Annotated in this window: 54 protein-coding genes, 4 tRNA genes and 1 other RNA gene (1 of these 59 cut by a window edge); 20 read left to right on the top strand and 39 right to left on the bottom strand. The window is 59.4% G+C overall.

The window, feature by feature from the left end; all coding sequences use genetic code 11:
* Window positions 1-147: 147 nt before the first annotated feature.
* The 11 genes from MRS74_RS15260 to MRS74_RS15310 all read right to left on the bottom strand — a co-directional run bounded on the left by MRS74_RS15260 (window position 148) and on the right by MRS74_RS15310 (window position 6,055).
* Window positions 148-222 (bottom strand) — tRNA-Thr (locus tag MRS74_RS15260).
* A gap of 8 nt (window positions 223-230) precedes the next feature.
* A tRNA-Gly gene (locus MRS74_RS15265) sits at window positions 231-305 on the bottom strand.
* Between the two features lie 24 nt (window positions 306-329).
* Window positions 330-413 (bottom strand) — tRNA-Tyr (locus MRS74_RS15270).
* Between the two features lie 26 nt (window positions 414-439).
* Window positions 440-515: transfer RNA gene (locus MRS74_RS15275), tRNA-Thr, on the bottom strand.
* Between the two features lie 35 nt (window positions 516-550).
* Complete coding sequence (locus MRS74_RS15280) at window positions 551-1,222, bottom strand: hypothetical protein (RefSeq protein ID WP_254581142.1); 672 nt, start codon at window positions 1,220-1,222, stop codon at window positions 551-553.
* A gap of 1 nt (window position 1,223) precedes the next feature.
* A complete protein-coding gene (locus MRS74_RS15285) occupies window positions 1,224-1,961 on the bottom strand; it encodes a type III pantothenate kinase (RefSeq protein ID WP_254581143.1) in 738 nt (245 codons plus the stop codon).
* Window positions 1,958-2,932 (bottom strand): bifunctional biotin--[acetyl-CoA-carboxylase] ligase/biotin operon repressor BirA, encoded by a 975-nt coding sequence (gene birA, locus MRS74_RS15290; RefSeq protein ID WP_254581144.1) that lies wholly within the window; start codon window positions 2,930-2,932, stop codon window positions 1,958-1,960. Before birA ends, MRS74_RS15285 begins: the two co-directional genes overlap by 4 nt.
* A gap of 87 nt (window positions 2,933-3,019) precedes the next feature.
* Window positions 3,020-3,523: a dihydrofolate reductase gene (locus MRS74_RS15295; RefSeq protein WP_254581145.1), complete on the bottom strand. Its 504-nt coding sequence runs from the start codon at window positions 3,521-3,523 to the stop codon at window positions 3,020-3,022.
* Between the two features lie 9 nt (window positions 3,524-3,532).
* Window positions 3,533-4,375: a thymidylate synthase gene (locus MRS74_RS15300; protein ID WP_254581146.1), complete on the bottom strand. Its 843-nt coding sequence runs from the start codon at window positions 4,373-4,375 to the stop codon at window positions 3,533-3,535.
* Window positions 4,376-4,444: 69 nt separating this feature from the next.
* Window positions 4,445-5,233 carry a prolipoprotein diacylglyceryl transferase gene (lgt, locus tag MRS74_RS15305; protein WP_254581147.1) on the bottom strand — a complete coding sequence of 263 codons (789 nt, stop codon included), beginning with the start codon at window positions 5,231-5,233 and terminating at the stop codon, window positions 4,445-4,447.
* Between the two features lie 18 nt (window positions 5,234-5,251).
* A complete protein-coding gene (locus MRS74_RS15310; protein WP_254581148.1) occupies window positions 5,252-6,055 on the bottom strand; it encodes a sulfite exporter TauE/SafE family protein in 804 nt (267 codons plus the stop codon).
* 117 nt (window positions 6,056-6,172) lie between these two features.
* Here MRS74_RS15310 and MRS74_RS15315 point away from each other — a divergent pair, with 117 nt between their 5' ends.
* Complete coding sequence (locus tag MRS74_RS15315) at window positions 6,173-6,979, top strand: NRDE family protein (RefSeq protein WP_254581149.1); 807 nt, start codon at window positions 6,173-6,175, stop codon at window positions 6,977-6,979.
* Between the two features lie 10 nt (window positions 6,980-6,989).
* Here the strand turns inward: MRS74_RS15315 and ptsP are convergent, their stop codons facing one another.
* Together ptsP and MRS74_RS15325 are read right to left on the bottom strand one after the other, a co-directional pair.
* On the bottom strand, window positions 6,990-9,266 hold the full coding sequence (gene ptsP / locus MRS74_RS15320; protein ID WP_254581150.1) for a phosphoenolpyruvate--protein phosphotransferase: 2,277 nt from the start codon (window positions 9,264-9,266) through the stop codon (window positions 6,990-6,992).
* Window positions 9,267-9,284: 18 nt separating this feature from the next.
* Window positions 9,285-9,779: an RNA pyrophosphohydrolase gene (locus tag MRS74_RS15325; RefSeq protein ID WP_254581151.1), complete on the bottom strand. Its 495-nt coding sequence runs from the start codon at window positions 9,777-9,779 to the stop codon at window positions 9,285-9,287.
* A gap of 154 nt (window positions 9,780-9,933) precedes the next feature.
* On the opposite strand from MRS74_RS15325, the gene MRS74_RS15330 reads away from it, so the two are divergent.
* A complete protein-coding gene (locus MRS74_RS15330) occupies window positions 9,934-10,590 on the top strand; it encodes a histidinol-phosphatase (protein WP_254581152.1) in 657 nt (218 codons plus the stop codon).
* Window positions 10,591-10,703: 113 nt separating this feature from the next.
* Here the strand turns inward: MRS74_RS15330 and MRS74_RS15335 are convergent, their stop codons facing one another.
* From MRS74_RS15335 to MRS74_RS15365, 7 genes are all read right to left on the bottom strand, one after another.
* On the bottom strand, window positions 10,704-11,744 hold the full coding sequence (locus tag MRS74_RS15335) for an NADP(H)-dependent aldo-keto reductase (RefSeq protein WP_254581153.1): 1,041 nt from the start codon (window positions 11,742-11,744) through the stop codon (window positions 10,704-10,706).
* A 63-nt stretch (window positions 11,745-11,807) separates the two neighbouring features.
* Window positions 11,808-13,004, bottom strand: a complete 1,197-nt coding sequence (locus MRS74_RS15340) for a class I SAM-dependent rRNA methyltransferase (protein WP_254581154.1) — start codon at window positions 13,002-13,004, stop codon at window positions 11,808-11,810.
* Between the two features lie 142 nt (window positions 13,005-13,146).
* On the bottom strand, window positions 13,147-13,539 hold the full coding sequence (gcvH, locus tag MRS74_RS15345) for a glycine cleavage system protein GcvH (protein WP_254581155.1): 393 nt from the start codon (window positions 13,537-13,539) through the stop codon (window positions 13,147-13,149).
* A gap of 476 nt (window positions 13,540-14,015) precedes the next feature.
* Window positions 14,016-15,293, bottom strand: a complete 1,278-nt coding sequence (locus MRS74_RS15350; RefSeq protein ID WP_254581156.1) for an FAD-dependent monooxygenase — start codon at window positions 15,291-15,293, stop codon at window positions 14,016-14,018.
* Window positions 15,290-16,552, bottom strand: a complete 1,263-nt coding sequence (gene ubiH / locus MRS74_RS15355) for a 2-octaprenyl-6-methoxyphenyl hydroxylase (RefSeq protein ID WP_254581157.1) — start codon at window positions 16,550-16,552, stop codon at window positions 15,290-15,292. Before ubiH ends, MRS74_RS15350 begins: the two co-directional genes overlap by 4 nt.
* Window positions 16,552-17,886 (bottom strand): Xaa-Pro aminopeptidase, encoded by a 1,335-nt coding sequence (pepP, locus tag MRS74_RS15360; protein ID WP_254581158.1) that lies wholly within the window; start codon window positions 17,884-17,886, stop codon window positions 16,552-16,554. Before pepP ends, ubiH begins: the two co-directional genes overlap by 1 nt.
* Entirely contained in the window at window positions 17,886-18,488 is a 603-nt protein-coding gene (locus MRS74_RS15365) for a UPF0149 family protein (protein WP_254581159.1), read from the bottom strand. Before MRS74_RS15365 ends, pepP begins: the two co-directional genes overlap by 1 nt.
* A 357-nt stretch (window positions 18,489-18,845) precedes the next feature.
* On the opposite strand from MRS74_RS15365, the gene MRS74_RS15370 reads away from it, so the two are divergent.
* From MRS74_RS15370 to MRS74_RS15385, 4 genes are all read left to right on the top strand, one after another.
* Window positions 18,846-19,055 carry a TIGR02449 family protein gene (locus MRS74_RS15370; RefSeq protein WP_067290852.1) on the top strand — a complete coding sequence of 70 codons (210 nt, stop codon included), beginning with the start codon at window positions 18,846-18,848 and terminating at the stop codon, window positions 19,053-19,055.
* Entirely contained in the window at window positions 19,052-19,372 is a 321-nt protein-coding gene (locus MRS74_RS15375; protein ID WP_254581160.1) for a cell division protein ZapA, read from the top strand. The genes MRS74_RS15370 and MRS74_RS15375 overlap by 4 nt, the downstream gene beginning before the upstream one ends.
* A gap of 114 nt (window positions 19,373-19,486) precedes the next feature.
* Window positions 19,487-19,665, top strand: a non-coding RNA gene (gene ssrS / locus MRS74_RS15380) — 6S RNA.
* Window positions 19,666-19,681: 16 nt separating this feature from the next.
* The gene (locus MRS74_RS15385; protein ID WP_438362342.1) at window positions 19,682-20,281 is read left to right on the top strand and encodes a 5-formyltetrahydrofolate cyclo-ligase; all 600 of its coding nucleotides are present in this window, start codon (window positions 19,682-19,684) and stop codon (window positions 20,279-20,281) included.
* Between the two features lie 10 nt (window positions 20,282-20,291).
* Here MRS74_RS15385 and MRS74_RS15390 read toward each other — a convergent pair whose 3' ends face one another.
* Window positions 20,292-20,429: a hypothetical protein gene (locus MRS74_RS15390; protein ID WP_227819981.1), complete on the bottom strand. Its 138-nt coding sequence runs from the start codon at window positions 20,427-20,429 to the stop codon at window positions 20,292-20,294.
* Between the two features lie 305 nt (window positions 20,430-20,734).
* Window positions 20,735-21,646: an AEC family transporter gene (locus MRS74_RS15395; protein WP_254581162.1), complete on the bottom strand. Its 912-nt coding sequence runs from the start codon at window positions 21,644-21,646 to the stop codon at window positions 20,735-20,737.
* 229 nt (window positions 21,647-21,875) lie between these two features.
* On the opposite strand from MRS74_RS15395, the gene MRS74_RS15400 reads away from it, so the two are divergent.
* Window positions 21,876-22,391 carry a glycine cleavage system transcriptional repressor gene (locus MRS74_RS15400; RefSeq protein ID WP_254581163.1) on the top strand — a complete coding sequence of 172 codons (516 nt, stop codon included), beginning with the start codon at window positions 21,876-21,878 and terminating at the stop codon, window positions 22,389-22,391.
* A gap of 115 nt (window positions 22,392-22,506) precedes the next feature.
* On the opposite strand, the gene argH is transcribed toward MRS74_RS15400, so the two are convergent.
* Window positions 22,507-23,910 carry an argininosuccinate lyase gene (gene argH / locus MRS74_RS15405; RefSeq protein ID WP_254581164.1) on the bottom strand — a complete coding sequence of 468 codons (1,404 nt, stop codon included), beginning with the start codon at window positions 23,908-23,910 and terminating at the stop codon, window positions 22,507-22,509.
* Between the two features lie 205 nt (window positions 23,911-24,115).
* On the opposite strand from argH, the gene hemC reads away from it, so the two are divergent.
* Genes hemC through MRS74_RS15425 form a run of 4 tightly spaced genes read left to right on the top strand, consistent with a single transcriptional unit; the run spans window position 24,116 to window position 28,292 of the window.
* Window positions 24,116-25,060, top strand: coding sequence for a hydroxymethylbilane synthase (gene hemC, locus MRS74_RS15410; protein ID WP_254581165.1), 945 nt, complete (start codon window positions 24,116-24,118; stop codon window positions 25,058-25,060).
* Window positions 25,041-25,871 carry a uroporphyrinogen-III synthase gene (locus MRS74_RS15415; protein ID WP_254581166.1) on the top strand — a complete coding sequence of 277 codons (831 nt, stop codon included), beginning with the start codon at window positions 25,041-25,043 and terminating at the stop codon, window positions 25,869-25,871. Before hemC ends, MRS74_RS15415 begins: the two co-directional genes overlap by 20 nt.
* Window positions 25,871-27,034 (top strand): uroporphyrinogen-III C-methyltransferase, encoded by a 1,164-nt coding sequence (locus tag MRS74_RS15420; protein ID WP_254581167.1) that lies wholly within the window; start codon window positions 25,871-25,873, stop codon window positions 27,032-27,034. Before MRS74_RS15415 ends, MRS74_RS15420 begins: the two co-directional genes overlap by 1 nt.
* Before the next feature lies 1 nt (window position 27,035).
* A complete protein-coding gene (locus MRS74_RS15425) occupies window positions 27,036-28,292 on the top strand; it encodes a heme biosynthesis HemY N-terminal domain-containing protein (protein WP_254581168.1) in 1,257 nt (418 codons plus the stop codon).
* 54 nt (window positions 28,293-28,346) lie between these two features.
* Here the strand turns inward: MRS74_RS15425 and fusA are convergent, their stop codons facing one another.
* Entirely contained in the window at window positions 28,347-30,425 is a 2,079-nt protein-coding gene (gene fusA / locus MRS74_RS15430; protein WP_254581169.1) for an elongation factor G, read from the bottom strand.
* A gap of 389 nt (window positions 30,426-30,814) precedes the next feature.
* On the opposite strand from fusA, the gene MRS74_RS15435 reads away from it, so the two are divergent.
* Window positions 30,815-31,048: an HP1242/YdcH family protein gene (locus tag MRS74_RS15435; protein ID WP_254581170.1), complete on the top strand. Its 234-nt coding sequence runs from the start codon at window positions 30,815-30,817 to the stop codon at window positions 31,046-31,048.
* A 114-nt stretch (window positions 31,049-31,162) separates the two neighbouring features.
* Here MRS74_RS15435 and MRS74_RS15440 read toward each other — a convergent pair whose 3' ends face one another.
* The 4 genes from MRS74_RS15440 to trxA all read right to left on the bottom strand — a co-directional run bounded on the left by MRS74_RS15440 (window position 31,163) and on the right by trxA (window position 35,702).
* Window positions 31,163-32,236, bottom strand: a complete 1,074-nt coding sequence (locus MRS74_RS15440; protein WP_254581171.1) for a 2Fe-2S iron-sulfur cluster-binding protein — start codon at window positions 32,234-32,236, stop codon at window positions 31,163-31,165.
* Complete coding sequence (gene ubiD, locus MRS74_RS15445) at window positions 32,211-33,692, bottom strand: 4-hydroxy-3-polyprenylbenzoate decarboxylase (RefSeq protein ID WP_254581172.1); 1,482 nt, start codon at window positions 33,690-33,692, stop codon at window positions 32,211-32,213. Before ubiD ends, MRS74_RS15440 begins: the two co-directional genes overlap by 26 nt.
* Before the next feature lie 205 nt (window positions 33,693-33,897).
* Complete coding sequence (gene rho, locus MRS74_RS15450) at window positions 33,898-35,157, bottom strand: transcription termination factor Rho (RefSeq protein WP_254581173.1); 1,260 nt, start codon at window positions 35,155-35,157, stop codon at window positions 33,898-33,900.
* A gap of 218 nt (window positions 35,158-35,375) precedes the next feature.
* The gene (gene trxA / locus MRS74_RS15455) at window positions 35,376-35,702 is read right to left on the bottom strand and encodes a thioredoxin TrxA (RefSeq protein WP_020682427.1); all 327 of its coding nucleotides are present in this window, start codon (window positions 35,700-35,702) and stop codon (window positions 35,376-35,378) included.
* Window positions 35,703-35,979: 277 nt separating this feature from the next.
* On the opposite strand from trxA, the gene MRS74_RS15460 reads away from it, so the two are divergent.
* The gene (locus tag MRS74_RS15460; protein WP_254581174.1) at window positions 35,980-37,494 is read left to right on the top strand and encodes a Ppx/GppA phosphatase family protein; all 1,515 of its coding nucleotides are present in this window, start codon (window positions 35,980-35,982) and stop codon (window positions 37,492-37,494) included.
* Window positions 37,495-37,573: 79 nt separating this feature from the next.
* On the opposite strand, the gene MRS74_RS15465 is transcribed toward MRS74_RS15460, so the two are convergent.
* The 4 genes from MRS74_RS15465 to yrfG all read right to left on the bottom strand — a co-directional run bounded on the left by MRS74_RS15465 (window position 37,574) and on the right by yrfG (window position 41,547).
* On the bottom strand, window positions 37,574-39,121 hold the full coding sequence (locus MRS74_RS15465) for a phosphoenolpyruvate carboxykinase (protein WP_254581175.1): 1,548 nt from the start codon (window positions 39,119-39,121) through the stop codon (window positions 37,574-37,576).
* Between the two features lie 180 nt (window positions 39,122-39,301).
* Window positions 39,302-40,174, bottom strand: coding sequence for an Hsp33 family molecular chaperone HslO (gene hslO / locus MRS74_RS15470; protein ID WP_254581176.1), 873 nt, complete (start codon window positions 40,172-40,174; stop codon window positions 39,302-39,304).
* 307 nt (window positions 40,175-40,481) lie between these two features.
* Window positions 40,482-40,883 carry a ribosome-associated heat shock protein Hsp15 gene (gene hslR, locus MRS74_RS15475; protein ID WP_254581177.1) on the bottom strand — a complete coding sequence of 134 codons (402 nt, stop codon included), beginning with the start codon at window positions 40,881-40,883 and terminating at the stop codon, window positions 40,482-40,484.
* On the bottom strand, window positions 40,876-41,547 hold the full coding sequence (gene yrfG / locus MRS74_RS15480) for a GMP/IMP nucleotidase (protein WP_254581178.1): 672 nt from the start codon (window positions 41,545-41,547) through the stop codon (window positions 40,876-40,878). Before yrfG ends, hslR begins: the two co-directional genes overlap by 8 nt.
* A 50-nt stretch (window positions 41,548-41,597) precedes the next feature.
* On the opposite strand from yrfG, the gene nudE reads away from it, so the two are divergent.
* Together nudE and MRS74_RS15490 are read left to right on the top strand one after the other, a co-directional pair.
* Window positions 41,598-42,167, top strand: a complete 570-nt coding sequence (gene nudE, locus MRS74_RS15485; RefSeq protein ID WP_254581179.1) for an ADP compounds hydrolase NudE — start codon at window positions 41,598-41,600, stop codon at window positions 42,165-42,167.
* A gap of 215 nt (window positions 42,168-42,382) precedes the next feature.
* Complete coding sequence (locus MRS74_RS15490; RefSeq protein WP_254581180.1) at window positions 42,383-42,967, top strand: superoxide dismutase; 585 nt, start codon at window positions 42,383-42,385, stop codon at window positions 42,965-42,967.
* Between the two features lie 64 nt (window positions 42,968-43,031).
* Here the strand turns inward: MRS74_RS15490 and MRS74_RS15495 are convergent, their stop codons facing one another.
* Window positions 43,032-43,664, bottom strand: coding sequence for an arylesterase (locus MRS74_RS15495; protein WP_254581181.1), 633 nt, complete (start codon window positions 43,662-43,664; stop codon window positions 43,032-43,034).
* Here MRS74_RS15495 and MRS74_RS15500 point away from each other — a divergent pair.
* Together MRS74_RS15500 and MRS74_RS15505 are read left to right on the top strand one after the other, a co-directional pair.
* Window positions 43,663-44,358 carry an ABC transporter ATP-binding protein gene (locus MRS74_RS15500; protein ID WP_254581182.1) on the top strand — a complete coding sequence of 232 codons (696 nt, stop codon included), beginning with the start codon at window positions 43,663-43,665 and terminating at the stop codon, window positions 44,356-44,358. The genes MRS74_RS15495 and MRS74_RS15500 overlap by 2 nt on opposite strands.
* Window positions 44,355-46,814 (top strand): ABC transporter permease, encoded by a 2,460-nt coding sequence (locus tag MRS74_RS15505; protein ID WP_254581183.1) that lies wholly within the window; start codon window positions 44,355-44,357, stop codon window positions 46,812-46,814. The genes MRS74_RS15500 and MRS74_RS15505 overlap by 4 nt, the downstream gene beginning before the upstream one ends.
* A gap of 171 nt (window positions 46,815-46,985) precedes the next feature.
* On the opposite strand, the gene MRS74_RS15510 is transcribed toward MRS74_RS15505, so the two are convergent.
* A complete protein-coding gene (locus MRS74_RS15510; protein ID WP_254581184.1) occupies window positions 46,986-50,402 on the bottom strand; it encodes a DUF748 domain-containing protein in 3,417 nt (1,138 codons plus the stop codon).
* A gap of 156 nt (window positions 50,403-50,558) precedes the next feature.
* Here MRS74_RS15510 and MRS74_RS24045 point away from each other — a divergent pair, with 156 nt between their 5' ends.
* Both MRS74_RS24045 and MRS74_RS15515 read left to right on the top strand, forming a co-directional pair.
* Window positions 50,559-50,684 (top strand): hypothetical protein, encoded by a 126-nt coding sequence (locus tag MRS74_RS24045; protein WP_256557956.1) that lies wholly within the window; start codon window positions 50,559-50,561, stop codon window positions 50,682-50,684.
* Between the two features lie 27 nt (window positions 50,685-50,711).
* On the top strand, window positions 50,712-51,104 hold the full coding sequence (locus tag MRS74_RS15515; protein WP_254581185.1) for a heavy metal-responsive transcriptional regulator: 393 nt from the start codon (window positions 50,712-50,714) through the stop codon (window positions 51,102-51,104).
* A 97-nt stretch (window positions 51,105-51,201) separates the two neighbouring features.
* Here MRS74_RS15515 and rpiA read toward each other — a convergent pair whose 3' ends face one another.
* Window positions 51,202-51,876 (bottom strand): ribose-5-phosphate isomerase RpiA, encoded by a 675-nt coding sequence (gene rpiA, locus MRS74_RS15520; protein WP_254581186.1) that lies wholly within the window; start codon window positions 51,874-51,876, stop codon window positions 51,202-51,204.
* Between the two features lie 149 nt (window positions 51,877-52,025).
* Here rpiA and ilvA point away from each other — a divergent pair, with 149 nt between their 5' ends.
* Window positions 52,026-53,543, top strand: coding sequence for a threonine ammonia-lyase, biosynthetic (gene ilvA, locus MRS74_RS15525; protein ID WP_254581187.1), 1,518 nt, complete (start codon window positions 52,026-52,028; stop codon window positions 53,541-53,543).
* Window positions 53,544-53,642: 99 nt separating this feature from the next.
* On the opposite strand, the gene MRS74_RS15530 is transcribed toward ilvA, so the two are convergent.
* The 4 genes from MRS74_RS15530 to MRS74_RS15545 form a co-directional block, all read right to left on the bottom strand.
* On the bottom strand, window positions 53,643-53,939 hold the full coding sequence (locus MRS74_RS15530; protein ID WP_254581188.1) for a hypothetical protein: 297 nt from the start codon (window positions 53,937-53,939) through the stop codon (window positions 53,643-53,645).
* Window positions 53,940-54,224: 285 nt separating this feature from the next.
* Window positions 54,225-54,530 (bottom strand): hypothetical protein, encoded by a 306-nt coding sequence (locus tag MRS74_RS15535; protein ID WP_254581189.1) that lies wholly within the window; start codon window positions 54,528-54,530, stop codon window positions 54,225-54,227.
* A 183-nt stretch (window positions 54,531-54,713) separates the two neighbouring features.
* Window positions 54,714-55,214: a hypothetical protein gene (locus tag MRS74_RS15540; protein ID WP_254581190.1), complete on the bottom strand. Its 501-nt coding sequence runs from the start codon at window positions 55,212-55,214 to the stop codon at window positions 54,714-54,716.
* Window positions 55,215-55,377: 163 nt separating this feature from the next.
* On the bottom strand, window positions 55,378-56,149 hold the end of the coding sequence (locus tag MRS74_RS15545) for a TRAP transporter large permease (RefSeq protein ID WP_254581191.1). Its footprint extends 845 nt past the window's final position; the window shows 772 of its 1,617 coding nt (coding positions 846-1,617); its start codon lies beyond the right edge, outside the window; it ends in the stop codon at window positions 55,378-55,380.

Consider the following 56,149-nt stretch of genomic DNA (forward strand, 5'->3'; position numbering starts at 1 on the left):
CGATGGTGCCGACGTTTACGTGCGGCTTGTTACGTTCAAATGCTTTCTTACCCATCAGCCAGATTCCTGATAGCGTTGAATGAAATTCCGGAACGACAAATACAACAAAGGGCAGACATATTTCTATATCTACCCTTCATCAAATTATGGAGCTCATGGGCGGAATTGAACCGCCGACCTCACCCTTACCAAGGGTGTGCTCTACCCCTGAGCTACATGAGCACAACTGCTGGAGCGGGTAGCGGGAATCGAACCCGCCTCTTCAGCTTGGAAGGCTGAGGTAATAGCCACTATACCATACCCGCCTACCGGCAAAATCTGGTAGTAGATGGTGGTGAGGGGTGGATTCGAACCACCGAAGCTCGCGCGTCAGATTTACAGTCTGATCCCTTTGGCCACTCGGGAACCTCACCTTTACTACCCACTTCGCCGCTGAACATGGTGCCGGCACGAGGAGTCGAACCCCGGACCTACTGATTACAAGTCAGTTGCTCTACCAGCTGAGCTATACCGGCTCAGCGTCGAAGTGGGGCGTATAGTACTGATCGACTTATGGTGTTGCAACCCCTTTGCAAACTTTTTTCTCTATTTTTATGCCGGGATGTGATTTTTCGAGCACTTGATTGATTTTATTGAACAAATCTCGATCAGAATCGACCGGAAGCACCACCGCAAACAGCTCCTGAGTGCGATCAAGCACCTTCAGTTCGGGGGCAAGACCGGTATCCCGAAAGCGTACCGCGGCGGCCTCGGCCTCGGCCTCGGAATTATAACGCCCCAGCCGCAGCTGCGTGCCTTGCGGGCTGCTTTCAGGCACCACATCCACCGCCTGCAGGCGCTCGATCAATGCAATGCGCTCCTGCGGATCCTGCGGTACATTCAGCGCCAGCTCAAACCCGGCCGCCAGGCGTATATCCTCCTGCTCAATAACCGGCACCAGGCCGTAACGCTGCATCAGCTGCGCCACCTGCTCGGCATCGGCTCGCGCTGGCAAGCCGACATAGGACACACAGAGCGACTGCGCCGCCCCAGACCGTGCCTGCAACTGAGACTGACTCAGCTCCCGCAACTGGCCTGCATCCACCTCCGACAGCAAGCGCACCGAAGCACCCTGCTCCACTACCTGAGGCACCGCTTCGCGAGTGTCACGCTGCATCAGCGCCGCCCACAGCAGCACCACGGCATTCATCAGCAACAGCAGCAGAAACAGCCAGCGCAACATCTTACTTCAGCGCCCAGTGCAGACCGTCCAGCACCAGGTCAGGGCAGTACTCGCCCTTAGCCGCCAGACGTGCGAAGAGCTCACCATCACCACCGGTAATCAGCAGCGCAGCGCCCGGGTAATCCGACTCAAGCTGGACCAGCAAACGCTGAGCGATAGCATCGAATACAAAGTTGATACCATGAAATACCGCCGCCGACGTATGGGTGCCCGGCGTCAAATCGAACTCTTCCACCGCCTGATCGGCGATTACCCGGGCGGTATTGACCAGCAGACTCGAGACCATCAGACGTACGCCAGGCACAATGTAGCCGCCACGGTGAGCACCATCGGCGCCGACAAAGTCGATGGTGATGGCACTGCCGCAATCCACCACACAGACCTCGCCTCCCGCCTGGCGGTATCCCGCCAGCATAGCCACCCAGCGATCAACCCCCATGCGCGACGGGTCTGCATAACTGTTGCGCACACCCGCCTGCTGCTCCTGCACACGGGCAAATTCCGCGACCAGAGACCAGCGCTGACGACAATAATCCGCGATCAGCGCTTCGACCGGTGCGCCTGCGACACAGGCCACGCGCACCCGGGATATATCATCAGGCCAGCAGTCGAACTCTGCCGCCTGGAACTGGGCAGCCTCAAGCTGACGGCTAAGCAGACGCCCGCGCACCCAACCCCGCTGAGGACAGGCGTAGCGCCATTTAAGAAAGCTATTGCCTATATCGATATCGAGAATCATGACAGACGCCTGAGACTGACTTCTCCCCCATGGAAACTCTCGACGCCCGCGGCGGTTTCCAGCATCAGGGCACCGCTACCAGACACCCCGCGACAGATCCCTTCCACCGCATTGAGACCGAAGTTCAACGACACGCGCTGATCGCGACAGGCATCCAGCGCCTGCCACTCATCCACCAGGGGTTCAAAACCCGACTCGGCAAAAGCGGCCAGCACTGGCACCAGTTCGTTTACCAGCGCTGCAAGCACCTGGGTACGGGACGGGACAATGCCGCAGATCTGCTGCAGATCAACCCAGGGCTGATCTATGCCCGCCCCCTGCTCCTGGGGCATGGCAACATTCAACCCCACACCCGTCACCACCTGACAGTCGCCCGAGGCTTCGCCGCTGACTTCCAGCAACACACCCGCCAGCTTGCGACCTTGCCACAGCAGATCATTGGGCCATTTCAGTTCCACGCCCTCCAGCCCCAGACGCGCCAGGCCACGGGCCAGCCCGAGCCCCACCGCCAGACTCAGACCCTCAAGAGACGCAGCCCCTTGGGGAAAGCGCCAGACCAGCGAAAAGTAGAGATTGCGGGCAAAGGGGCTGACCCAGGCGCGCCCCCGTCTGCCACGGCCCGCGGTCTGCTGCTCTGCAACATACAGACGCCCGTGGCCGGGTTTTTGCTGCAGCTGCTGCATGGCCAGCAGATTGGTGGACGGAATCGACAGGTCAAACTGCATATCCCCCAGCTGTGCGGCCACATTCGCGTCCAGCGCCGCTGCAAAGGCGTCGACACTCAACAGATCCAGGCCGCCGGGAAGACGATAACCGCGCCCTTTCACACTGTAGATTTCGATGCCAAGCTCCTCGAGCTTGCGCATTTGTTTCCAGATCGCACTACGACTGACTGCCAGCTGCTCGCCCAGCTCCTGCCCGGAGTGGAAGAGGCCATCAGCCAGGATAGACAACAACGATCGGGTCGTCATAGGGTAAGTCCTTTATTACTGATTAGACCGGCAACGGCGATCGCTGCCAGACAGCCTCCGGCCTGATTACCGGCACCGCCATGCCGGCTATGCCCGCTCCAGCACACTGATGCTGTAGTCATAGGGGTTCGGTCCCTCCGCCTTGAACTCGGCCCGCTCAATTTGCGCCCAGTCCGCGGCTTCCAGCGCGGGGAAACGCGCATCCCCCTCGATGTCGGCCTGCACTTCGGTCAGATAGATGCGCTGCGTTCTGGGCAGCGCCTGGGCATAAATCTGGGCCCCCCCGATCACCATCGCCTCGTCGAGGCCGCCAATCTCGCAATGGGCCTGCGCCAGCTCAATAGCCTGTTCCAGCGACCTGGCCACCTGCACACCCGGATGACGCCATTCGCCATTGCGCGTCACCACTATATTGGCGCGCCCCGGTAGCGGTCGCCCGATAGACTCGAACGTCAACCGCCCCATGATGACCGGCTTGCCGAAGGTGACCTGCTTGAAATATTTCAGATCCGCCGGCAGATACCAAGGCAGTTTGTTCTCTACACCAATCACGCCATTGCGGGCCCGAGCTACAATAATTGCCAGTTTCATCTCAGGTCCTTAAACAGCAATCGGGGCTTTTATCCCCGGCAACGGATCATAGCCCAGGAACTCGAAGTCCTCGAACTCATATTCGAACAGGGAATCCGGCTTGCGCAGGATATTCAGCCGCGGCAGCACCCCGGGGGTACGGGAAAGCTGCTCATCGACGATGGCTGGATTGTTCAGGTGATTCTGATACAGGTGCACGTCGCCAAAGGTATGCACAAAGTCACCGACCTCCAGATCGCACTGCTGCGCCAGCATATGGGTCAGCAACGAATAGGAGGCAATATTGAAGGGCACACCCAGGAAGTAGTCGGCGCTGCGCTGATACAGCTGACAGCTGAGCCGCCCCTCGGCGACATAGAACTGAAACAGAGTATGACAGGGCGGCAACGCGGCCTTGCCGTTTTCAACGTTCTGCTGCGGGCTCAGACTTTCATCCGGCAGGTCCGCCGGGTTCCAGCCACTGACAATCAGACGGCGCGAATTGGGATTACGCTTGATCTGTGCCACCAGTTCCGCGAGCTGATCCACTGTGCGACCATCGGGGCAGGCCCAGGAACGCCACTGCTTGCCGTACACCGGGCCGAGGTCGCCATTTTCCAGCGCCCACTCATTCCAGATACTGACACCGCGCTCTTGCAGCCAGTTATTGTCGGTGCTGCCGTTGAGGAACCACAGCAATTCATACACCACCGACTTGATATGGACTTTCTTGGTGGTCAGCAACGGAAAGCCCGCCGCCAGGTCGAAGCGCAACTGACGGCCAAATAGCGACCTGGTACCGGTACCGGTGCGGTCGCCCTTGTCACAGCCGTTATCGACAATATCGCGCATCAGGTCCAGATACTGCTGCATCACTACTCCACATCAAAAACATAAGCATGCGAACCCGCCCGCACAACCCAGGGCCGTGCGGGCAGCCGCTCAGGCGCTAACTTTACGCCGGTAGGCCAGCAGCATCAACAAGGCCCCGGCCACTACCATGGGCACGGACAGCAGCTGCCCCATGGTCAGCCAGTCAAAGGCCAGGAAGCCCAGCTGTTCATCGGGCTGGCGTACCAACTCGATCAGCGAGCGGAAGCTGCCATATAAAAGGAGGAAGAGCCCCGAAACGGCCATGCGCGGTCGCGGCCTGGCCGAAAACCACCACAGCAGCGCGAACATCAGCACGCCTTCCAGGGCAAATTCATACAGCTGCGATGGATGCCGCGGCACGCCATCACCGGTACGCGGGAAAATGACACCCCAGGGCAGATCGGTCGTACGCCCCCAGAGTTCGCCGCCGATAAAGTTACCCACCCGACCGGCACCCAGACCAATGGGAATGAGCGGTGCCGTGAAGTCCCCCATTTCAAAGAAGGTCTTGCCCTGCCTGCGCCCGAACAGCCAGAGCGCCACCAGCACGCCGATCAGCCCGCCGTGAAAGGACATGCCGCCCTCCCATACATGGAACAGCCACAGCGGGTTGGCGAGGAAATAGTCGAACTGATAGAACAGCACGTAACCGGCACGACCACCGAGAACCACTCCCATGGCCCCCCAAAAAATCAGATCGGACACCTGCTGCTCGGTCCAGCCGGAACCTGCACGCCGGGCCCGTTGTACGCCGAGCCACCAGGCGGCGGCAAAGCCCACCAGATACATCAGGCCATACCAGTGTATCTGCAGAAAACCCAGATCCAGCGCGATCGGGTCTATGTCATGTACCCACATAAATAACTCAGTCCTTGTTCAGAGCAGATTGCCAAGCAGAAAACGCATGCCCACCAGGGCGAGAAAAACCGCAAAAATGCGCCGCAGCACCGGCGCCGGCAGACTGTGGGCCCAGTGTGCCCCCAGGCGCGCAAAGAACGGACTGGTCAGCACGATACCGGCAAAGGCCGGCAGGTAAACGTACCCCAGACTCCAGTCCACCAGCGCCTCATGCCCCCAGCCTTCCAGCACATTACTGCAAGCCCCCATCAGCGCGATGGGCAGACCGCAAGCAGCAGACGTTGCCACCGCCTGCTGCATGCGCACATGACGCCAGCTCAGATAGGGCACCGTCAGGGTACCTCCCCCTATTCCAAACAGGGCCGACGCCCAGCCAATCAGGCCACCGGCGGCGGCAAGCCCAGCCGGCTTTGGCGCCTCACCCGGGCTTTCCGAGGGCTTGGCGCCAAACGCCATGTGCAGGGATACCAGCAATGCAAAGCTGCCAATCAGCATCTGCAGTACTTCGCCCGGCAGCTGACCGGCGGTCTTGACCCCCAGAAAGGCACCCAGCAGTATCCCCAGCCCCAGCGGCCGGAACAGATCCCAGCGCACCGCACCACGCTTGTGATGAGCCCGTATGGAGCTAACTGAGGTGACCACAATGGTCGCCAGCGAGGTCGCCACGGCCATGTGAGTGAGAATCTCGGGGGAAATTCCCTGGGCGCCGAAGGAGAATACCAGCACCGGCACAATCAGCAATCCGCCGCCGATGCCAAAGAGCCCGGCCGTCACGCCCGCCGCAGCGCCCAGCACCAGATACATCAATAGGGTCAACAGCATGATGGAACATCCCTGCAGCAGTCATGATAAAGTCGCCTATAGTAGCCTATGGGGCCTTGCAGGCAACTGCCGCACACCATCGCCCCTGGGCAAGCAGCCGCGCCAGAGAGCCGATTCATGTGCCTGATGACCTTCGCCTACCAGACCCACCCCGACTACAACCTTATTCTGATCGCCAATCGCGATGAAGCCTACGGCCGCCCCACCCGAGGTGTCGCCCCCTGGGCACAGGACAGCGACCTGGTCGCCGGGCAGGACCTGGAACAGGGCGGCACCTGGCTCGGCATTCACCGCAGCGGCAGGCTCAGCGCCGTAACCAACTACCGTGACGGCCGCGCCAGGGCAAACCCGGCTCTGCGCTCGCGCGGACATCTGACGCGGGATTTCCTGCTCTCCAGGGAGTCGGCAAACACCGTCAGCCAGCACTACGCCGAGCAGGGGGCACACTACGGCGCTTTCAATCTTCTACTGGGGGACGTTGAAGGGCTGTACTACCTGTCAAACCGCGGACGGGCGCCCGAGCGCCTTGGCCCCGGCATCTATGGCCTGAGTAACGCACTGCTCAACAGCCCCTGGCCGAAGGTGCAGCAGGCGCGCGATGCACTCAGCGCCGCGCTGAGCACTATTTCCGCCCGCCAGGACAGGCTGCAACAGGCAGCGCAGCTGACTGAGGTTCTGGCCGCACGCAACCAGGCGCCGGATGCGCAGCTGCCCGATACCGGCATCAGCCTTGAGCTTGAGCGCCGCCTGTCGCCCTGCTTCATCAGGCTGGAGACATACGGCACAAGAGCCACCACGGTACTGCTGCAGGATTATCAGGGAAACAGCTGTGTTTACGAGCAGAGCTTCGATGCCCGCGGGCCCACCGAAACGCGACACTACGAGCTGCAGCTGCCGCCGTTCGGCTCCAGACCCCGCGGCTGAAGCACTGTCACTATCGGGGAAGAGTGGGTCGTGACAACTGCCCCAAGCCGAGCTCTTGCAGGGTGTTGCGCAGCAGCAGATGGATTTCCTCGGCATCATCCATGCCCCGCACCTGACTGAGCAGGCCGCAGGCCCGTACATGGGTAATACCGCGAATGGCCGACTTCACCCGGGGAATATTGGTGGAGTTCATCGACAGCACGTCATACCCCATGGCCATCAGCAGAATGGCACCACAGGGGTCTGAGGCCATTTCACCACAGATGGACACCTGCACGTTTTCCTTGTGCGCTTCATCGGCGATATATTCCAGCGCCCGCAGTACCGATGGATGGTAAGGCGCATAGAGGCCCGCGACCCGAGGGTTGTTGCGATCCACCGCCAGCAGATACTGCGTCAGGTCGTTGGAGCCCACGGAAATGAAATCAACGCGCCGCGCAAAACGGCGCACCTGATAGACCGCCGCCGGCACCTCGACCATTACGCCCACCGGAGGCCGCTCGGTGATATGGCCCTCTTCACGCAGCTCGCTCACGGCCCGATCAATCATGCGATTGGCCTCGTCCACCTCGTGCACGCTGGTCACCATGGGCAGCATGATGCGCAGATTGCCCAGACCTTCGTTAGCGCACAGCATGGCCCGCACCTGTACCAGGAAGATCTCGGGATGATCCAGTGTCACGCGAATACCGCGCCAGCCCAGGAAGGGGTTTTCCTCCTTGATGGGAAAGTACGGCAGCGCCTTGTCTCCACCTATATCCAGGGTGCGCATGGTAACCGGACGTGGCGCGAAGGCTGCCAGCTGGGAACGATAGGTCTGCAACTGTTCCTGCTCGCTGGGGAAAAAATCCCGAATCATGAAGGGAATCTCGGTGCGATAGAGCCCTATACCCTCGGCACCGCGCTCCAGCGCCCGCTTTACATCGATATCCAGGCCCGTATTGGCCCACAGCGGCATGTTGTAGCCATCGGACGTCTCGGCGGCCTTGTCCCGCAGCTGCTCCAGGCCTGCGGCAACTTCGCAGTCTTCGCGCATGATGTCACGGTAAACCTGCAGGATTTCATCCGACGGGTTCACGTATACCCGCCCGGAGTAACCGTCCAGAATCAGCACCCGGGCCTCAATCTGGGTATAGGGCAGATCCAGCACCCCCATGGTGGTGGGAATGCCCAGCGAGCGCGCCAGGATAGCGGCATGGGAGTTGCCGGAGCCATGCACCGACACCAAGCCTGCCAGTTTCTCGGTGGGAACTTCACCCAGCATCGCCGGGGTGAGTTCATCCGCCACCAGAATGGTGTTGTCGGGATAGTCGATCTGCTTGGGCGCGGCCTCCTGCATATAGGCCAGCACGCGCCGCCCCAGATCGCGGATATCGCTCGCACGCTCGCGCAGGTAGGGGTCTTCCATGGCGTCAAACTCGCGGATATGTGCCTTGATCACCTCGCGCAGCGCGCCCTGGGCCCAGTTGCCCAGGTATATTTTCTCCACCACCTCGCCCGCCAGGGCATTGTCATCCAGCATCCGCAGATAGACATCAAACAACGCCTGCTCCTCGGTACGCAGCCGCTTGGACAGTGTGCGCCCCACCACACGGATATCGTGACGCACGGATTCAAGGGCGCGCACAAAGAGCGCTATCTCGGCCTCGATATCAGTCGCGGCTTTGTCAGGGACCGCATTCAGGTCCGCTGGCGGCGCCATGACCACGGCCGGGCCAATGGCCACACCGGGCGCGGCCGAGACGCCTTCAAAGCGGCTTTCAATCACGGCACCGCGGCGACTGCCGCTGACGTCCTGAATGGAACCGGTTGCCTCGGCATGGGCAATAACACCCGCCAGCTGCGCAGAAACGGTGACCAGAAAGGCTTCTTCGTTTTCATCGAAGCGCCGACGCTCCTTTTGCTGTACCACCAGCACGCCCAGCACGTCACGCTGATGAATGATCGGCACGCCAAGAAAGGAGTGAAAACGCTCTTCGCCGGTGCCCGGCAGATAGATAAACGCCGGATGCTTGGCGGCGTCTTCCAGGTTGATGGGCTCAGCCCGCTGCCCCACCAAGCCGACGATACCCTCGGAAGCGGACAGGCTGACCGTACCCACGGCATCCTTGTTCAACCCCTGAGTCGCCATCAGGATGTAGCGCTGCTTTTTGGTATTGAACAGATACACAGAGCACATCTGTGTCCGCATGGCACGCTGTATTCTGCGCACGATCAGGTCTAACACCGAATCAAGATCCGGTGCCGCGCTGACCTCCTGCACGATCTTGCGCAGTATTTCGAGCATGGTCCCACCCCATAATTGTTATTTTCGTTGCTGGGCAACCACTCGCGCCAGCTTGGGCGACAGCTCCCTCATCGCCTTTCGGTACACTTCACGCTTGAACGACACCACCTGCCCCAGCGGATACCAGTAACTCACCCAGCGCCAGCCATCAAATTCCGGCGAACTGGTATGATCTATCGTAACCGCCTGGTCTTCACTTAGCATGCGCAACAGAAACCATTTCTGTTTCTGGCCGACACAGACCGGAAGGGAATTGCGCCGGATCATTCGTTTAGGCAGACGGTAGCGCAGCCAGCCGCGCGTGACAGCAACGATCTCGACGTCGCTGGCCCGCAGCCCGATCTCCTCATGAAGCTCACGGAACATCGCCTCATCGGGAGATTCGTCATCCTGAATCCCCCCCTGCGGAAACTGCCAGGCATCCTGTCCTATCCGTCTGGCCCAAAGGACCTGACCCAGCGAGTTAGCCAGAATGATGCCGACATTCGGTCTGAACCCGTCTGAATCAATCACTGTTTATATCCTGAAGTAGTTCGTTGCTATTGTTCCACACTTCACGAATTCCGCAAACTCCACTCACAACAGCAATTTACAGCGCCTGTCGGTGTTTGAAAGGCCGCCCCGGACACTCTATGATCGGCATTTTATATCCAAGGGGAGCACAACCTTGAGCCTGGCCATTTTCGATCTGGACAACACCCTGTTAAACGGCGACAGCGATCATGCTTGGGGGGAATTTCTGTGCGCCCAGGGCATCGTCGACGCCAGCGAGTACAAACAGGCCAACGACCGCTTCTATCAGCAGTACAAGACGGGCACCATGGACATCTTCGAATTTCTGGAGTTCGCCCTGCGCCCGCTGGCCCAGCATTCGACACAGCAGCTACAGCAGTGGCACGACCGCTTCATGCAGCAGTGCATCGAACCCATGATGCTGCCCAAGGCGCTAAAACTCCTGGCCGATCACCGCGCCCGCGGTGACTTTCTGCTGATCATCACGGCCACCAACCATTTCGTGACCGCGCCCATAGCCCGCAAGCTGGGTGTCGATGCTCTGCTGGCAACAGACCCCCAGATGGAAGACGGCCGTTATACCGGCAAGGTCGCGGGCACGCCCTGCTTTCGCGAAGGCAAGGTGAAGCGCCTGCACCACTGGCTGCAGCACAACAAGCACACACTCGAAGGCAGCTATTTCTACAGCGACTCGCAGAACGACCTGCCTCTACTTGAACTGGTGGAGAATCCCGTCGCGGTAGATGCCGATGAAATACTGATCCGCACCGCGACTGAGCGCGGCTGGCCGGTTATCAGCCTGCGGGACTGAGAGCGCCTATTCCGAGATGGCGAGACGTTGCGTGGGACGGCGTGGATAGCCTATCCACGCCGCCTCAGCGCCCTGAAAGACTGCTGAAAAGCGTTAGCAAAGCAGGTAGCTTTTCAGGGGCAGGGATAGGTATAACAGGCGTGAATGGCTTCAATCTGCGCCAGCACATCGTCGTTCAATGCCAGGTTCAGCGACGCTATATTGCTGCGCAGCTGATCCATTTTCGAGGCTCCGATAATGTTACTGCCCAGGAAAGGCCGACTGTTGACGTAGGCCAGCGCCATCTGTGACGGGTCGAGCCCGGCATCCTTTGCCAGCGCCACATAGGCGCGGGTCGCCGCCTGACCCTGCTCGGTCAGATAGCGCTGATAGCTGGGGTACAGCTGAAGGCGCGAGCCGTCCGGCCGGGCACCGTCCAGATACTTGCCGCTGAGCACACCAAAGGCCAGCGGTGAATAGGCCAGCAGATCCACCTGCTCTCGCAGCATCACTTCGGCAAGCCCCACTTCCAGGCTGCGATTAAGCAGACTGTAGGGGTTCTGCACCGAGACGACCCGCGGCAAATCCAGCTTGTCGGCCAGGCGCAAGAACTCCATCGTGCCCCAGGCGGTTTCATTGGACAGTCCGACGTAACGCACCCGCCCATCATCCACCAGCGTTTTGAGTGCCCGCAGCGTTTCCTCGATCGCCACACCATCACCGGCGACATCGCCGGGCACATACCCCAGCTGACCAAAGAAATTGCTTTGCCGCTCGGGCCAGTGCAGCTGATACAGATCGACATAATCAGTCTGCAGGCGACGCAGACTGCCCTCAATGGCGTCCCGGATACTGGCCGCACTCAGGCCCACATCCGGGCGGATATAGCGGCACAGATCACCGGGGCCGGTCACCTTGGTGGCCACAATCATCTGTTCGCGGTTACCGCGGGCCTGCATCCAGCGGCCAATAATCGCCTCACTGGCGCCCTGGTAATCAGGTGATGTGGGCACCGGGTACATTTCCGCCGTATCCAGCAAATTCACCCCGGCCGCGGCTGCGTAATCCAGCTGTTCCCAGGCTTGGGCTTCGGTGTTCTGACTGCCGAACGTCATGGTGCCCAGTGCGATACGGCTGACCCTGAGGTCGCTGCCACCCAGCATTTTGTACTGCATCCTGAACTTCTCCCTCAATCGGATCAAAGATTCTGAACGGCCCCGGGGCTGACTGCCAGAACCTTAACTGACCGGCAACACCCGCACAAACAGCGCCTTCAGATAGTCCGTTTCCGGAATCGCCGGGTGCAGCGGGTGATCCGCGCCCTGGTGACCCTGATCGAAAATTTGCGAGTTACGGTCCAGCTCGCGGCTGTTGCTGCGAATGATATCCACCAGGCTCTCGCGCTGCAGATGCATGGAACAGGAGGCGGACACCAGCACACCCTCCCGATTCAGCAGGCGCATGGCAAAGTTGTTGATACGCGCATAGGCGCGCTCGCCGTTGCGGATATCCTTTTTCTTCTGGATAAAGGCCGGCGGATCCACAATCACCAGGTCGTAGCGCTCTTTCTCCGCGATCAGCGCCTTGCAGATATCGAAGGCATCGCCGTGCAGCGGATCAAAACGGTCTTCCTTGCCATTGAGCCGGGCATTTTCCCGCGCCACATCCAGTGCAAAGTGAGAGGCATCCACACAGCTGACCATCTCGGCACCTGCTGCCAGCGCCTGCACGCCCCAGCCTCCAACATAACTGAACAGGTCCAGCACACGCTTGCCCTTGACGAGCTCCTGCATGCGGGCACGGTTGACACGGTGGTCGTAGAACCAGCCGGTTTTCTGGCCACGCTGCAGCGGCGCCAGCAAGGGCACGCCGTTTTCGATCAGCGGGCTGAGCTCCGCGATATCGCCCTGCACAACCTCGACATAGGTTTCGAGGCCTTCCATTTCGCGCATCTTGCCGTCATTGCGCAGCAGGATGGCTTCGGGCTTGAAGACCTTGTTCAGCGCCGCGACGATTTCTTCGATCACCGCTTCCATGCCCGCGGTGGAAACCTGCACCACGAAGATATCGTGGAAGCGGTCAATCACCAGCCCCGACAAGCCATCGGAATCACCATAGACCAGCCGATAGCAGGGCTCGCTGAAGCACATTTCACGCAGCGACAGCGCCACGTTAAGGCGATGCACCAGCAGGGAGCGGTCCAGCTTGTAGTCCAGATCACGACTTACCAGGCGGCCGCAGATCAGGGTATTGGGGTTGACATAGGCCACGCCCAGCGCCTTGCCACGATCGGATTCAACCACCACCTGCTCACCGGCCGCGAAGCTCTTGAGCGGTGATTTCTGATTATCGACCTCGTTGCTGTAAATCCAGAGATGACCACCGCGCAGGCGTTTCTCGGCACCCGGTTTGAGGCATAAGCGTTTCAGTGACATATCTATGACTACATTTCCTGAGGTCTTGCCGGCACCCGGGTCTGCTGACCGGCACCGCGCTTGAATGTGAAAATGACTGTCCCGGCCAGTGGGCCGGGACAGTCAGGCGGCCACGCAGGCCACCGGGATCAGACTCCCTGGATCAGGCTTCGGATTCGCACAGCTCGTTATAGCCATCGGCGTCGAGCAGTTCATCCAGTTCCACCGTATCGGACAGTTTCATGCGGAAGAACCAGCCATCGCCAAAGGGATCGCTGTTAACCAGCTCCGGAGAGTCTTCGAGGTCTTCATTGATCGCAACTACTTCACCGGACAGCGGCGCATAGATGTCCGATGCAGCCTTGACCGACTCCACCACACCGGCGTCGTCACCGGCGGACAGCTGAGCGCCCACATCCGGCAGCTCGACGAACACCACATCACCCAGCAGATCCTGCGCATGGTGAGTAACACCAACGGTCACGGTACCGTCATCCTCGACGCGAACCCATTCGTGGCTGGCGACGTATTTCAATTCAGCTGGAATATCACTCATTTCCGTTTCCTACCCTTCTCAGGATTACGAGTTTTATTAATCCGGCGCCTGCTAGCGCCTGACTTAATAACTGGCACATGGATCCAGGAAGCCGTCCGACAATACGCAACCTACTGCGAACCACCTGAGTTTGGCTGATTTTCGTGCTGTTTTGCGTTAAATAGAACCACTATTCGCCTTAAAACATCCCAAAAACCAGCTCAAATCAGTCAGCTCTCGCTACGGCCAGCATGCTCGGACGGCCTCCTAACCGTGTAACTCGAGGCGCCTGCCCGGCCGCCCCGAATGCAGGTGCTGCTACGACACAACACCGAAACCTGTTTTGACGCCTGGCGTCAGAGACCCACCCCAGAGCCTATCAACTGGCCCCAGTATAGACACAAATCAGCCAGTATCCGCGGGCCTGCAAACGCGAACTTGCCCCGCAGCATGCCCCACCACGAGGGACGCCAATGTATAGACTATCCCGCAGCAGATCAATCGCCGCAGGGGCGCCGAGCCCGCGCAGGCAGCTCGCCCGACAGCCCCATGGCCACCAGCGCAAGATGATTTTTCACCGCGCCCAGGCGATCAAAGCACTGCATGCCAAAATTGCGTCCCAGCACGAGCAGCGGCTGCTGGCTGTCGAACAACCGCTTGAAGCCTTCCATGCCGGCCGCCATCTGCAGGTTTTCACCCTGACGCCTGCGCTGATAGCGGCGCAGAATGCGCGGCGCACCTATATCATCCCCTCGGGCCGCCGCCGCCTCGACAACCTCCGCCAGTACCGCCGCATCCAGCAGGCCCAGGTTGACACCCTGCCCCGCCAGCGGATGAATAGTGTGCGCCGCATCACCGATCGCGGCAAAAGCTTCCTGCACATAACGCTTGGCATGACGCTGGCGCAACGGAAAGCTGTGGCGTTCATCGGCCCACTCCACCGCCCCCAGGCGGCCTTCGAAAGCCCGTTCCAGCGCCTTACAGAAAGCAGCATCCTCAAGCCCCATCAGCTCACGCACATGCTCCGGCGAGGTGGACCAGACAATCGAGCTCAGATGATCATCGGCGCCATCACGCAGCGGCAGAAACGCCAGTGGGCCATCATCGGTAAAACGCTGCCAGGCGGTGGCGCCATTACTGCGCTCGGTGCGCACTGTGGTCACAATGGCATGGTGACCATAATCCCACTCCCAGGTCGGCAGTGCCGCCAGCTGCCGTGTACGTGACAGCGCACCATCAGCCGCGACCACCAGCCGGGCACAGACTGTCTGGCCGTCGGCCAGGGACAGCTCGCGCCAGAAGCCGGCAGCAGAAGTGCGGGGCTCGGACAGCATCCGTACCTCGACACCCTCAAGCAGGCGAATATGTGGCTGTTCGGCCAGGGCACTGCGCAACCCCGCCAGAATGACGCGATTCTCAACAATATGCCCCAGATAGGGCTCATGCAGGTCGGCGGCGCTGAAGTGCGTACGACCGGTGCCCTCGCCATCCCAGACATCCATATCGGTGTAGGGACTCAGGCGCAGCGACTGCATCACCGGCCAGGCATCCACCGAGCGCAGGATCTGCTCGGAGGCACAGGTCAGCGCACTCACCCGCGGATCAAAACCCTGACCTGTGGCCTCCTGTGCCTGCTGCAACAGGCTCTGCGACTGCGCCGGTCGGCTTTCCAGCAGCACAATGCTGAGCCCAGAGTCGCGCAGCGCCAGCGCCGCCGTCAAACCCACCATGCCGGCGCCGACTATCACCAGATCGACATCCATCACTTCACTCATGAGCGTCCCTCCCAAGGCTGCAGCACCGGAGCCGGTGTATCGAGCCCCATGGCGCTGCGGGCAAACAGGGTCTTGCCGGCCGGGCAGACATCCAGCGCCTGCAGCCCCAGATTGCGTCCCAGGGTCAGCAGCGGATTGCGGCTGGTAAACAGCTTCATGGTGCCGTCGCTGAAACCGATGGTGCGCTGCTGATCGCTGCGCATGCGCTCGTGATAGGTCTGCAGCACCGCCAGATCACCCAGCGAGCGGCCCTGTTTCTTGGCAGTAATCAGATGGTCCGCCAGGCTGACGAGGCCGCGCAGCGCAAGGTTGTAGCCCTGCCCCGCAATGGGATGCAACGCGTGGGCCGCATTGCCCAGCACGACCAGGCCCGCCCGCACCTGCTCTTCGGCCAGCACCAGCTGCAGCGGGTAGGCATGACGCTCTCCTACCTGCACAAAACGCCCGGCGCGATAGCCGAACCGCTGCTGCAGCTGCGCCAAAAAGCCGGCATCATCCATATCCATCAGTGCCTGGGTATCGCCATCCGACAGCGTCCAGACCAGCCCACAGCGGTGCTGTGCGTCCTGATCCTGCAGCGGCAACAACGCCATGGGGCCCTGATCGGTAAATCGCTCATAAGCGATGCCGCGGTGCGGTCTATCCGGGCTGACATTGGCAATAAGCGCATGCTGCTCATAGGCGCTGTAGCGATAGCCAATGCCCAGGCGCTCGCGCAACTCGGAGCGCCCGCCATCGGCCATGACCACCAGTTCACAGCTCAGGGATGTCGCACGGCCGTCCCGATTTACCGTGACGCCCATCTGGCCGTCGCCGGGGATAATGTCCGCCACCTCGGCCGGGCAGAGATAATCAATACGTCCGCACTCTGGGTGCTGCAGCCGATTCAGCAGCACCTGACCGAGCCACTGATTTTCGACAACATAACCCAGCGCCGGCACGCGCTGCTGCGCGGCATTGAGGCGCGAAGCACCAAAGTGGCCACGATCAGAGACATGAATCTCGCCGATGGGGCTAATGTGCTGCGCCAGCGTCTGCCAGATACCCATGCGTTCATAGGCACTGCGACTGCCATAGGCCAGCGCCGTGGCACGGGCATCGTAACTGGGCTGATAGGCCAGGCCATCAGTACGCAGCGGCACCGGTTCAACAATGGCGATGTCCAGCCCCAGCGTCTGGGCCGCGGGCGCCAGGGCGCAGGCCAGGCTCGCGCCGACCATGCCGCCGCCGACGATGATCAGGTCATAATGCGGTTTCATCAGGATTGTTGGGCTCTTGCCATCAGCTGCTCGATCTCGGCTACCGACTTGGGTGCCGCCGCGCTCAGCACTTCGCAACCCGTTTCGGTCACCAGCACATCGTCTTCAATGCGAATACCAATGCCACGCCAGCGCGGTTCAACCCGCTCATTGTGGGGTGATACATAGAGCCCGGGTTCCACTGTCATCACCATGCCAGGCTGCAGCGGGCGCCATTCACCGGCAACGCGGTAGTCGCCGACATCATGCACATCCATGCCCAGCCAATGCCCCAGACGATGCATGTAGAACTCGCGATAGGCGCCAGCTTCGATCAGGGTATCGACATCGCCCTCCAGCAGCCCAAGCTCAACCAGCCCTGCGGTGAGCATCTGCACCGACAGGTCATGCACCTCATTCCAGAGCACTCCGGGGCGCACCAGTTCGATACAGGCCAGTTGCGTGCGCAGCACCAGTTCATACAGCTGCTTTTGCTCGGGGCCGAAGCGTCCGTCCACCGGGAAGGTACGGGTAATATCGCCGGCGTAGTACTCCAGCTCGCAGCCCGCATCGATCAGCACCAGGTCGCCGGCGCGCAGCGCGTCGCGATTTTCGGTGTAATGCAGTATACAGCCGTTGGCGCCGCCGCCCACGATGGAGGAATAGGCTGGCAGATGGCAGCCGTGCATGGCGAAGTGATGGCTGATTTCCGCCTCGAGCTGATACTCGAACAGACCGGGCCTGCACCGCTGCATGGCCCGCTCATGTGCCTGGGCTGAAATGGTCCCGGCTTCGCGCATCAGGCCGATTTCAGCCTCGGACTTGAACAAGCGCAGCTCGTGCAGCAACGGATCCAGCATCACCAGCTCGACCGGCGCCACGGCACCCTGACGGGAGCGGGAGCGCACCGTCTTGAGCCATTGCCGCACACGGCCATCGAAGGCATCATCGGTACCGATGGAGTAACAGATGCTGCGATGACCATCGAGCAGCTCCGGCAGCCGCTGATCGATGTCCGCCACGGCATGAGCCTCGTCGGCGCCGTAGTGCTGCACCACACCTTCAGGCCCGGTACGGTAACCGTGCCAGATTTCCATTTCCGCATCCCGCCCCTGGCAGAACAGCACCATTTCGCCGTCACTGCGACCGGGCAACAGCAGCAGCACGGCATCAGGTTCATTGAAACCGGTGAGATAATAGAAATCGCTGTCCTGACGGAAAGGATACTCGACATCCCGGTTGCGGTTCTGCATGCGGGCGCCGGGCACTATAGCCACGCCGCCGGCCGGCAGCTGCGCCATCAGGTGGGCACGGCGGGCAGCGAATTCGCTCTGGGGCAAGCGTGATTTCATCATCAGTGCAGCGTCTGCGGCGCGGCCGGCTCAGCAGGGCTGTCGGCCGGCGCCTTGTTGCATTCGGCAAACAGCATCAGCGCCGCCATCCGGACGTACTCTTCCACCTGCATCAGGTTGGACTCGCCCTCTTCGCCATCATCATCATCGGCCACAATCTGGGATATTTCGCTCAGATCGGTCAGCACCTCGCGGGATTCCTGCGACAGACTGTCATCGGTCTGCTTGCCGTACTGACCGAACCCGCTCAGAAAGCCCATACACCACTGCCCCAGGCAGGCCGCGCGCAGCGACAGCAGCTCAGCGTCATCCGGCAGCATGATATCGAAATCAAGCTCCGTACCCTCAAGCTGCGCCAGCGCATGCCCAAACATCTCCAGCACTCGTACCTTGGACGCCTCCTGGGTAAAGTCACCGATCTCCAGAAAGGTTGCAGCCAGCTGCAGCCAGGCTGCAGGATCGGGCCTTGCCCCCGCCACCAGACAGCCGCTCAGCAGGCCATGCAATTCAGCCGGGGATATCTCCTGTACACCTTCGACGACAAGCACATTGGCAATATCATCAAAATCAGCCGGGACGGCGTGGTTTTCGGTATCTGCTATCATCAGTCTTCGCTCAATTCCTGCGGACGTGTACCAGGTCACGACCAGGGGTTCTCTGTTGCCAATATCCTAGCAGCCTGACCGGCTGAACACTATTGCGGCGGGGGCTTGCAGCTTGTCGGAATTAACACTGATCTACTGCGAAAAAGCCGACTTTGGTCATTTTTTGTGCTCTTTTTTGTTAATTAGAACCACTATTCGTCTCAACAGAGCTCAAAAGCTGGCTCAAAGCGGACTTTCCCTCGCTACGATCGGCCAAGCCCGACAGGCTGCTAGCTGCGGCGTCTGAGGGCGCCTTTCATTGACCCTTAACCAAGCGCTGTTTATATTTCCCCCTTGATCACATTGCCGGGACTGAGCATGAACGACCACTATTTCAACGCCCTGGAACGAAAAATCGATCAGCTGCTCGATCACTGTCACCGGCTGGAGCAGGAAAACCAGCGACTGCGTTCACAGGAAACGCAATTAAAGGATGAACGTGCCCGTCTGCTGCAACTCAATGACCAGACCCGCAGCAAAGTCGAATCCATGATTCAGCGACTCAAGGCACTGGAGCAAAATGCATGAGCAAAACCGAAGCACACAAGGTCACGATCAAGCTGCTCGACAAGGAATACATGATCGCCTGCCCCGAGGGAGCCGAAGCCGAACTGCTGACCTCTGCCGACTACCTTGATCAGAAGATGCGCGACATCCGCGGCAATGGCAAAACCGTCGGACTGGAGCGGGTCGCGGTCATGGCGGCGCTGAACATCGCCCACGAGCTGCTCCGAAGCCATGCCGACAACCAGCAGCACATTGAAGACCAGGTTCGCCACCTGGGCAGCAAGATTGATCAGTCCCTGAGCCGCTCGAAGCTCGAAAATCGTGAATCCGGTGACTGAAAATTCTTCATGGTGAAAAAACTGTTTAAATATCAACCAAATAAAAACGCGCTTAGCTAAATTGAATTAAATTTCAAGTCCTGACATCCAATTGCAGACGCGTATAATGGTAACCACTCCCTGGGGTGTTCGACAGGCGTTCAAGTCCCTCGAGCCGATAAGTACACCTCTGGAGGTCTTCTGTGATGCTGGTGAGCATGTCCGTTTAGCGGAAAGCCTGATGCATTCGAAGGCCGCCACCTTGAACCTTAGGGTTCAGGGCCACGATCGTTATCGGCACTCCCGGGGAGCCCTTCCAGATGATTGCCCATGTCCTTGCCTACACCTGATCAACGCCAGCTTCTGAGGCGTGAAATGCGCCGCCGCCGCCGAGCCCTTAGCGCCCGACAGCAGCGCGAAGCCGCACGCAAGCTGCTGGCCAACCTGTGCCGACTGCCCGCCTTTCATCGCGCCCGGCATATTGCACTCTACCTGCCCAATGATGGCGAGATTGACCCGACCCCGGTGATACAACTGTGCTGGCGCCAGGGCAAGCAGGTTTACCTTCCGGTGCTGCACCCCATTCGCCACAACCGACTCTGGTTTGTGCCTTATGATCGAAATACACCCATGCAACGCAATATCTACCGCATTCTGGAACCCAAACTCAGGGGAGCGCCCAGACGACCGCCCCAGGCGCTGGATCTGGTATTGCTGCCACTGGTTGCATTTGATGCCAGCGGCGCGCGCATGGGCATGGGAGGGGGTTATTATGATCGCACCTTCGGCTTTAAACAGCGCAAAGGTCCGCGGGGGCCGAAACTGATCGGCCTGGCGCATGATATTCAGAGAGTAGACGACCTACCCGTTGCAAGCTGGGATATACCGCTTGCGGGCATAGTGACGGATTGTCGCGGCTACAAGCTGTAACCGCAGCAACTCAGCTGTTGCTGAAGACCTGTTCGACCAGCGCAGCGAACTGAAAATCGCTTTGCGAAACACCGGTCATGATTGAACCGATGAGAAAGACCATAACGATCACCATCATCAGATCCGGACCATTTTTCATACGCCGCATTTATCCTCTTTTCAGGTAAGAAGGAGCAGCCGTTGTAATAACTGTATGCGGCAACTCCGAGAATCGGAATGCCGTGTAGTGTTCCATACTGCAGCAATATTGCAACAACTGGCGTCTACTTTTTTAAATTGTCGGCCACAATAGCGGTTTATTTAGCCTTCAATACAAAAAAACCTCGGTATTTACCAACAACTCGAGCCTCAGCCTTTTTAAAAACCATGGCAGCGCCGGAGATAAACCCGGCATGGGGCAAAAATGCCGTCGTGGTACTGCCGAATAAAGTCCCCAAATAGCCGCCTTCAAGCTCAGGTCAGCCAGCCCAACATGAGCGGAATTGTTAGTGCGGACAGCAGCGTCTGGCCGGTAATGATCGCCGCCATCATGGCAGCATCGCCCCCGAGCTGGCGCGCCAGAATATAGGCGGAACTGGCGGTGGGCAGTGCAGCAAACAAAATCAGCAGATTGCGGCTCTGCTCCCCCAGAGAGAGCAGCTGCGCCAGAGCCAGCGCCAGCAGCGGGAACAGCAACAGCTTGATCACCGACGCCCCCAGCAACGCCGGCCCAACCGTTCGCAGCGCCCTAAGGCTAAGCCCGGCCCCTACCGCCAGCAGCCCCAGCGGCAACGCCATCTGCCCCAGCAGCTCGGCCACCGGCCGCACCATCGGCGGCATGCCGATACCGCTGTAATTAAGCAGCATGCCGAGCACGGACGCCAGAATCAGCGGATTGCGTACCAGGTTGCGCAGCACCGGACGCAGCCCCGGGGATCCGCCGGCATGAAACGAAAACGCCAGCACACAGAAGACGTTCAGCAGCGGAATCATAAAGGCGATAATCACCGCCGACACTGCCAGTGCCGAATCGCCATAGAGCGCAGCGACCACCGCCAGCCCGACGTAAGTATTGAAGCGCACAGCGCCCTGATAAAAGGAGGTAAATTCAGCACCGTCGAGCTTCAGCAGCGGGCGCAACAGATAGCACAGCAGTGTGCCGCCCAGCAGCAGCAACAGGATCGCAAGGGCAATACCGCCAATGGACACACCGCTGATATCCGCCTGACTCAGTCGGGCCACCAGCAGCACCGGGAAAAGCACGAAGTAGGTCGCTTTCTCCGCCAGCGGCCAGAAGTCCTCACCGGGAAAACAATAGCGGCGCGCCAGCACGCCCAGCATCAGCAATGCGAACACTGGCCACAGCATGATCAGCATATCGAACATGGTATCAGCTCCCTGTCATCTGGCTAACACAGCACCCGAAACAGCGCACAGACGCGCGTCCGGCGAGCGGCCGCTCTGCTCTTGCGACCCGGACACAAACCGGACACACTCAGGACTGGGCGCCAGCGCTGCCCGACAAGGGACAGCCCCGTGGGGACAGCCCGCACTATTACGCGCGCCGGCCAGCTCTGCGGCCCGCGCGCTGAGTAACTGCATACAGGAGCGTAACATGATGACATCCCTGGTATTAACCGTCATCGGCCCGGACAAGCCCGGCCTGGTGGAAATTTTATCCCAGACCATTGCCCGCCATAACGGCAACTGGCTTGAGTCCGGCATGTCGCGTCTGGGCGGCAAGTTTGCCGGCATTCTGATCGTCAGTGTTCCGGCGGACGACGCCAGCGCCCTGGAGCAGGCGCTGAGTGCGCTGCAGAGTCAGGGCCTCAAGGTCATGGCCGAGCGCAACGAAGGCGCTGCCAGCGACACCAGCCGCAGTCCCATGCAGCTTGAACTGGTGGGCCATGACAAGCCAGGCATTGTACGCGAAATTGCTCAGGCACTGGCCGCGCGGAACATCAACGTGGAAAGTCTGGATACGGAGCTGACTTCCGGTTCCATGTCCGGCGAGCAGCTGTTCAAGGCTCAGGCAAGCCTGCTGGCCCCCGAAGGGCTGGATATAAACGAACTGCAGCTGGCGCTGGAAGCCATCGCCAGTGATTTGATGGTGGACATTACCCTGAAATAGGCAGCCCTAAGAATATCAGCCCTGTGGCTGAAGCACGCCTTGCAGCATGCAGGCACCGGACAGATAGCCCCGGCGGACGTGTAATAGCCCGCCGGGGCGGCGAAGAACGCTGCGTTTATACCGCGTCGTCGCGGGTCGCCAGTAGTTCACGCCCGCGCACCACGGCTGCACGCACCTGATTCGGCGCAGTACCGCCAATATGATCACGCGCCGCCACTGAGCCTTCCAGCGTCAGCACCTCGAACACATCGGCATCGATCACATCGGAGAACTGCTGCAGTTCAGCCAGGGTCATCTCGCTCAGATCCCGCCCTTCGGCGATACCAAAGGCCACCGACTTGCCGACAATTTCATGGGCATCACGGAACGCCACGCCCTTGCGCACCAGGTAGTCCGCCAGATCGGTGGCGGTAGCGAAGCCACGCATGGCTGCGTTGCGCATGCTTTCCTTGCGTGACTCCAGCGCCGGCACCATGTCGGCGAACGCACGCAGGCAGCCATTGACGGTGTCGATGGTATCGAACAGCGGTTCCTTGTCTTCCTGATTGTCCTTGTTGTAGGCCAGCGGCTGGGATTTCATCAGCGTCAGCAGCGACATCAGGTGACCGTAAACGCGTCCGCTCTTGCCACGCACCAGTTCCGGCACATCCGGGTTTTTCTTCTGCGGCATGATAGACGAGCCGGTACAGAAACGGTCCGGCAGGTTGATGAAATCAAACTGCGCCGACGCCCAGAGCACCAGTTCCTCGGACATGCGACTCATATGCATCAGCAATATGCTGGAGGCTGCACAGAACTCGATGGCGAAGTCCCGATCCGACACGGCATCCAGGGAATTGCCCGCCGGCGCCGAGAAATTCAGCAGCTTGCAGGTCATGTTGCGGTCAATCGGATAGGTCGTGCCGGCCAGCGCTGCGGCACCCAGCGGCATGATGTTCACGCGCTTGCGGCAGTCAACAAAGCGTTCGTAGTCCCGGCTCAGCATTTCGAACCAGGCCATGACGTGGTGGCCAAAGGTCACCGGCTGGGCGGTCTGAAGATGGGTAAAGCCCGGCATGATAGTGTCGACTTCGCGCTCGGCCAGGCTCAGCATGCCCTGCTGCAAACGGCTGATTTCTGCCAGAATGCGGTCGATTTCGGAGCGGACATAGAGACGGATGTCGGTTGCAACCTGGTCATTGCGCGAACGGCCGGTATGCAGCTTCTTGCCGGTAATGCCGATCTTCTGGGTCAGTGCCGCCTCGATGTTCATGTGCACATCTTCCAGCGCAATGGACCACTCGAAGGTACCGCGTTCGATTTCGACACGAATCTCGCCCAGACCACGAATAATGTCGTCGCGCTCGGCGTCGGTAAGTACACCGGCAGCGGTAAGCATTTTGGCATGGGCGATGGAGCCCTGAATGTCCTGCAGGTACATACGCTGATCAAACTCAACGGATGCGGTAAAACGGGCGACGAAGGCATCGGTCGGCTCGCTGAAACGACCGCCCCATTGCTGATTGGTTTTGTTGCTCATCAGGAAAACCTCTGACTGGAGTGACCACCGGGCCTCCGGCAGCTGAAACTGGTGCGGAATTATATCATCTTTAACAGGCAAATCCTGAGCCGCCGCCATCGGCTTTTCGCGGCACAGGTCCAGAGTGCCGGGGGGATCTGTTACAATCGCTGCAACCCCATTCAGGACCCGGCGCAAGACCCGGGACAGTCAAAACGAGAGCCTGATGAATACCGATAAAATTCGCATCGCCACCCGCAAAAGCCTGCTCGCCCTGTGGCAGGCCGAGTACGTCAAAGCCGAACTGGAACGCCACCACCCCGGCATTGAAGTTGAGCTCATCGGCTTCACCACCCGCGGCGACAAGATCCTCGACACCCCCCTGGCCAAGGTGGGCGGCAAGGGCCTGTTCGTCAAGGAACTGGAAAACGCCATGCTGGACGGCGACGCCGATATCGCCGTTCACTCCATGAAAGACGTACCCATGGAGTTCCCCGAAGGTCTCGGCCTCGCGGTCATCTGCCCGCGGGAAAACCCGACCGATGCCTTTGTGTCCAATACCTATGCCAGCCTTGATGATCTGCCTACCGGCGCCGTGGTCGGCACCTCGTCGCTGCGCCGTGAGTCGCAACTGCGGGCACGGCGCCCGGATCTGGTGATTCGCAGCCTGCGCGGCAATGTGCAGACTCGGCTGCGCAAGCTCGACGAAGGTGAGTTTGATGCCATCATTCTGGCCAGCGCCGGGCTGATTCGCCTCGAACTGCAGGATCGGATCCGCGTCGCCATTCCCGCCGAAGAAAGCCTGCCAGCCGGTGGCCAGGGTGCCGTCGGGATCGAGTGCCGCCTCAACGACCAGCGCACCCGCGACCTGCTGGCACCGCTGCACCACCAACCCAGCGCCTGGTGCGTGGAAGCCGAACGCGCCATGAACCGGCGCCTCGAAGGCGGCTGCCAGGTCCCCATCGCCTGCTTCGCCACCCTCAACGATGCCCAGGACGCGCTCTGGCTGCGTGGCCTGGTCGCCAGCCCCGACGGCACCCAGGTGCTGACGGACGAAATCCGGGGCACACCCGCACAGGGCAAGGCCATGGGCATTGAACTGGCTGAACGCCTGCTTGCCGCAGGCGCCGATCGCATTCTGGCCGCCGTTTATGACCAGAATGCCAACTGAACAGCGCCAGCCAGGCCCGCTCAGCGGCCAGCGGATACTGGTAACAAGGCCCAGCCATCAGGCACAGCAGCAGGCTGAGTTGCTGCGCGCCCAGGGCGCCGAAACTGTGCTGCTACCGCTGCTGACCATAGAACCACTGGCAGAGCCGGATCCTGCATTCAGCCATGCCAAACAGTGCGTACTGGACCTGGATCTTTACCACGCCGTGATCGTGATCAGCGCCAATGCCGCCCGTCTGAGTATCGATCTGATCGACGACTACTGGCCGCAACTGCCGGTCGGGGTTCACTGGATGGCCATAGGCGCCAGCACCGCCGCCCGTCTGCACGACTACGGCATAAATGCCCGCCACAGCCGCAGCGGCTACGACTCCGAAGCGCTGCTGCAGGCGCCAGAGCTGCAACAGGTCGAGGGCCTGCGCATCCTGATCCTGCGCGGTGACAGTGGCCGCGAGACACTCGCCAGCGAACTGCAGGCCCGTGGCGCCCGGGTTGATGAGGCCATGCTATACCGCCGCGCCCGGCCGCAACTGAGCCAGGCCTGCATCGAAAGTGCTATTTATGCCCTACCCTTATCCGCTATCCTGATCACCAGTGGCGAAAGCCTGAGTAACCTTGTCGCACTGGCAAAGCAGGTAGGGAATTCCAGGGGACTGGTACAACTGCTGCAATGTCCGCTGGTCGTTCCAAGCCAGCGAGTCGCGACCCTGGCCCGCGAGGCCGGCTTTAAACAGGTTATTCTTGCTAGCGGCCCCGACGACCAGAGCATGATCGGGGCGCTGTTGACTAAAATCGACGCGGAAAAAGACTGATGAGCGACACAGGGAATAGAAACAAAGAAAACCGGACGCCTGAAATCATCGACGCCGAGGTAACCGAGGTGCCGACACAGAATCCGCCCAAGTCCGCGGATAGCCCCGAAAAAGTAAAATCAGCCAGTCGCTGGCCGGCACTGGCCGCGCTGGTGCTGTCGATTATCGCCTTGGTGCTGATCGGCTACCTGGGCTGGCAGGGCTGGCAATGGCAGCAGGGCAACGCCCAGGCACTGCAACAGATCAGCGAGCAGGCCGACAGCGCCCAGACCGATGCCCAGGCGCAGCTGACGCAGGAACTCGACAGCCTGCAGCAGCAGATGGCGACGCTCAAGTCCCAGGCCCAGACCGACAAGAGCGGTATAGATGCGCTGCAGGAACGACTGACCCAGAGCATTCAGCAGGTCATGTCGCGCCAGCAGAGTTCACGCAAGGACTGGCTGCTGGCGGAAGCTGAATACCTGCTGCGCCTTGCCAACCAGCGCGTACTGATGGAGCAGACCGCCGATGGCGCGCTCAAGCTGCTCAAGTCCGCCGACCTGATCCTGAAAGAAACCGACGATGTGTCGATCTACGAAGTGCGCAAGGCGCTGGCCGCGGACATTGCCGCCCTCGAGTCGGTGCCGCGTCTGGACACCGAAGGCGCCTTCCTGCAACTGGGCGCTCTCAACACCCAGGTTGACCGCCTGAGCCTGGTGCCCGTCACCAACAAGCGCGAACTGCCTGCCCTGCTCGAACAGATCACGCCGGACAGCGTATCCGAGTCCTGGACCCAGGGCCTCAAGTCCTCCTGGGACGGCGCAATGAACAAGTTTGAGCAACTCATCGTCATCCAGCACCGCGACGAGGCGGTCGAGCCCCTGCTCTCGCCCGAGCAGCACTTCTTCCTGCAGCAGAACCTGCACCTGATGCTCGAGCAGGCACAGCTCGCGCTGCTGCAGCGCAAGCAGAACGCCTATGACAGCGCACTGGGCAAGGCAGAAAACTGGATCGATACCTACTTCGACCCACAGGATGCCACCACCAATGCCCTGCTGCGCGGTATTGCCGAACTCAAGCTGCTGCAGGTGTCGCCCGAGGTGCCCGATATTTCAGGCTCGCTCAATACCCTCAAGGCCTACCTGCAGCAAATGACCAAACTGAAGCAGGAAGGAGCCGCGTGACATGAAACGAGGACTCCTGCTTTTATTGATCATTCTCTTTGCGGGCGCCTGGCTGGGCGAAAAAATGGTGCAGGATCCGGGCTATGTTCTGGTGTCCTACAACAGCACCACCATCGAAACCAGCCTCTGGGTTCTGCTGCTGGTTGGCCTGATCAGCTTTCTCGCGGCCTATATACTGCTGCGCCTGCTGTCCAAGGCACGTATCCCCACCACTGAGCTGCGCCACTGGGGCGAACGTCGCGCATTGCGCAGCGCCCACCGCAAAACCCTCAAGGGCCTGCAGGCCTTCAGCGATGGCAGCTGGTGGAAAGCCCAGCGCTACCTGGGCCAGGCTGCACCGCGGGCCGAACTGCCGTTGATCAACTACCTCACCGCGGCCCGTGCTGCCCAGGAACAGGGCGACGACAAGGGTGCCGATGCGTTGCTACTGCAGGCGCGTCACTGCAGCCCGCAGAACGCCACGGCGGTGGACCTGGCTCAGGCACAGCTGCAGTTCGAGCGCGGTCAGTTTGACGAGTGTCACACAACCCTGGCGGCACTGCAGGCACGGCTGCCGAAACACAGCCAGGTACTGCGTCTGCTGCACAACTGCCTGGTTCAGCTGGGCGACTGGCCGGGCCTGGTAAGCCTTATTCCCGCCCTGCGCCAGAACAAGATACTGCCGGAAGAATCGCTGCAGGCGCTCGAGCTGCGCTGCTATCGTCAAATCCTTGGCCAGAGTCTGGCCCAGCTGCCCGCTGATACCGACCGCGAGACCCGTGTGCAGACACTGAATCGCGCCTGGCAGGATCTGCCAACCCGGCTGAGCAGCACTGAAAGCCTTGTATGCGATTATGTCTCCCAGCTGATCACTCTGGGTGAAGAAGCCCGCGCCGAGATCTTCCTGCGCGATCAGATCAAGCGTGGCTGGAACGACAGCCTGGTGCGGATATACGGCCGCCTGCAGGGTGAGAACGCCCACAAGCAACTGGAGATCGCCCGAAAATGGCAGCAAGACCACCCCGACAGCGCCGATCTGCTGCTGACCCTCGGTCGTCTGTCCATGCGCAACGAGCACTGGGGCAAGGCCATTGGCTTTTTCGAGCAGAGCATCGCACTGCAGCCAGGTGCCGATGCCTACGCCGAACTCTGTCGCCTGCTGCAGCACCTGGGCGAGCATGACAGGGTCGCCACACTGCTGCAGGAAGGACTTCGCGCTACCGGTGCGGAGTTACCCAGCCTGCCGATGCCGGACAAGTCTGCCTCCGTAAACGCCTGATACCGGCCAGGGACCCCGAACTACAGCACGGACCCGCAAGGGTCCGTTTTGCATTCAGGGTCTGAGCTTGAGCTTTTCCAGCACCTTGTCCGGCACCGCGGCATAGTGATCAAACTCCAGGGTAAAGAGTGCTCTTCCCTGGGTCACTGAGCGCAGATCGGTTGCATAACCGAACATTTCCGCCAGGGGCACCAGCCCCTCCACATCATGGGTACCATCGGTGCGCGGCACTGTCCTGCGCACTTCACACCGGCGCGCACTGAGCTGTCCCAGCACATCACCCAGGTGCTCTTGCGGGGTAACCACGGTGATCCTGCATAGCGGTTCAAGCAGTTTGGGCTGCGCCTGCAGCGCCGCGTCCCGGAATGCCTGCACGGCAGCATTTTTAAACGCCAGCTCGCTGGAATCAACGCTATGCGTGGAGCCATCCACCAGCGTCACGGCGACATCAGTCACTTCCTGCCCCCCGATCAGGCCCGTTTGCGCCGCTTCCTCAACCCCCTTTTTCACCGCTGTAATAAAGGCGGCCGGAATTACGCCGCCCTTGATCTGCTGTGAAAAAACCAGCCCGGAGCCGGGCTCACCCGGGGCCAGGTCGATATACACATGGCCAAACTGACCATGACCGCCACTCTGGTGCACGTAACGTCCCTCGACGTGACTGACGGCATCTGCGACTGTCTCCTTGTAGGTTACACGCGGCGGGCCGCTGCGGACCTTGATGTGGTGCTCACGCTCAATACGGGTCATCAGGATCTCAAGGTGCAGCTCACCCATGCCGGACAGAATGGTCTGGCCGCTGTTGTCATCAAAGTGCACATGGAAAGTCGGATCCTCTTCCTTGAGCTGGGCCAAGGCCCGGTTCATTTCGTCCCGATCGCGCACGGCACAGGGCTCGATGGCGATATTGATCACCGGATCCGGAAACTGGATCGACTCCAGCACCAGCGGGTGATCCAGCGCGCAGAGCGTGTCCCCGGTTATGACATCCTTGAGCCCCACCACCGCATCGATTTCACCGGCGGGAATCGTATCGATATCCTCCCGACGATCAGCGAACACCCGCACCAGCCGACCGATGCGCAGCTTGTGCCCGGTGCGGGGATTAAACACCGCCTCGCCCGTTTTCAGACGCCCGGAATACACCCGTACATACGCCATCTGCCCGGCATAGGGGTCGGTAACGGTTTTGAAGACCAGCGCACAGAGGGGTTCATCAAGGCTGAGTTTCCAGTGTTCCTCCTCGCCGCTGATGGGGTGATGACCCACCACTTCCTGTCGATCCAAGGGCGACGGGAGCAGGTCGACCACCGCATCCAGCAGCGGCTGCACGCCTATATTGCGCAGTGCCGAACCGCAAAATACGGGATAGAGCCGATTATCCAGTGTTGCCCGGCGCAGAGCGGCGCGCCACTGAGACGGGTCTACCTGCTCATCCGCCAGATACTGCTCCATCAGCCCGTCATCGGTCTCACAGATTGCCTCCAGCAACTCCCGGCGAGCCTCCAGCGCCGCTGGCAACAAGGCATCGCTAATGGGTTCGCGCACAGGTGCGGCACCGTACTCATCGGGCCAGCGAATCTGCTGCATATCCAGCAGGTCCAGCACGCCGACAAAAGTGCTTTCAGCGCCAATGGGTATGTTCACCGCCACCGGTGTCACGTGCAGGCGTTCGCGGATACTGACCAGCGCCTGCTGAAAATCCGCCCCGATGCGATCCATCTTGTTGATAAAGCAAATGCGGGGGACTCGATAGCGCTCCGCCTGGCGCCACACCGTTTCGCTCTGGGACTCGACACCGTGGACACCGTCGAATACCACGACCCCGCCGTCCAGCACCCGCAATGCACGCTGTACTTCGGCGGTGAAATCGATATGCCCCGGTGTATCAATGATATTGATCTGGTGATCGCGCCACTGGGTGGTGATTGCGGCCGAGACGATGGTGATGCCCCGCTCACGCTCCTGGTCCATCCAGTCGGTCGTGGTGGTACCCTCATCCACGGAGCCCAGCTTGTGGGTAATACCGCTGTAAAACAGCATGCGTTCGGTGGCCGTCGTCTTGCCGGCATCGATATGGGCAATGATGCCAATGTTACGAATTTTCTCCGGCTCGAAATGTCGCCTGTCCATAAATCCCCCCCGGCCAAGGCCGTCTGGATTGCGTCGTGACCGCTGGCGTCCGAATGTCCGGACACAGGGGTTACATGTTATGTTTCGACATGAGAACACCCCTCAGTATTGCATCAAAGCGGCTATTTACCGGCTTTTCCGGCGTCTAACACCACTCTCGATTGAAAAAGCCTCGTATCTCAGGCGCATGGGCCCCGCGGTTGCCAGCAAGGCATACCGATCCTCTAGCCATCAAAGCGCAAAGCCCGAGAGGTCTGGAGACGGAGGAAGGGAAGGTCACCTCAGGTGCACGTCATGGCAAGGATACGGCCGCAACGCTAGACTGGCTAATAGGGGATTAGAAGAATCCACTCTTCGGCTCGCAGATGACCAATCGATGGAGACACCCCATGTCCGATCTCAACCACAGTCTTTATGAAGATTTTCCCCAATATGCTGCGCGCATTCGCCAGTTGAAGGAGGAAAATGAAACTTTTGCCCGACTGGCCAGTGAATACCATAAGCTTGACCACAGTGTGCGTGGCCTGGAGATGCGCAATATTCCAACAACAGATGACAATTTTGAACAGATGAAGCAGCGTCGAGTGCAGCTTAAAGACCAGTTACTGAAAATGCTGCAGTAACTGAGTGGATTGTCAGACCTCAGCCCCCTGTATCTGAGCTCCAGAGTAACATTGCCGACAGAAGCCATCTTGCATGGCTTCTGTCTTATCTGCCGTATGGCACCGGGGTTATGACTATTTGACCGGTCTGGGGGCATAGGCAAACACATCGGAATGCAGCTGATCGGCATGCATGCCATGCTGCTCGCAGGCATCCAGCAGCGCATACACCATGGCCGGCGATCCGCTGGCATACACCTGAGTATCGGCAAAGTGATCCATGTCTTCCAGCATGGCCTGGGGCAGCAGGCCGGTGCGACCGACCCAGTCAGGGCTCAGTTCGGGCTCACTGACCACCGGTACAAAATGCACATTGGGATATTCCCGGGCCCACTTTTCGGGCAGTGCCAGCTGGTAAAGGTCCCTGGCATCCCGGGCTCCCCAATAAATGCGGATCTGGTTTTGAACCTGCCGGGCCAGCAAGTGCTCAACCATGCTCTTGATCTGGGAAAATCCGGTACTGGCCGCGGCAAACACCAGCCGGTCATCGGCCCCCATAGTCGCTGCATTCAGACAGCAGATGCCCTTGGGTGCTTCGATCTGTACCCTTTTCTCCTGCTGCAGATGCGCCAACACGGCACAGGACATCTCGCTGTCCGGCAGCAGGCGAATATGAAGCTCCAGCACGCGCTCCAGCTCCGGTGCAGAAGCGATCGAAAACGAGGCCTTTCTGCCATTGGGCAGACAGATATCCAGATACTGCCCGGCCTGGAACTCCAGCGCCAGTGACGCGGTGGCCGGCAGGCCCAGCCGAACCAGATACACATCCCGGTTAAGCACCTCGACCGAGGTAATGTCACAGTTCAGTTTCTTCACTACTACTTCTCCAGGGAGCTTAAGTCCCTTTATCTTTACGCTAACGTCTGTCAGCGGCACGCTGGTACAGGCCAGTGCAATCGTTTCGCCCGTCGCGGCACCAGACGCTGGCGCGCACAGATGACGCCTTGGATAACACTGCTGCAGTTCCCCCTGCAGCAGGCTGACCTCACAAATCTCGCAGACACCGTTGCGACAGCTGCAGCGCATGCCGTACCCCAGCCGTTCCAGCGCCTGCAGCAGGGTTTCACCGGGACCGGTTTGGATTACCCGGTCAACCCCTGCCAGCAATACCCGGCGGGGCTGCTCAGCCACCGAAAATACCCAGCTCATCCCAAATTGCGTCTATCCGGGCCTTGACCTCGTCGTCCATGCGGATAGGCAGACCCCACTCGCGCTGGGTCTCGCCTTCCCACTTGTTGGTGGCATCCAGCCCCATCTTCGATCCCAGACCCGATACCGGCGATGCGAAATCCAGATAGTCAATCGGTGTGTTGTCGATCAGTACCGTATCGCGCGACGGATCCATGCGAGTGGTAATGGCCCAGATAACGTCGTTCCAGTCCCGCGCATTGATATCGTCGTCACAGACGATCACGAACTTGGTGTACATGAACTGGCGCAGGAAGGACCAGACACCCAGCATCACGCGCTTGGCATGACCCGGATACTGCTTCTTCATCGTCACCACCGCCATGCGGTACGAACAGCCTTCCGGAGGCAGATAGAAATCGACAATCTCCGGAAACTGCTTTTGCAGGATAGGGACAAACACCTCATTCAATGCCACACCCAGAATCGCCGGTTCATCGGGCGGGCGGCCCGTATAGGTACTGTGATAAATCGGCCGATTGCGGTGCGTAATGCGCTCGACAGTAAACACCGGAAAGCGATCCACCTCATTATAGTAGCCGGTGTGATCGCCGAAGGGCCCCTCATCCGCCATCTCATCGGGGTGAATATACCCCTCCAGAATGAATTCGGCGCTGGCCGGAACCTGCAGATCATTGCCCAGACAGCTGATCACTTCGGTCTTGCCGCCGCGCAACAGGCCGGCAAAGGCGTACTCGGACAGTGTATCGGGCACCGGCGTTACCGCCCCCAGAATGGTCGCAGGATCGGCGCCCAGCGCCACGGCCACCGGGAATGGCTTACCGGGATGCTGTTCCTTCCATTCGCGGAAATCCAGGGCCCCGCCCCGGTGCGCCAGCCAGCGCATGATCAGCTTGTTGCGACCAATCAGCTGCTGGCGGTAAATACCCAGATTCTGGCGCGCCTTGTTCGGCCCTCGGGTAATGACCAGTGGCCAGGTCACCAGAGGACCGGCATCACCGGGCCAGCAGGTCTGGATCGGCAGTTTGTACAGATCCACATCATCACCTTCGATCACATGGGTCTGACAGGGGGCCGACTTCACCACCTTGGGCCCCATGTTCAGTACCTGCTTGAAGATCGGCAGCTTTTCCCAGGCATCTCTCATGCCCTTGGGCGGCTCAGGCTCTTTGAGCTGCGCCAGCACCTTGCCCACTTCACGCAGCGCCCCGACGGTTTCCTCCCCCATGCCCAGCGCTACCCGCTCCGGTGTACCGAACAGGTTGGCCAGTACCGGATAGTCATAGCCCTTGGGATTCTCGAACAGCAATGCCGGGCCGCCCGCGCGCAGGGTGCGGTCGCAGATTTCGGTCATTTCGAGTTTGGGGTCGATTGGCTGGGAAATACGCTTAAGCTCACCGCGCGCTTCCAGCATCGCCATGAAATCACGCAGATCTTTATATTTGGGAGAGGACATATTCGATAAACTTCAGTCGTTGCAGTGCATCTGTGGCAGAACCGTCACCGGGGCGCAATCCCCGACATGCAGACACACAAATGGGTGACCGGACATTCCAAACATAAACCCTGCTCCAGTACGTCATTGTACTCGCAGGATCAGTACTTCCATGTACAAAAAAGGGTAAGCACAGGCTTACCCTTTTCCAGTTCAGGAACAACGCTTACTGGCGTTTCATCGACAGGAAGAACTCATTGTTGGTCTTGAAGTCCTTCAGTTTGTCGATGACAAACTCGGTCGCAGCAGTATCTTCCATCGGATCCAGCAGACGACGCAGAATCCACATGCGCTGCATTTCGTCTTCGGTCGTCAGCAAATCTTCACGGCGGGTACCCGAGCGACGGATATTGATCGCCGGGAACATGCGACGCTCTGCAGCCTTGCGGTCCAGGTGTACTTCGGAGTTACCGGTACCCTTGAACTCTTCGTAGATCACTTCGTCCATTTTCGAGCCGGTATCAACCAGCGCGGTGGCGATAATGGTCAGGCTGCCACCTTCCTCGATGTTACGTGCCGCACCAAAGAAACGCTTGGGACGCTCCAGCGCATGGGCATCAACACCACCGGTCAGCACCTTGCCGGACGACGGAATCACCGTGTTATAGGCACGCGCCAGACGAGTAATGGAGTCCAGCAGTATCACAACGTCTTTCTTGTGTTCGGTCAGACGCTTGGCCTTCTCCAGCACCATTTCAGCGACCTGCACGTGACGCGACGGCGGCTCATCGAAGGTAGAAGCAACCACTTCGCCGCGCACGGTGCGCTGCATCTCGGTCACTTCCTCGGGACGCTCATCGATCAGCAACACGATAAGGTGACAATCCGGGCTATTACGGGTAATGCTGCTGGCAATATTCTGTAGCATCAGCGTCTTGCCCGCTTTTGGCGGAGATACGATCAGGGCGCGCTGGCCTTTGCCCATGGGGCACACCAGGTCGATAACGCGGGCCGTGATGTCCTCAGTACTGCCGTTGCCGATTTCCATGCGCAGACGTTCCTGCGGGAACAGCGGCGTCAGGTTTTCGAACAGAATCTTGTTCTTGGCGTTTTCCGGCCTGTCGTAGTTAATCTCATCGACTTTAAGCAGCGCGAAATAACGCTCGCCATCTTTCGGCGGACGGATCTTGCCGGTAATGGTATCGCCAGTGCGAAGGTTAAAACGGCGGATCTGACTCGGTGAAACGTAAATATCGTCAGGGCCAGCCAGGTAGGATGAATCAGCGGAGCGGAGGAAGCCGAAGCCATCCTGCAGTATCTCGAGTACGCCGTCGCCAGAGATATCTTCGCCGCCTTTGGAGTGTCTCTTCAGAATTGCGAAGATCACATCCTGTTTACGAGAACGGGCAAGGTTGTCCATTCCCATTTCTTGCGCGATTTCCAGAAGCTCCGGAACGCTTTTTGTTTTGAGCTCGGTTAGATTCATATGCTTTGGAGAAGGGCCACGAATGACCAAGTTAGGGTGGAAAACGGGAGAAAATCAGAGGTCGATACTAATGACTGGGAGTCTGAAGCTTGTCAAAGGGGGTGACAAGTACCCAGCAGTCGCAGTCAATATAAAGGCTTGGGTCGCGGCTGTCCAGACTGGAGGGCAAGAAATATAAATCGGCGGCGCCGACACATTTCCGCCCTCCGGATCACAAATCAGAGGTTGGCGTCGATAAAGGCAGCCAACTGGGACTTGGAAAGAGCGCCCACCTTGGTCGCTTCAACATTGCCACCCTTGAACAGCATCAGGGTCGGGATACCACGAATACCGAACTTCGGCGGTGTTTCGTTGTTTTCATCGATATTGAGCTTGCAAACTTTCAGCTTGCCTTCGTAATCCTTGGCGATCTCTTCCAGTACCGGTGCAATCATCTTGCAGGGGCCACACCATTCAGCCCAGTAATCAACCAGCACCGCGCGCTCTGCTTTGAGCACTTCCTCTTCGAATGATGCATCGGTGACGTTAACGATGTTTTCGCTCATAGGATCCATTCTCCAAACACGCGAAGTGTTCATATTAGTACTTTTGCGGAAATTCCGACCCAAAATCCCACCTGTAGGACGGGACAATAATGCCGGGATATCCTTAACTGCTGCCGATGATACCATTGCACAAAAAAAAATGTGAACACTAAGCGCCGAACATGACGCTTTCAGGCTCTGTAAAGGCAACCCCATCGCCGCCAGAAAAACCTCGATGGTCATATTATTCTGATATTCTTAGCTGCTCTGTTCCTGTGGCATGGTATGCACCAGAAAGATGAATGATACGAGCCCCTTATCCGCGACAGTGACACCCGCATCCTTGCTGGCGGCGATCGACCTTGGCTCCAACAGTTTCCACATGGTTGTCGCCCAACTGATAGACGGCGAAATAAAGCTGCAGGATGTCATGTCCGAAAAGGTACAGCTTGCAGCAGGTCTCGATGCCGACAAGGTGTTGAGCGAAGAGGCCCAGCAGCGTGGCCTGGAGTGCCTGGCCCGCTTCGCTCAGCGCGTTGCCGACCTGCCGCGCCGGGCAATTCGAATTGTTGCGACCAATGCCCTGCGTGAAGCCGTCAATAGCCGCGAGTTTCTCGAGCGGGCCGAAGGCGTCATGCAAACATCCCTGGAAATCATTCCTGGCCGTGAAGAAGCCCGGCTGATCTATCTGGGTGTGTGCCAGACCCGCCCACCGCAAGATGGCATGCGCCTGGTGATCGACATCGGCGGCGGCAGTACCGAACTGGTCCTGGGTGAAAAATTTCAGCCGCGCGCGCTCGAAAGCCTCGAAATGGGCTGCGTCAGCTTTACCCAGCGCTATTTCCCCGACGGGCAAATCAGCAAGGCGGCCTTCCAGAAGGCCACCTACGCGGCCCTGCGTGAACTGATGTCGATTCAAAAGCGCTACAGACGCCTTGGCTGGAGCAACTGTGTTGGCTCATCCGGCACCATCAAGGCGATCCGCAATGCCTGCATCGGTCTGGGGCTGGCCGAAGAGCACATTACGGCTCGGGCGCTGGATCAGCTACGCCAGAAAATACTCGACTATCGTCACGTCGATGAAATCACCGAAGTCAAAGTCGAGCGCCGGGCCCTATTGCCCGCTGGGCTTGCCATCCTCTGCGCCGCCTTTGATTCGCTGGGCATTCGCGAGATGGCCTTTTCCGAAGGCGCACTGCGTGAGGGGTTACTATTCGAAATGGCCGGACGCCTGCAGCACGAAGACATACGAGAGCGCAGCATCAGCATGCTGATGCGGCGTTACCATGTAGACCGCCACCAGGCCGAACGCGTCGAGCGCAGTGCGCTGCGGGCGCTGGAGCAGCTGCGCGACACCTGGGGGCTGAACGACCCCCAGCATGTCCAGATGCTGCGCTGGGCCGCGCACACCCATGAAATCGGCCGCGCTATCTCCCACGCCCAGTACCACAAGCACAGTGCCTATCTGCTGCAAAATTCCGATATAGCCGGCTTTACCAACCTGGACCGTCAGCAACTGGCGCTGCTGGCGCGCAGCCACCGCCGCAAATTCCCCAAGGACGACTTCAAGCAGCTGCCTGATAGCCGCCAGCAGGCCTGCCGCCGTCTGGCAGTTCTGCTGCGCCTGGCGAGCCTGCTGCACCGCAACCGCAGCCATGCCAAGCTGCCACCCATGCAGCTGGCTGTCGACGGCAAGCAACTGTCGTTGCGCTTTCCCGCAGGCTGGCTGGAGCAGCAGCCGCTGACACAGGCCGACCTGGAACAGGAAGCCGAATACCTCAAGTCGCTGGGACTGAAACTGCAGGTCAGCTAGCCGCCCGGCAAATCCGGCCAACAAAAAACCCGCCGCGGGAAACCCCGGGCGGGTTTTTCAGGCACCAGAGACTCGTCGTTTACAGACTCGGCCCTGCCGCCACTATCTTATCGTCAACTCCGCTGAACTTGCGGAAATTATCAACGAACTGCCCGGCAAGATCCTTGGCAGAGGCGTCAAACGCGCCTTTATCCGCCCAGGTGTTACGCGGGTTCAGCAGATTGGTTTCAACACCAGGCACCGACCTTGGTACCGACAGATTCAGGCCGGGCAGGTGCTCGGTCTCGACGTCGACCAGGTCGCCGTTCTGAATTGCCGCGATAATGCCGCGGGTCGTCGGGATACTGAAGCGTTCGCCCGTACCGTAGGATCCGCCGGTCCAGCCGGTGTTAACCAGATAGACCCTGGAGCCAAACTCTTCAATGCGCTTGATCAGCAGATCGGCGTAGACGCGGGCCGGACGTGGGAAGAACGGCGCACCGAAGCAGGTAGAGAAGGTCGACTTGATACCGCCGCCTGAACCCATTTCGGTAGAACCGACCAGCGCGGTGTAACCTGACAGGAAGTGATAGGCCGCCGCTTCCTTGGTCAGGATCGAGACCGGTGGCAGAACGCCGGTCAGATCGCAGGTCAGGAAGATAATTGCCTGCGGCTCGCCACCCAGGTTGTGCTCGGTACGCTTTTCAACGTGCTCCAGCGGGTAGGCGCAGCGACCGTTCTCGGTCAGGCTCGTATCAACATAATCCGCAGTGCGAGCTTCGTTCAGAACCACGTTCTCAACAATGGCGCCGAAGCGAATCGCATCCCAGATGATAGGTTCGTTCTTCTTGCTCAGGTTGATGGTCTTGGCATAGCAGCCACCTTCCAGGTTGAAGACAACGCCCTTGCCCCAGCCGTGCTCGTCGTCACCGATCAGGTAACGCTCTGGATCGGCCGACAGGGTCGTCTTGCCCGTACCGGACAGACCGAAGAACAGCGTTGTGCTGCCGTCGTCACCCACGTTGGCGGAACAATGCATCGGCAGGACGTCTTTTTCCGGCAGCAAGAAGTTCTGCACCGAGAACATGGCTTTCTTCATTTCACCGGCATACTGCATGCCGGCGATCAGCACCTTGCGCTTGGCAAAGTTCAGAATCACGCAACCATCAGTGTTGGTGCCGTCACGCTCAGGATCACAGCGGAAACCTGCAACGTTGAGGATCTGCCACTCTTCCTTGCCCTTGGGATTGTAGTCCGCCGGACGGATAAACAGGTTTTGACCAAACAGGTTCTGCCAGGCAGTCTGTGTAGTCATTTTTACCGGCAGGTAGTGACCCTGATCGGCGCCAACATGAACCATCGAGACAAACTGTTCCCGATCGGCCAGATAGGCTTCAACCCGTTCCCAGAGGGCATCAAACTTGTCCGAATCAAACGGACGGTTGATGTTGCCCCAGTCGATTTCATCGCTGGTGCTTGGCTCTTTAACGATGAAACGATCCAGCGGCGAGCGCCCCGTGCGCTTGCCGGTGGTCACGACCAGCGCACCGGAGTCGGCCAGCAGGCCTTCACCGCGTTCGATCGCTTTTTCAACCAGCTGAGCGCGGCTCAGGTTGGTGTGTACAGTATTCTCAGTTTCTATGGTCATTACTGGATTCCCTTGGCATAGGCGCCAATAACGCTACCTGTCTAGCAGATGCTGTCGTGCAGATGAAAGACCCAATCGCGCCCCTTTCGCGGTTATAGTACTTATTTGGGGAGGCGCATTATCGCACAAAAAATAACACATTGACTATTCTATGAGCGGCATGGACGCGCGGCTTGAGCGTCAGTGCAGCAGGTCAGATTTGGGAATGTTTGCACTGTCTGAAAACATGCTCAGAATATCTGTTTCATCAAAGCTGTGGTGCTCATTGCAGAATTGACAGCTCACGCCGACCGACCCCTCTTTTTCCACAATTTCCAGCAATTCGTCGCGGCTCAGAAACTGTAGCGCATTGCCGCAGCGTTCGCGGCTGCAGTCACAGTGAAAGCGCAGCGTGCGCGCCTCGAACAGACGGCAGCTCTCTTCGTGAAACAGGCGGTACAGCAGAGTTTCGCTGTCAAGCGTCAGCAGCTCTTCAGGCTTCAGCGTGGCGCCCAGCTGGCTAATATGGGACCAGTCTTCCTTCGCCGTGCCCGCCGCAGGCATCACCTGCAGCAGCAAGCCCGCCGCACGCTGACCATCTGCCGCCAGATGCACCTGGGTGGGGAGCTGCTCGGACTGACTGAAGTAATTTTCGATGCATTGCGCCAGGGTTTCGCGCTCCAGTGACACCACACCCTGATAGCGACGCCCTTCGGCAGGCTCAATGGTGATCGCCAGACGCCCGTTGACCAGCAGTTCATTGAAGGCCTGCTGCTGCGGGATTTCACCCTCGTAGCGCGCAATGGCCCGCAGATCCTGCTGATGATTACATTCGGCCATCAGCATTTGTACCGCGCCTTCACCCGACGCCTGCAGCACCAGCCGGCCCTCGAATTTCAACGTTGAGCTCAGCAGGCTCACCGCCGCCAGCATTTCACCCAGTACCCGCTGCAGCAGCGGCGGGTACTCGTGCAACCCCAGCACCTGCTGATAGCTGCCTTCGAGCCTCACCAGGACACCACGGATATCAAGTTTGTCGAACAGCACAGGCTGTATCTGATCGGAATTGCTCATCAGCATCTATCTCGCAACAGGCCCCGCGCACCCGACCTTGCCAGGAATCGAGCAGGGAGTTGCGGTGCACGGTGAGTCGGGTGTTACAACAGCGAGGGGCGCACAGGCGGCAATTTGCAAGCTACCGGCTAGAGTGACCACGGGCCTCGGTGTTACCATTTCGGCGCATTTTATCACAACCGAATCGGAACCCAGCATGCGCCGCATGCGATCTCCATTCTCCCCGGTTCTTGTCTGAGCGAGCTCGCCCCCTTGTTCAGACAGCTAGGCTGCCCGGTATCGGCCGCCTGCCGTTCTTTGCCGCCAGTCAGTCAACCTGACGATCCTTGAAACTGCGAATCTGCCGCCTGTCCTTCTTGTTGAGCCGGTGGCGCGGGTTCAGGCCGCTGCCGCCATTAAGCTTGCGCTCCGCCGCCAGCTTTTCACGCTTTTCAATGCTTTCGGGGGTCTCGCGATAGAGCTGCTGCGCCTCGGGGGCGCCGCGGCGCTGGTCGGACAACTGCAGGATCTCGATTTCCTTTTCGTCCATTCCCTGGCGGATCTGCAACATGGCCCCCACTTCCACCAGCTTGCTGCACTTGCTGCGCTGTCCGTTGTAATGCACCTTACCGCCTTCAATCATGTCCTTGGCAGTTGCCCGTGTGCGATAAAAGCGCGCCGCCCAAAGCCACTTGTCGAGCCGTACCTTGCCTTCGTGGCCATTATTCATCGTGCTGATCACCATCCTTAAATAATTCATCAAACTGATCGATTGCCCGAAACTCGCCTAATTTGCGCGCCGGTGCCTGGCTGTCAGGCTGGACAATGGACAACAGGTGCGCAATGCCGAAGCGCTCGGCGGAACGCAGCACCGGCAGGCTATCGTCCACCAGCAGGGTGCGGGACGGATTAAACGGCTCCACTGCCTGCAATTGTGACCAGAACTGCACATCCTCCTTGGGCAGGCGAAAGTCATGGGAGCAGATAATGGCATCCACCAGGGTATCGAGACCGGTGATCTGCAGCTTGAGATTCAGGCTATCGCGGTGCGCGTTGGTCACGATCACGGAGCGCATCCCGCGCTGTCGCAAACGCTGCAGAAAGTCTTGCACCTGGGGCCTAAAGCCAATGCGATCAGCCACTTCACGCTTGAGCGCAGGAATATCGACGCCCAGCTGCTCCGACCAGTAGTCCAGGCAATACCAGTTGAGCGTCCCCTGCTCCTGTGTGATACGCTGATGCAGCCACTCCCGAGCGTCTTTGGGCGCAAGCCTGTGCTGCTGTGCATAGCGCAGGGGTAGGTGCTCCAGCCAGAAATAGGAGTCGAAATGGAGATCCAGCAGGGTTCCATCCATATCGAGCAGAACGGTATCGACGGCACGCCAGTCCAGCATTGTTATAGTCCGGGCTCAGGTCAGAATTCAGTCTCAGGGTCACAATCAGTATGCCCGTAAAGCCACAAATATTGAAGGTAACCTGCGTTGCACGCAGCCGCCTGTTTCATGTCGAAGCACTGGAGCTGCGCTTCTCCAATGGCGTTGAACGCAGCTACGAACGCCTGGCCTCACGCGGTCACGGCGCCGTCATGATCGTACCTATACTGCCCAACGGTGATGTGGTGCTGATTCGCGAGTACGCCGCCGGGCTGGACGAATACACCCTCACGCTGCCCAAGGGGCTGATCGACCCGGGCGAAAATGCGGAAGAAGCCGCCCTGCGGGAACTGCAGGAAGAGACCGGCTATGGCTGTCGCAAGCTTGAGCGCTTGAAAGAGATGACCAGTGCCCCCAACTATATGGGATACCGCATAACGGTATTGCTGGCACGGGATCTCTACCCAAGTCGCCTTGAAGGCGACGAACCCGAGCCGCTGGAGCCGGTACACTGGCCTATGTCGGAGCTGGAAACGCTGGTACAACGCGAAGAATTCAACGAAGGGCGGGCGATCGCGGCACTCTACATGGCCCGATCCCGGCTGGCGCTGGAAGCCACAGACACCACAACTGCGGGCTAATTCAGCAGCGTCCCGGGCGCAAAACGCCGGATGGCGCCTTCGAAACGGGGTGGCTGGAACTACAGTTGAGCCACCGAAAACTGGCAAAAAAACGCTGCATCTTGTGCCATGAAAAGGTGCTTTAACGGTGCTATAGTCTCTCGTCTGTCGAACCCACTGACTCGACACACCGAGTTTTGTGCTGAACCTGTCGAACTAGAAAAAAGGGAAATCTCATGAGCTTTGAATTACCGCCGCTGCCTTACGCCAAAGACGCTCTGCTGCCGCACATCTCTGCAGAAACACTGGACTTCCACCACGGCAAGCACCACAACACCTATGTGGTCAAGCTGAACGGTCTGGTACCGGGCACCGAATACGAAGGCAAATCACTGGAAGAGGTCATCATGGCCGCTCCGGCTGGCCCTGTTTTCAACAACGCCGCCCAGATCTGGAACCACACTTTCTACTGGAACAGCCTGTCCCCCAACGGCGGCGGCACTCCCACAGGCGCGATCGCTGACGCTATCAACGCCAAGTGGGGTTCCTTCGAAGCCTTCCAGGCCGAATTCAACGACAAGGCCGTTAACAACTTCGGTTCTTCCTGGACCTGGCTGGTGAAAAATGCCGACGGTTCCCTGGACATCGTCAACACCAGCAACGCCGGCACGCCTATGACCTCTGGTCAGACCGCGCTGCTGACCGTCGATCTGTGGGAACACGCCTACTACATCGACTACCGCAACGTACGTCCGGACTACCTGAAAGGTTTCTGGGCTCTGGCAAACTGGGACTTCGCCAACGCCAACCTGGCTGGCTAATCGGTTCCGGCTCTGAAAAAGGCACCCTCGGGTGCCTTTTTTGTGCGCTGAAGAAAAAATCCGTTTAGCCAGCCTCAGTGACCACCGCTGCAGCCGGCGCCAGCAAGTCCTGCAGCTGCGTCCAGACATTATCCAGCAGGCGCGGCTGGGCCAGGCTATTGGGGTGCAGGCCGTCGTTTTGCATTAAGGCTCGATCCAGCGCCACACCGTCCATCAAAAAGGGAACTCGCGCGACCTGTTGCGACTCAGACAACTCTGCGAAGATAGAATAGAAACCATCGCTATAGCGCGGACCGTAGTTTGGCGGCAGCCGGATACCCAGCAGCAGCACCCGTGCACCGGCCTCCTGCCCCAGAGTAATCAGGCGGCTCAGGTTCTGGCGAATAACTGGCAAAGGCGTGCCACGCAAACCATCGTTGGCACCGAGTTCCAGAATCAGAATATCGGGCTCATGTTGCGCCAGCAGGGCCGGCAGGCGGGTAATCCCCCCCTGGGTCGTTTCACCGCTGATACTGGCATTAACGACCTCAATATCGACTTGCCGCTGTTCGATACGCTGGCGCATCAGGGCAACCCAGCCCTGGTCAACCGGCATGCCATAGGCCGCGGACAGGCTGTCACCCAGAACCAGAATGGATTGTGCCGCCCCTGTACCGGGCACTAATAACACACAGACAAACAGCAGCAGGCGGAACATGGACTCTCCAAAACCAGATCAAGTTGTCGTTTCGGCCCAGGCGGTCAGCAAAAAGTTCCACACCCAGAGTGGCGAGTTGCAGCTGTTCGAGAACCTCAATCTTGAGGTTCGCCGTGGCGAAAGCCTTGCCATTATTGGCCCCTCCGGGGCCGGCAAGTCAACCCTGCTGAGCATGCTGGCCGGGCTCGATCAGCCCAGCAGCGGCATGATCCGGCTCGCCGGCAGCAACCTGGCGGATCTGGACGAAACGGCCCGCGCCCGCCTGCGGGCCCGCTCGGTCAGCTTTGTGTTTCAGTCCTTTCACCTGCTGCCAGAGCTGAGCGCGCTGGACAATGTGCGCCTGCCGCTGGAAATTCGCGGCGAAGCCGACAGCGAACAACAGGCTCAGCACTGGCTGTCCCAGGTAGGCCTGGCAAGCCGGGCCGAACATCTGCCAGGACAGCTATCCGGCGGTGAACAGCAGCGCGTCGCCATTGCACGAGCCTTCGCCACCCGCCCAGACATCCTCTTTGCCGATGAACCCACCGGCAACCTGGACAGCGAAACCGGCGCCGGCATAGTCGATCAGCTGTTCGGCCTGAACGCCCAGCAGCACACGACGCTGATTCTGATTACCCACGACAGCCAGCTGGCCAGCCGCTGCTCCCGTCGCCTGCAACTGCGCCAGGGTCAGCTGCTGGAGACCGCACCATGAGCCAGGCGGTACTGCATCTTGCCCGACGACAGGCCTTCAGCAGCCTGCGCAGCCCCGAATGGCGTGCCCTGCTGGCGGCCCTGCTGGTGGCCATAAGCCTGATCTCGCTGCTGACCCAGCTGGGCGACCGGCTGGAGCAAAGCCTCAACCGGCGCACCGCCGAGCTGCTAGGCGCCGATCTGGTGCTGCGCGCCGACAAGCCCGCGGTGCTGGAAACCCAAAGCGCCATACGCAGCAGCCGGGTGGCGCAGTTCCCCACCATGATCGAAGCCGGCGATGAAATGATGCTGGTCTCGGTGCGGGCCGTAACCGATCCCTATCCGCTGCGCGGCAGCATCGTCACGGAGCCCGCGCAGCGCCCGGATATCCCTGAACCGGGTACTGCCTGGGCCGAGCCACGCATATTCGAAATGCTGCAGCTTGAGCCCGGTGATACGGTGCAGCTGGGATACAGCCAGTTTCGCCTCAGCCACCGCCTGATCAGCTCACCGGATCGTGGCAGCGGCTTTCGCAGCTTCAGTCCGGGACTGATAATGCGCTCCGATGCGCTCGAGGCTACAGGCGTAATAGCACCGGGCAGCCGGGTTGAATACCGCCAGCTGTTTGCCGGACCCGCCGATGCCGTCGCGGCCCTGGAAGAACAGCTGCAGGCAGACCTGGGGCCGGACGAACGACTCTACTCCCTGCGCGCCGACCAGCCCATGACCGGGCGCGCGCTGCGCAATGCCGAGCTGTATCTGCGTCTGAGCGCCCTCTTTGCCCTGCTGCTGGGCGCCCTGACCATTAGCCTGAGCCTGAGACGCTACAATGCAGCGCAGCATTCGCGCGCCGCCCTGCTGCTGAGTCTGGGGCTGGAAAATCGCCAGCTGCTGCTGCTCTATGGCTACCAGCTGCTGTTCGGCTGGATCATCTGCGCCCTGCTCGGCACCGCGCTGGGCTTTGGGCTACAACAACTGCTGGTGCAGCTCATCGGTGACCTGCTGCCACAACCCGTGCCTCAGGCAGGCTTTGCTGCCATGGGCAGCGGCGCCCTGATCGGCCTCTTGCTACTGACAACACTGGGCCTGCCAGCCTTCTATCGCCTGAGTCAGGTGTCCGTGGTCGCGCTGTTTCGTGAAACCAGCCTGCCCTCGAGTCTCCGCTCACGCCTGTTTCAGCTGCTGGGCCTTGGGCTGCTGGCGGGGCTGATGAGTATCTATATCGAATCGCTGACACTGGCCCTGCTGTTACTCGGCGCCCTTACCCTCAGCGGCCTGGTGGTCGGATGGCTTGCCCAGGCGCTGCTGCAGCGCCTGGCCCAAGGGTTACGCCACCGCATGCGTCTTGGCAGCCTGTTGCTGCTGCGCATTCGCCAGCAGCGCAAATGGCACCGCCTGCAGGCCGCGACCATGACCCTGCTGCTGACCCTGCTGGCGACCCTGATTATTGCCCGCGGCGACATGCTGCAGCAGTGGCGCACCCAGTTCCCGCCAGATACGCCGAACTATTTTCTGATCAATATTCAGCCCTGGGAAAAGGAGCCGCTGGATCAGCTCTTTGCCAGCAACGCCCTGAGCCCCGTGCTCTACCCCATGATTCGCGGGCGCATCAGCAGCCTTAATGACACGCCGCTGGCCGAGGTCACGCTATCGACGGAGCAACGCCGCCACAACGCACTCAGACGTGAATTGAACCTGACCTGGTCTGAGCAGATGCCGGAGAATAACAACCTGCTCAGTGGCAGCTGGTGGCAGGGAGCGCCATCCGAGCCGCAGATATCGGTGGAGCAGGACCTGGCTGCCGCCCTTGGGGTCAGTATCGGCGACAGGGTCGGCTTTCAGGTCGGCAGCCAGCTGATTCAAGCGCGGGTCAGCAATATCCGCGCGGTACAGTGGGAGTCCTTCACCCCCAATTTCTACGTAATATTCTCGCCCGGTGCGCTGGATACACTGCCGGCCACCTTTATCACGGCGCTGCGTCTGGATGGTGAGCAGCGCACGCTTGCCCGCACCCTGCTGCAGCAGTTTCCGACCCTCACCCTGATCGATATCGATCAGCTGCTCAATCAGGCCCAGGCGCTGATCGAAAAGCTGGTGGACAGCTCCAGCATGATCCTGCTGCTGACGCTGCTGGCGGGGTTGCTGTTACTGGTGGTCACACTGATGCAGGAGCTGGAACGGCGGCGCTATGAAAGCGCCCTGCTGCAGACTCTCGGGGCCACGCCAGGCCAAAGCCGCCAGCTCGACCTGCTCGAACTGCTCTGGCTCGGCCTGATTTGCGGTGCGCTCGCCGCCGTGGCAAGCGAAGCCATACTCTGGCTGATCCATGCCCGCGTACTGGAGATTCCACTGAGGCTGCACCCACTGAGCTGGCTGCTATTGCCCGTACTGTCCGCCCTGCTGTTTACCGGTATAGGTGCACTGATCCGCAAGCCGCTGGATCAGGCCCGCTGTTACAGCCTGCTGAAAGCCTCCTGATTAGGAGGCTTTCCGAGAACACTCAACCTACTGCGAACCACCTGGGTTTGGCTGTTTTTTGTGCTGTTTTTCGTTAAATAGAACCACTATTCGCCGTAAAACACCGCAAAAAACCAGCTCAAATCAGCCGGCTCTCGCTACGGCCAGCATTCTCGGACAGCCTCCTAGGGCTTACAGACCGAGGAAAACGACAGGCCTGGCTTCTGCCTCTGCAAGCTCCAGTTTGGAGTAGCAGAGAAACAGCCGATCGCCCTGGACGCGGCTGCCAAGATAGCTTTTGACCGCCGCGGCACGCCTATCGGCCAGGCTTTGCAGGCGCTTTTTCAGCTCGACTGCAAGGCCGGCCTCATCCAGCGGTGCTTCGCGCGCGCTCTGCTCCTCGACCAGAACCGACTGCAACATGGCCCGGTCCTGCAGGACCGCCTGACCACAGAGGTTGAGCCTAAGGCCCTCGCGCGCATTAAGCATGTCGGTAATTTTATTGAGGTAATCGTGATTGCCCGGATCCAGCTCCGTAATGCCGGGCGCAAACTCGACGGGTGCCAGCTCGATAGCACTGCCGCTCTTGCTGGCATCAGCCGCCATCCCGGCCAGGGTGATAAGCGCGCCATAGGGTTGCAGCGCTGAGGTCAGAAAGCCCATGGCCGCGGATTTAAGCCCTTTCTCGGCAATGATGTTAATCACGCTCTGGTAACCGAAATCGGGACTGTCAAGTGAGCCGCTGATCGGCACCTCGAGTTCAATATTCTGGTTATCGTCCTGCAGTAATGCCAATGCCGTTTCCAGCGGCATCGCCAGTTGCTGGCTCAACTCGGCACTCTGATCCGCATCGACGCGGTCAACCGCAACCCGGTTAAGACGCACATTATTGGTACCATCGATCTTGCGATCCGTCAGTGTCCCCTCTGTATTGAGGTGCAGCTGACCGCTGTTCAGGTAATAACCCGTATAGCGAATGCTATAGGGACTCAGCGCAGGCAACTCAACGTCCGATAACGTCGCCTGCCACTGACCATCGCTCACGCCACCTATCAGGTTAATTGCGCCATTGGCATCGAGCTGAGCGAACTGATTGATGGTCGCCTTGAGTTCGAACGGGCTGGGAGCCTTGTTCAGGCTACCCAACTCACGTACCTGGAAGCGCTTGATATCAACATCGGCCATAAAGGCAGGATCCGAGGAGGCATCCTCGAACAGTAGATGATTGCGTCCTCCAAGCTCGAGCCGGTCGAGTTTCCAGGCAACCGCATCGCCGCCGGTACTGCCTGAGCTGGCGGCACCGGTCTTAACACCACCGGAGGCTGTCGCTGTCCCGGACATTCCATCCAGCGCCACTTGCAGCGCAGCAATGTCGGCAGATTGCCCATCCTTGTTGAGTCGGAACCTGATGCTACTGTCATTGACCGACAGCCTGGACAGAACCGCCTGCCGGCCATTCCGGTATGTCAGTCCACTCATCTGCACCTGCCCCACGGCCGCCAGTGGCATGTCCCCCGCCCTGGCCAGGTTCAGCCTGCTCAGGCGCAATACCTTGAGGTCCAGATCCATCGACTCCTGCAGACTCATGGCCTCCAGCTCCAGCGCGTCTAGAGTCGCCAGCGGGTAGCCCTGCTGACCGGCAGTGACATTGACCCTGCGAGCACTGAGCGCTGGCACCTTTACAGCGAATGCGGCCAGGTCCGCACTGCTGAGTTGCACACGACCCGTCATCGAATCCAGCTGCGCATTCAGTCTTTGCGGTTGCTTGAAAGCCAGTACAGAGGCGTCGATTTCGCCATCCACTTTCAGGCTCTGCTGCACCAGACGGGTAGCACCCTGCCAGTTCAGCTCATTCAGCGATGCACTGAACTGAGGTGAGTTAACCGCCCCCTGCGTCGCACTCAAGGTACCGTCCACCTCGAGCTGGCGAACCGCGTCCGGCAGGCGAGCCTTTACATTTCCCGACCAGCCCAGTGTCCCGAGGCTAGCGTCCATTGACTGGTTCAGCAGCTTCAATTGGTAATTGTCCAGCAGCAGGTCTCCGGCCAGCGTCACATCCTGTGGCTGCCCGCTCGCAAAACCGAGCTGCAGGCTGCCGTTCCAACGGCCCTTTTGCAATCCGATGTCGCCAGTGTCGGGCAGCTGCAAACGGGTTTCACCGAGCCCCAATGCGCCCTTTGCGGTCAGGTTGGCAGGAGTGCCTTGCGCCAGTGCCAGATCCACCCGCCCTTTCCAGTCCAGCCCCGCGAGAGAAGCATTAAGCGTGCCCGGCAATTGCGCGCGGTTCCCGGCCAGCTTAAGGTCGCCATCCAGGAGCAGACTAGCCGGTGCACCGCTCGCGAACACCAGCCCCAGGGCGCCATTCCAGTTCAGGCTTTCGAGCCCCGCGTCCAGCCCTGCGGCATCGTGCGCCACTGGTTTCAACGCTTCAATCGCAGCATTCATGTCCAGGCGATCTGGCTGAGCGCCGCTGTCAAACTTCAGTCCCAGATCACCGCTCCAGCTCAGGCTTTCGAGCCCCGCGTCCAGCCCCGCGGCGTCGCGCGCCGCTGGCTTCAACGCTTCAATCACAGCATTCATGTCCAGACGGCTTGGCTGAGCGCTGCTGTCCAGCTCCAGCCCCAGATCACCCTTCCAGCTCAGGGATGTCAGGGCCGCTTCAAATCCCGAGCGTTGTTGCAACCTTGGCTGCATCAGCTCGATAAACGCCTTCATCGTGATACGGCTCGGCAACAGGCTCTTAAGTTCAATACTGAGATCACCCTCCCAACTAATCTGCTGATTCATCAGGCTCAGGTCGTCGCTGTTGTAGTTCAGGTTTTCCAGACTGAGGCGTCCTGCCGGTTTCAGCAGCCCGTCATTCCCCGCCAGGGCCGCCGAAAGGGTCAGGTCGAACGACAGCTTCGCGCTCAAACCAGGCACAAAAGGCGCCGTGACAGACTCCAGCGGGAACCCCGCCAGCGACAGCGTCATATCCGATGTCTTTGCGGTGGGCAACGGTACAGTCTGAGTATCAATATGGAAAGGTGCACCATTGAGACGCCCGTCAAGGCGCAACCGACTCTGCTCATTTTCACGCCACTGATAGAGTTCGCCCAACTCGCCGACGGCCAGCGCGAGATCGTGCTGCTGATCGGGAAGCTCGGTACGCCAGTTAAGGCGGTCAATACGGATACGGTCGACACCGACGCGCCAGGACGAGGCTTCGCCCTTCTCCTGAGCGCTATCCTCCGGCGCTTGGTCATTGTGCAACGCGCTTAGGTTCACAGGACCGAGCCAAAGCTCCCCATCCCTGAGGCGAACCCCAGATTCGATATCGGCCAGCGTAAGTTCGCTGACCAGCAGCTGCTGCTCAAACAGGCGGGGAATATCAATATCCAGAACCAGCTGCCCCACGTTGAGTGGCAGGCGCCCAGGTGCTTGGGCGTGAAGCGCATCGACTTCGATGCGGCCCTGCCGCCAATTCAGCTTCAGTGCCCTCAGACCCACATCCTCGGCCCCCTGCGCTTGCAACCAAATGACTGCCTGATCCCTCAAAACATAGGGCAGCGTATGCAAGCACAGTAAAAACCCCACCAGTACGCCACTTGCCCACTTGATCCCTTTCATGCAGATCTCCGCCCCTGGCTCTACAAAACTGGGCTTTATTATAGCCACGGACAGGTTTGGATCCGCAAAGGGCGCAGGCAACTATAAAGGCCTATGCTTTATTGGTAGAATCGCCGCAATTACCGCGTTTAAAACCTCAACAGACAAGGATACGAGATGGCACATCACGACGAAAACTTCCGTGATACTGCGGGCTACGGCTGGCTTTTCATTAATCTGCTGGCACTGCTCTGGATCACGATGCCGGTCAGCATCGCGCTGGTCAAGATCGTGCAGTGGTAAGACTGCGCCTGCAGTCGGGCAATTGACATGAGTCAGCTGCGCATTGGCGATATCGCCAAAGGATCGGGCCTGAGCGTCGAAACCATTCGGTATTACGAACGCCGCGGCCTGATCAGCCCCCTCGGTCGCCTGCCATCAGGCTACCGCTGTTATGACGAACACACCCTTGAACGCCTGCACTTTATCGTGCGCTGCAAATCGCTCGGCTTTAGCCTGGATGAAATTCAGGAACTGCTGCTGCTCGACCCCAACGCCGAGTCGGCGCAGGTCAAGCAGAAGGTGGATCTGCGCATACAGCAGATCGAAGACAAAATTTCACAACTGCGTGAACTGCAACACTCGCTGCATCAGCTGTCCGACCTGTGCTCCGGCGAGGGACCTGTTTCAGGCTGCCCGATCATCGACACCCTGAAACACTAGCTCTCCACCCCTGCCCGCCAGACCAGGACCACAGCCTTCACACCGCGGCCTGAATACAAAAAACAGCGCCCTGGAAGCAGCAGGCGACGAACAAAGACTATTGAGCCTTGATGGTTTCCACGCCAGCAGCTGTCCCCATCAGCACCACATTCGCCCCGCGGCGGGCAAAGAGCCCATTGGTGACGACACCGACCACATTGTTAAGCTCGGTTTCAAATACCTTGGGATCGCTGATTTTCAGATTGTAGACATCCAGAATCAGGTTGCCGTTGTCGGTGACAAAGCCTTCGCGAAGCTCCGGTTGCCCGCCCATGCGTACCAGCTCCCGGGCCACCAGCGAGCGCGCCATGGGAATCACCTCGACCGGCAGCGGGAAAGCGCCCAGGCAGGGCACCTGCTTGGAGGCATCGACGATACAGACGAATTCCCTGGCCGCCGCCGCGACGATCTTTTCCCGCGTCAGCGCACCGCCGCCACCCTTGACCAGGTTCAGCCCGGCATCGAACTCGTCGGCGCCATCGACATAGGTATCCAGCCCCGCCACGGCATTGAGGTCGTACACCGGGATGCCATGGCCGCGCAGCCGCTCAGCTGTTGCCTCTGAGCTGGCCACTGCCGCCTCAAACAGATGCTTGATCCCCGCCAGTTCGTCAATAAAGAAGTTGGCCGTTGAGCCCGTACCCACCCCGACGATGGACTCGGGCTTCAGGCCAGCCTTGATATAGTCCAGAGCCGCCCGCGCAACAGCCTGCTTCATTTCATCCTGCGTCATCACACTTGAACCCGTATGCTAGTAAGGCGAGAAATTATACGCCCTGTGCCGGCGCGCTTGTAGACGAAAGCGATGTCAGCTTATACCATTTCCTGCTCTTTGCGGCCGCGACCTGCGCCGCCAGACCTAACTTACGGCACAGCATTCCCATGGCTCATCGATATATCAAGAAGATTCTGGAGGCGCGTGTCTATGACGTAGCCATCGAGACACCACTGGATTATGCCCGCAGCCTGTCCGAACGACTGGGCAACCGGGTACTCCTCAAGCGTGAGGACCTGCAACCGGTGTTCTCATTCAAGCTGCGGGGCGCCTATAACAAAATGGCCCAGCTCAGCGCGGCGGAAAAAGACAAGGGGGTGGTCACGGCATCGGCCGGCAACCACGCCCAGGGTCTGGCCTACTCCGCCCGCCACATGAACGTCAAGGCGACCATCGTCATGCCCAAGACCACGCCGGACATCAAGGTCAGCAACGTCAAGGCATTGGGCGGCAAGGTCATACTGCACGGCGATACCTTTGAGGAAGCCAAGGCCCACGCCGAACGACTGGTCGAAGAAAAGGGTCTGGTCTATGTACCGCCCTACGATGATCCCGATGTCATTGCCGGCCAGGGCACCATTGGCATGGAACTGCTGCATCAGGAAAGTGGCCCCATTGATGCGGTCTTCGTCCCCGTGGGCGGTGGCGGCCTGATCGCCGGTATTGCGGTCTACATCAAGTACCTGCGACCCGACGTAAAGGTCATAGGCGTCGAGTCCGAGGACTCCGCCTGCCTGCACGCAGCACTGGCCGCGGATGAGCGGGTCAAGCTGTCACAGGTGGGTATCTTCGCCGAAGGCGTAGCCGTGGCCCAGATCGGCCAGCACACCTTCGATCTGGCGCGCCAGTATGTCGATGAAGTCATCACCGTCACCACCGACGAAATCTGCGCGGCCATCAAGGATATCTTCGATGACACCCGCTCGATCTGCGAGCCGTCCGGCGCCCTGGGCGTGGCCGGCCTGAAGAAATATGTCGCGCGCGAACAGTGCAGCGAACGCACCCTGATTGCCATCGACTCCGGTGCCAACGTCAATTTCGACCGCCTGCGCCATATCGCCGAACGCTCTGAAGTCGGCGAAAAACGCGAAGCCATCATTGCCGCCCGCATACCGGAGCGTCCCGGCAGCTTTCGCAAGTTCTGCGCGGCCCTGGGCAAGCGCAATATCACCGAGTTCAACTACCGCTACAGCGATGACCAGGAAGCCATTGTCTTTGCCGGCATCCAGACCAGCCCCCAGGGCACCGGCCGTGAAGCCCTGCTGAGCGAACTGCGGGAGCACCTCGACGAAGTCATCGACCTGACCGACAACGAGATGGCCAAACTGCACATCCGCTACATGGTCGGCGGCCATGCGCCTGCGGCCGTGAACAATGAAGTGGTATTTCGTTTCGAGTTTCCGGAACGCCCGGGGGCGCTGATGAAATTCCTCAGCAAGCTGGGCGGGCGCTGGAACATTTCCATGTTCCATTACCGCAACCACGGCGCAGCCTACGGCCGCGTGCTGGTCGGCATGCAGGTTCCCGCCGAGGAGCATGGACAGGTCAAGGACTTCCTGAGCGAGATCGGCTACAACTTCTGGGATGAAACCGACAACACCGCCTACCGCCTGTTCCTGGGCTAGGCAAGGTCCGCCAACGCCTGGGCACCTTCTGCGGCCCAAAAACAGAAAAGCCCCGACGGTGCAAACCGTCGGGGCTTTTTCACAGGCTGATGACAACCCTTATTTGACCAGCTTCGCAGCGGCAGCTTCGCTCGCTTTGGTAGCCAGGCCAGAGAAGGCTTCGCCCTGTGTCTTGATCATCTCAAACAGCGCCTTGCTGGAATCCAGATTGAACGTCACCAGATCCTGCGGTGTTTTCAGGCTCTTGGCCTTGTCGGCATTGGATTTGAAGAAAGCGGCCAGTTCTTCACCGTTTTTCTTCTGCAGTTCAATCGACTGGCTGATGGTGCTGGTCTGGAGTTCAACCAGAGACTGCACGGTTTCAAAAGCGGTCTTGATAGTCGCGTTGGTACTCATGATGTCATTCCTCTTTAGTTAAATTGTGCACTGCACAATAAAACTAATTATACCTATTCAAATCCGCCTGACAACCAATTTGTGCACTGCACAATAAATATTAATCAGGGTTCATCTCGACTGTCTGCGGCCACACCGACAAGATCCACGCCAGCGCCTCCTGTCCTGCATGCAAACGCAAAAAGGCCCCGCAGACTTTCATCGGCGGGGCCTTTCTGTGCGCGGCTGGTCAAAACCTGCCCTACAGCAATGCTGTGAGGCAGGGTCAGATCACAACCAGACGACTTACTTGGACAGCTTGCTGAACTCGGAAGTAGCAGCTTCGCGGGCTTCATTGGCGATAGCGGTAAAAGCTTCGCCCTGGCCTTTCAGCAGCTCGAACAGAGCCTTGTTGGTATCAACATTGAACTTGATCACGTCTTCAGGTGATTTCAGTTCTTTGGCTTTTTCAACTTCAACCTTGAAGAATGCAGCCAGCTCTTCGCCGGTTTTCTTCTGCTGTTCAACAGATTTGGTGATAGCAGCAACCTGGATGTTCATCAGGGTCTGCATGGCTTCGAAAGGCTTCTGGAAATCTACGGACATAGTCATTACTCTTCTCCAAGTTGTTGTGCACCGCACAATAGAATCCATTATAGAGGGTTTGCGGACAGGATCAAGCACTTTTTTGTGCAGTGCACAAAAACTTCACAACCTCGCCTCTGCCCTCTGTTCCACCCTGCCACAGGGTCGTTGCCGTTTCATGAAAAACGGCCCGCCCGCGTGAATTACCGTTCAGGGCGTTTCCGGCGAATGGCGAAAATCGCTGCTGAAAAACGCCTGTAGCGTAAAAACACCCAGCGAAACTATGCCCCACGCCAGCCCCAGCACCACGCCGGCATCAACAATGCCACGCCAGGGCTGGGCCAGAAAATGCACCAGCTGCACCAGCCCGATGATCCCCAGGGTCAGACAGATGGTGATGATCTGGCGCTTGCGTTGCACATGGAAGAAACCCATGCAGAACAGCGGTGCCAGCAGCAGCCGCAGTGGCGTGACATGCTGCGACAGATAATGAATACGCGCCGCCACGCGTGGAGAAAAACCGCACTGAAAACCACGATAGCCTTCGGAAAAGCCCATGAAAATGAGGCTGAAGACCAGCGCGGCCCAATGGTAGGCGCTCAACGGCTGGCTGAACATCTGCCAGCTGATCTGGCTCAAACGATAAATGGCACTGCCAAACAGCAGCGCAATGCCGCTGAAACCCCAAATTGCCGCAATAGAACCTAGCACTGTCTCGCCCTGACTGATTCCAAGAGGCGGCTATTATAGCCTTCTGACAGGCGTTGGACATCCTTGCACAGCACCCGCCCCAACGGAAAAAGCCACCGGCACGAGCAGGTGGCTTTCAGGACGAACGACCGGCGTCTGGGCAGCCCCCCCAGACGCGCGGATGCTACTTGGTAATAAGCTCCGGCCCCATGATGCTGTAAGGCAGGAAGGTCGACAGCCAGGGGATGTAGGTCACCAGAATCAGGAACACGAACAGCACCGCAACAAACGGCATGGCCGCCTTCACGACCTGTGCCAGACTCATGCCGGTAATGCCCGCGGTCACGAACAGATTGAGACCTATAGGCGGCGTGATCATGCCGATCTCCATGTTTACCACCATGATGATACCCAGATGTATGGGATCCACGCCCAGCGCCATGGCGATCGGGAACACCACTGGCGCCACAATAACCAGCAAGCCGGAAGGTTCCATGAACTGGCCACCAATCAGCAGCAGAACGTTGACCGCAATCAGGAAGGTAAACCAGTTGAACCCGGCACCCAGCATCCACTCGGTCACCATCTGAGGAATACGCTCAGACGACAGCGTATGGGCAAACAGCAGCGCGTTGGCGATGATAAACATCAGCATTACGGTGGTTTTGGTGCCGTCCAGAATCACCTTGCGGCTTTCGCCTCCCAGAATGGCCGGGAAGAAGCAGCGCCCGACCGCCACCAGGTTACGACTCCAGACCGGCAGACCCGACACCAGGCAGCGTACCATGGAGGCATCCAGATCTTTGCCTCGCTTGTATATGTAGAACAGGGCAATCACCAGACTCATGCCCAGCCCCCAGGCCGCTCGTTCACCGACGCCGGTCGTTTCGCTCTGAGCGGTAGCAAAGAACGACATGATCATCCACACAAGGAAAAAGGACACGCCGTAAACGCTG

It is taken from the genome of Marinobacterium sedimentorum (assembly GCF_024267675.1).
GTDB lineage: Bacteria > Pseudomonadota > Gammaproteobacteria > Pseudomonadales > Balneatricaceae > Marinobacterium_A > Marinobacterium_A sedimentorum.

Excerpts from the sequence above, each read along its gene's own strand:
- MRS74_RS15490 (WP_254581180.1), top strand. The coding sequence starts at position 42,383 with ATGAGCTTTGAATTACCGCCGCTGCCTTACGCCAAAGACGCTCTGCTG.
- MRS74_RS15395 (WP_254581162.1), bottom strand. The coding sequence starts at position 21,646 with ATGTTCGATATGCTGATCATGCTGTGGCCAGTGTTCGCATTGCTGATG.
- lgt (WP_254581147.1), bottom strand. The coding sequence starts at position 5,233 with ATGTGGGTACATGACATAGACCCGATCGCGCTGGATCTGGGTTTTCTG.
- MRS74_RS15365 (WP_254581159.1), bottom strand. The coding sequence starts at position 18,488 with ATGATAGCAGATACCGAAAACCACGCCGTCCCGGCTGATTTTGATGAT.
- hslO (WP_254581176.1), bottom strand. The coding sequence starts at position 40,174 with ATGAGCAATTCCGATCAGATACAGCCTGTGCTGTTCGACAAACTTGAT.
- MRS74_RS15460 (WP_254581174.1), top strand. The coding sequence starts at position 35,980 with ATGAATGATACGAGCCCCTTATCCGCGACAGTGACACCCGCATCCTTG.
- MRS74_RS15300 (WP_254581146.1), bottom strand. The coding sequence starts at position 4,375 with ATGCAGCAGTATCTGGACCTGATGCGCGATATTGTCGATAACGGCTGT.
- ilvA (WP_254581187.1), top strand. The coding sequence starts at position 52,026 with ATGGCTCATCGATATATCAAGAAGATTCTGGAGGCGCGTGTCTATGAC.
- MRS74_RS15505 (WP_254581183.1), top strand. The coding sequence starts at position 44,355 with ATGAGCCAGGCGGTACTGCATCTTGCCCGACGACAGGCCTTCAGCAGC.
- MRS74_RS15425 (WP_254581168.1), top strand. The coding sequence starts at position 27,036 with ATGAAACGAGGACTCCTGCTTTTATTGATCATTCTCTTTGCGGGCGCC.
- MRS74_RS15415 (WP_254581166.1), top strand. The coding sequence starts at position 25,041 with ATGACCAGAATGCCAACTGAACAGCGCCAGCCAGGCCCGCTCAGCGGC.
- MRS74_RS15335 (WP_254581153.1), bottom strand. The coding sequence starts at position 11,744 with ATGCAGTACAAAATGCTGGGTGGCAGCGACCTCAGGGTCAGCCGTATC.
- hslR (WP_254581177.1), bottom strand. The coding sequence starts at position 40,883 with ATGAATAATGGCCACGAAGGCAAGGTACGGCTCGACAAGTGGCTTTGG.
- fusA (WP_254581169.1), bottom strand. The coding sequence starts at position 30,425 with ATGGACAGGCGACATTTCGAGCCGGAGAAAATTCGTAACATTGGCATC.
- MRS74_RS15535 (WP_254581189.1), bottom strand. The coding sequence starts at position 54,530 with ATGACTATGTCCGTAGATTTCCAGAAGCCTTTCGAAGCCATGCAGACC.
- ptsP (WP_254581150.1), bottom strand. The coding sequence starts at position 9,266 with ATGCTCGAAATACTGCGCAAGATCGTGCAGGAGGTCAGCGCGGCACCG.
- MRS74_RS15370 (WP_067290852.1), top strand. The coding sequence starts at position 18,846 with ATGAACGACCACTATTTCAACGCCCTGGAACGAAAAATCGATCAGCTG.
- MRS74_RS15510 (WP_254581184.1), bottom strand. The coding sequence starts at position 50,402 with ATGAAAGGGATCAAGTGGGCAAGTGGCGTACTGGTGGGGTTTTTACTG.
- MRS74_RS15280 (WP_254581142.1), bottom strand. The coding sequence starts at position 1,222 with ATGTTGCGCTGGCTGTTTCTGCTGCTGTTGCTGATGAATGCCGTGGTG.
- rho (WP_254581173.1), bottom strand. The coding sequence starts at position 35,157 with ATGAATCTAACCGAGCTCAAAACAAAAAGCGTTCCGGAGCTTCTGGAA.
- nudE (WP_254581179.1), top strand. The coding sequence starts at position 41,598 with ATGCCCGTAAAGCCACAAATATTGAAGGTAACCTGCGTTGCACGCAGC.
- yrfG (WP_254581178.1), bottom strand. The coding sequence starts at position 41,547 with ATGCTGGACTGGCGTGCCGTCGATACCGTTCTGCTCGATATGGATGGA.
- ubiH (WP_254581157.1), bottom strand. The coding sequence starts at position 16,552 with ATGAAACCGCATTATGACCTGATCATCGTCGGCGGCGGCATGGTCGGC.
- hemC (WP_254581165.1), top strand. The coding sequence starts at position 24,116 with ATGAATACCGATAAAATTCGCATCGCCACCCGCAAAAGCCTGCTCGCC.
- MRS74_RS15515 (WP_254581185.1), top strand. The coding sequence starts at position 50,712 with ATGAGTCAGCTGCGCATTGGCGATATCGCCAAAGGATCGGGCCTGAGC.
- MRS74_RS15385 (WP_438362342.1), top strand. The coding sequence starts at position 19,682 with ATGTCCTTGCCTACACCTGATCAACGCCAGCTTCTGAGGCGTGAAATG.
- trxA (WP_020682427.1), bottom strand. The coding sequence starts at position 35,702 with ATGAGCGAAAACATCGTTAACGTCACCGATGCATCATTCGAAGAGGAA.
- argH (WP_254581164.1), bottom strand. The coding sequence starts at position 23,910 with ATGAGCAACAAAACCAATCAGCAATGGGGCGGTCGTTTCAGCGAGCCG.
- MRS74_RS15295 (WP_254581145.1), bottom strand. The coding sequence starts at position 3,523 with ATGAAACTGGCAATTATTGTAGCTCGGGCCCGCAATGGCGTGATTGGT.
- MRS74_RS15400 (WP_254581163.1), top strand. The coding sequence starts at position 21,876 with ATGATGACATCCCTGGTATTAACCGTCATCGGCCCGGACAAGCCCGGC.
- rpiA (WP_254581186.1), bottom strand. The coding sequence starts at position 51,876 with ATGACGCAGGATGAAATGAAGCAGGCTGTTGCGCGGGCGGCTCTGGAC.
- MRS74_RS15315 (WP_254581149.1), top strand. The coding sequence starts at position 6,173 with ATGTGCCTGATGACCTTCGCCTACCAGACCCACCCCGACTACAACCTT.
- MRS74_RS15530 (WP_254581188.1), bottom strand. The coding sequence starts at position 53,939 with ATGAGTACCAACGCGACTATCAAGACCGCTTTTGAAACCGTGCAGTCT.
- MRS74_RS15375 (WP_254581160.1), top strand. The coding sequence starts at position 19,052 with ATGAGCAAAACCGAAGCACACAAGGTCACGATCAAGCTGCTCGACAAG.
- gcvH (WP_254581155.1), bottom strand. The coding sequence starts at position 13,539 with ATGAGTGATATTCCAGCTGAATTGAAATACGTCGCCAGCCACGAATGG.
- MRS74_RS15390 (WP_227819981.1), bottom strand. The coding sequence starts at position 20,429 with ATGCGGCGTATGAAAAATGGTCCGGATCTGATGATGGTGATCGTTATG.
- MRS74_RS15435 (WP_254581170.1), top strand. The coding sequence starts at position 30,815 with ATGTCCGATCTCAACCACAGTCTTTATGAAGATTTTCCCCAATATGCT.
- pepP (WP_254581158.1), bottom strand. The coding sequence starts at position 17,886 with ATGATGAAATCACGCTTGCCCCAGAGCGAATTCGCTGCCCGCCGTGCC.
- MRS74_RS15440 (WP_254581171.1), bottom strand. The coding sequence starts at position 32,236 with ATGAGCTGGGTATTTTCGGTGGCTGAGCAGCCCCGCCGGGTATTGCTG.
- MRS74_RS15420 (WP_254581167.1), top strand. The coding sequence starts at position 25,871 with ATGAGCGACACAGGGAATAGAAACAAAGAAAACCGGACGCCTGAAATC.
- MRS74_RS15285 (WP_254581143.1), bottom strand. The coding sequence starts at position 1,961 with ATGATTCTCGATATCGATATAGGCAATAGCTTTCTTAAATGGCGCTAC.
- MRS74_RS15310 (WP_254581148.1), bottom strand. The coding sequence starts at position 6,055 with ATGCTGTTGACCCTATTGATGTATCTGGTGCTGGGCGCTGCGGCGGGC.
- MRS74_RS24045 (WP_256557956.1), top strand. The coding sequence starts at position 50,559 with ATGGCACATCACGACGAAAACTTCCGTGATACTGCGGGCTACGGCTGG.
- MRS74_RS15340 (WP_254581154.1), bottom strand. The coding sequence starts at position 13,004 with ATGTCACTGAAACGCTTATGCCTCAAACCGGGTGCCGAGAAACGCCTG.
- ubiD (WP_254581172.1), bottom strand. The coding sequence starts at position 33,692 with ATGTCCTCTCCCAAATATAAAGATCTGCGTGATTTCATGGCGATGCTG.
- MRS74_RS15495 (WP_254581181.1), bottom strand. The coding sequence starts at position 43,664 with ATGTTCCGCCTGCTGCTGTTTGTCTGTGTGTTATTAGTGCCCGGTACA.
- MRS74_RS15465 (WP_254581175.1), bottom strand. The coding sequence starts at position 39,121 with ATGACCATAGAAACTGAGAATACTGTACACACCAACCTGAGCCGCGCT.
- birA (WP_254581144.1), bottom strand. The coding sequence starts at position 2,932 with ATGACGACCCGATCGTTGTTGTCTATCCTGGCTGATGGCCTCTTCCAC.
- MRS74_RS15500 (WP_254581182.1), top strand. The coding sequence starts at position 43,663 with ATGGACTCTCCAAAACCAGATCAAGTTGTCGTTTCGGCCCAGGCGGTC.
- MRS74_RS15350 (WP_254581156.1), bottom strand. The coding sequence starts at position 15,293 with ATGAGTGAAGTGATGGATGTCGATCTGGTGATAGTCGGCGCCGGCATG.